This window comes from Pelagibacterium mangrovi (genome assembly GCF_036662815.1).
Classification (GTDB): Bacteria; Pseudomonadota; Alphaproteobacteria; order Rhizobiales; family Devosiaceae; genus Pelagibacterium; species Pelagibacterium mangrovi.
Genome location: NZ_JBAFXA010000007.1, coordinates 109303 through 165587, shown reverse-complemented (window position 1 = coordinate 165587; position 56285 = coordinate 109303). Strand labels below are relative to the sequence as shown.

At 61.9% G+C, this 56285-nt stretch carries 56 protein-coding genes (2 of these 56 only partly in view); 32 read left to right on the top strand and 24 right to left on the bottom strand.

Features of this window, described 5'->3' with window-relative positions; all coding sequences use genetic code 11:
- From V4T21_RS13845 to V4T21_RS13830, 4 genes are all read left to right on the top strand, one after another.
- Positions 1-538 carry the 3' portion of an ABC transporter permease gene (locus V4T21_RS13845; RefSeq protein ID WP_332717792.1) on the top strand. Its footprint begins 338 nt before the window's first position, so 538 of the gene's 876 nt are visible here — the last part of the coding sequence; the start codon falls outside the window, past its left edge; the stop codon is at positions 536-538.
- A 102-nt stretch (positions 539-640) separates the two neighbouring features.
- Positions 641-1636 carry an ABC transporter substrate-binding protein gene (locus V4T21_RS13840; RefSeq protein WP_332717790.1) on the top strand — a complete coding sequence of 332 codons (996 nt, stop codon included), beginning with the start codon at positions 641-643 and terminating at the stop codon, positions 1634-1636.
- A gap of 158 nt (positions 1637-1794) precedes the next feature.
- Positions 1795-2580, top strand: a complete 786-nt coding sequence (locus tag V4T21_RS13835; RefSeq protein ID WP_332717788.1) for a ThuA domain-containing protein — start codon at positions 1795-1797, stop codon at positions 2578-2580.
- Between the two features lie 28 nt (positions 2581-2608).
- The gene (locus V4T21_RS13830) at positions 2609-3655 is read left to right on the top strand and encodes a Gfo/Idh/MocA family protein (RefSeq protein ID WP_332717786.1); all 1047 of its coding nucleotides are present in this window, start codon (positions 2609-2611) and stop codon (positions 3653-3655) included.
- A 37-nt stretch (positions 3656-3692) separates the two neighbouring features.
- Here the strand turns inward: V4T21_RS13830 and V4T21_RS13825 are convergent, their stop codons facing one another.
- On the bottom strand, positions 3693-5300 hold the full coding sequence (locus tag V4T21_RS13825) for a bifunctional metallophosphatase/5'-nucleotidase (RefSeq protein ID WP_332717784.1): 1608 nt from the start codon (positions 5298-5300) through the stop codon (positions 3693-3695).
- Positions 5301-5556: 256 nt separating this feature from the next.
- Here V4T21_RS13825 and V4T21_RS13820 point away from each other — a divergent pair, with 256 nt between their 5' ends.
- Positions 5557-6411, top strand: a complete 855-nt coding sequence (locus tag V4T21_RS13820; RefSeq protein WP_332717997.1) for a cytochrome b/b6 domain-containing protein — start codon at positions 5557-5559, stop codon at positions 6409-6411.
- On the top strand, positions 6408-7199 hold the full coding sequence (locus V4T21_RS13815) for a molybdopterin-dependent oxidoreductase (RefSeq protein ID WP_332717782.1): 792 nt from the start codon (positions 6408-6410) through the stop codon (positions 7197-7199). The genes V4T21_RS13820 and V4T21_RS13815 overlap by 4 nt, the downstream gene beginning before the upstream one ends.
- Here V4T21_RS13815 and V4T21_RS13810 read toward each other — a convergent pair.
- The 3 genes from V4T21_RS13810 to V4T21_RS13800 are packed head-to-tail and all read right to left on the bottom strand — an operon-like array spanning position 7196 to position 8888.
- Positions 7196-7687, bottom strand: coding sequence for an ureidoglycolate lyase (locus tag V4T21_RS13810; RefSeq protein WP_332717780.1), 492 nt, complete (start codon positions 7685-7687; stop codon positions 7196-7198). The two genes, V4T21_RS13815 and V4T21_RS13810, sit on opposite strands and share 4 nt — an antisense overlap.
- Positions 7684-8511, bottom strand: a complete 828-nt coding sequence (locus V4T21_RS13805; protein ID WP_332717778.1) for a bifunctional allantoicase/(S)-ureidoglycine aminohydrolase — start codon at positions 8509-8511, stop codon at positions 7684-7686. Before V4T21_RS13805 ends, V4T21_RS13810 begins: the two co-directional genes overlap by 4 nt.
- 53 nt (positions 8512-8564) lie before the next feature.
- Positions 8565-8888 (bottom strand): ArsR/SmtB family transcription factor, encoded by a 324-nt coding sequence (locus tag V4T21_RS13800; RefSeq protein WP_332717776.1) that lies wholly within the window; start codon positions 8886-8888, stop codon positions 8565-8567.
- A gap of 48 nt (positions 8889-8936) precedes the next feature.
- Between V4T21_RS13800 and V4T21_RS13795 the strand changes: the two genes are divergently transcribed.
- Both V4T21_RS13795 and V4T21_RS13790 read left to right on the top strand, forming a co-directional pair.
- A complete protein-coding gene (locus tag V4T21_RS13795; protein ID WP_332717774.1) occupies positions 8937-9380 on the top strand; it encodes an SRPBCC family protein in 444 nt (147 codons plus the stop codon).
- On the top strand, positions 9377-9832 hold the full coding sequence (locus tag V4T21_RS13790) for an SRPBCC family protein (RefSeq protein ID WP_332717772.1): 456 nt from the start codon (positions 9377-9379) through the stop codon (positions 9830-9832). The genes V4T21_RS13795 and V4T21_RS13790 overlap by 4 nt, the downstream gene beginning before the upstream one ends.
- Here V4T21_RS13790 and puuE read toward each other — a convergent pair.
- A complete protein-coding gene (gene puuE, locus V4T21_RS13785; RefSeq protein ID WP_332717770.1) occupies positions 9829-11247 on the bottom strand; it encodes an allantoinase PuuE in 1419 nt (472 codons plus the stop codon). The two genes, V4T21_RS13790 and puuE, sit on opposite strands and share 4 nt — an antisense overlap.
- Before the next feature lie 145 nt (positions 11248-11392).
- Here puuE and uraH point away from each other — a divergent pair, with 145 nt between their 5' ends.
- From uraH to V4T21_RS13750, 7 genes are all read left to right on the top strand, one after another.
- Positions 11393-11749: a hydroxyisourate hydrolase gene (uraH, locus tag V4T21_RS13780; protein ID WP_332717768.1), complete on the top strand. Its 357-nt coding sequence runs from the start codon at positions 11393-11395 to the stop codon at positions 11747-11749.
- A gap of 2 nt (positions 11750-11751) precedes the next feature.
- Positions 11752-13209, top strand: coding sequence for a xanthine dehydrogenase small subunit (xdhA, locus tag V4T21_RS13775; RefSeq protein ID WP_332717766.1), 1458 nt, complete (start codon positions 11752-11754; stop codon positions 13207-13209).
- A 220-nt stretch (positions 13210-13429) separates the two neighbouring features.
- On the top strand, positions 13430-15763 hold the full coding sequence (gene xdhB, locus V4T21_RS13770) for a xanthine dehydrogenase molybdopterin binding subunit (RefSeq protein WP_332717764.1): 2334 nt from the start codon (positions 13430-13432) through the stop codon (positions 15761-15763).
- A 283-nt stretch (positions 15764-16046) separates the two neighbouring features.
- The gene (gene xdhC / locus V4T21_RS13765) at positions 16047-16865 is read left to right on the top strand and encodes a xanthine dehydrogenase accessory protein XdhC (RefSeq protein ID WP_332717762.1); all 819 of its coding nucleotides are present in this window, start codon (positions 16047-16049) and stop codon (positions 16863-16865) included.
- A gap of 3 nt (positions 16866-16868) precedes the next feature.
- Positions 16869-18098 carry a urate hydroxylase PuuD gene (locus tag V4T21_RS13760; RefSeq protein ID WP_332717761.1) on the top strand — a complete coding sequence of 410 codons (1230 nt, stop codon included), beginning with the start codon at positions 16869-16871 and terminating at the stop codon, positions 18096-18098.
- Positions 18095-19399 carry a guanine deaminase gene (gene guaD / locus V4T21_RS13755; RefSeq protein ID WP_332717759.1) on the top strand — a complete coding sequence of 435 codons (1305 nt, stop codon included), beginning with the start codon at positions 18095-18097 and terminating at the stop codon, positions 19397-19399. The genes V4T21_RS13760 and guaD overlap by 4 nt, the downstream gene beginning before the upstream one ends.
- 87 nt (positions 19400-19486) lie before the next feature.
- A complete protein-coding gene (locus V4T21_RS13750; protein WP_332717757.1) occupies positions 19487-21652 on the top strand; it encodes a malate synthase G in 2166 nt (721 codons plus the stop codon).
- 123 nt (positions 21653-21775) lie between these two features.
- Here the strand turns inward: V4T21_RS13750 and V4T21_RS13745 are convergent, their stop codons facing one another.
- On the bottom strand, positions 21776-22030 hold the full coding sequence (locus V4T21_RS13745) for a hypothetical protein (RefSeq protein ID WP_332717755.1): 255 nt from the start codon (positions 22028-22030) through the stop codon (positions 21776-21778).
- Positions 22031-22226: 196 nt separating this feature from the next.
- On the opposite strand from V4T21_RS13745, the gene V4T21_RS13740 reads away from it, so the two are divergent.
- A complete protein-coding gene (locus tag V4T21_RS13740) occupies positions 22227-23210 on the top strand; it encodes an ABC transporter substrate-binding protein (RefSeq protein ID WP_332717753.1) in 984 nt (327 codons plus the stop codon).
- Here V4T21_RS13740 and ade read toward each other — a convergent pair.
- The 5 genes from ade to V4T21_RS13715 form a co-directional block, all read right to left on the bottom strand.
- Positions 23207-24913: an adenine deaminase gene (gene ade / locus V4T21_RS13735; protein ID WP_332717751.1), complete on the bottom strand. Its 1707-nt coding sequence runs from the start codon at positions 24911-24913 to the stop codon at positions 23207-23209. The genes V4T21_RS13740 and ade overlap by 4 nt on opposite strands.
- Before the next feature lie 107 nt (positions 24914-25020).
- Complete coding sequence (locus tag V4T21_RS13730; RefSeq protein ID WP_332717750.1) at positions 25021-26094, bottom strand: BMP family ABC transporter substrate-binding protein; 1074 nt, start codon at positions 26092-26094, stop codon at positions 25021-25023.
- Between the two features lie 28 nt (positions 26095-26122).
- On the bottom strand, positions 26123-27037 hold the full coding sequence (locus V4T21_RS13725) for an ABC transporter permease (RefSeq protein WP_332717748.1): 915 nt from the start codon (positions 27035-27037) through the stop codon (positions 26123-26125).
- Positions 27030-28124, bottom strand: coding sequence for an ABC transporter permease (locus V4T21_RS13720; protein ID WP_332717746.1), 1095 nt, complete (start codon positions 28122-28124; stop codon positions 27030-27032). The genes V4T21_RS13725 and V4T21_RS13720 overlap by 8 nt, the downstream gene beginning before the upstream one ends.
- On the bottom strand, positions 28121-29656 hold the full coding sequence (locus tag V4T21_RS13715) for an ABC transporter ATP-binding protein (protein WP_332717744.1): 1536 nt from the start codon (positions 29654-29656) through the stop codon (positions 28121-28123). The genes V4T21_RS13720 and V4T21_RS13715 overlap by 4 nt, the downstream gene beginning before the upstream one ends.
- A 232-nt stretch (positions 29657-29888) precedes the next feature.
- On the opposite strand from V4T21_RS13715, the gene V4T21_RS13710 reads away from it, so the two are divergent.
- Positions 29889-30272 (top strand): hypothetical protein, encoded by a 384-nt coding sequence (locus V4T21_RS13710; protein WP_332717742.1) that lies wholly within the window; start codon positions 29889-29891, stop codon positions 30270-30272.
- A gap of 2 nt (positions 30273-30274) precedes the next feature.
- Here the strand turns inward: V4T21_RS13710 and V4T21_RS13705 are convergent, their stop codons facing one another.
- The 4 genes from V4T21_RS13705 to V4T21_RS13690 all read right to left on the bottom strand — a co-directional run bounded on the left by V4T21_RS13705 (position 30275) and on the right by V4T21_RS13690 (position 33442).
- Positions 30275-30727, bottom strand: coding sequence for a DUF6841 family protein (locus V4T21_RS13705; RefSeq protein WP_332717740.1), 453 nt, complete (start codon positions 30725-30727; stop codon positions 30275-30277).
- Between the two features lie 26 nt (positions 30728-30753).
- Complete coding sequence (locus V4T21_RS13700) at positions 30754-32283, bottom strand: alpha,alpha-trehalose-phosphate synthase (UDP-forming) (protein ID WP_332717738.1); 1530 nt, start codon at positions 32281-32283, stop codon at positions 30754-30756.
- Positions 32280-33083: a trehalose-phosphatase gene (gene otsB, locus V4T21_RS13695; protein ID WP_332717736.1), complete on the bottom strand. Its 804-nt coding sequence runs from the start codon at positions 33081-33083 to the stop codon at positions 32280-32282. Before otsB ends, V4T21_RS13700 begins: the two co-directional genes overlap by 4 nt.
- Positions 33084-33244: 161 nt before the next feature.
- The gene (locus V4T21_RS13690; protein ID WP_332717734.1) at positions 33245-33442 is read right to left on the bottom strand and encodes a hypothetical protein; all 198 of its coding nucleotides are present in this window, start codon (positions 33440-33442) and stop codon (positions 33245-33247) included.
- Positions 33443-34014: 572 nt separating this feature from the next.
- On the opposite strand from V4T21_RS13690, the gene V4T21_RS13685 reads away from it, so the two are divergent.
- The 6 genes from V4T21_RS13685 (at position 34015) to V4T21_RS13660 (ending at position 41489) form a co-directional block, all read left to right on the top strand.
- Positions 34015-35004 (top strand): acrylyl-CoA reductase family protein, encoded by a 990-nt coding sequence (locus V4T21_RS13685; RefSeq protein WP_332717732.1) that lies wholly within the window; start codon positions 34015-34017, stop codon positions 35002-35004.
- An 87-nt stretch (positions 35005-35091) separates the two neighbouring features.
- Positions 35092-36624, top strand: coding sequence for an acyl-CoA carboxylase subunit beta (locus V4T21_RS13680; RefSeq protein WP_332717730.1), 1533 nt, complete (start codon positions 35092-35094; stop codon positions 36622-36624).
- Between the two features lie 11 nt (positions 36625-36635).
- Complete coding sequence (locus V4T21_RS13675) at positions 36636-38636, top strand: acetyl-CoA carboxylase biotin carboxylase subunit (RefSeq protein WP_332717728.1); 2001 nt, start codon at positions 36636-36638, stop codon at positions 38634-38636.
- Positions 38636-40753: a methylmalonyl-CoA mutase gene (gene scpA / locus V4T21_RS13670; RefSeq protein ID WP_332717726.1), complete on the top strand. Its 2118-nt coding sequence runs from the start codon at positions 38636-38638 to the stop codon at positions 40751-40753. Before V4T21_RS13675 ends, scpA begins: the two co-directional genes overlap by 1 nt.
- The gene (gene mce / locus V4T21_RS13665; protein ID WP_332717724.1) at positions 40750-41175 is read left to right on the top strand and encodes a methylmalonyl-CoA epimerase; all 426 of its coding nucleotides are present in this window, start codon (positions 40750-40752) and stop codon (positions 41173-41175) included. The genes scpA and mce overlap by 4 nt, the downstream gene beginning before the upstream one ends.
- A gap of 35 nt (positions 41176-41210) precedes the next feature.
- Positions 41211-41489 carry a hypothetical protein gene (locus V4T21_RS13660; RefSeq protein ID WP_332717722.1) on the top strand — a complete coding sequence of 93 codons (279 nt, stop codon included), beginning with the start codon at positions 41211-41213 and terminating at the stop codon, positions 41487-41489.
- Here V4T21_RS13660 and V4T21_RS13655 read toward each other — a convergent pair whose 3' ends face one another.
- From V4T21_RS13655 to V4T21_RS13640, 4 genes are read right to left on the bottom strand one after another with little or no spacing between them, the layout of a single operon-like run.
- Positions 41490-41816, bottom strand: coding sequence for a DMT family transporter (locus V4T21_RS13655; RefSeq protein WP_332717720.1), 327 nt, complete (start codon positions 41814-41816; stop codon positions 41490-41492).
- A 9-nt stretch (positions 41817-41825) separates the two neighbouring features.
- Positions 41826-43100, bottom strand: a complete 1275-nt coding sequence (gene murD / locus V4T21_RS13650; RefSeq protein ID WP_332717718.1) for a UDP-N-acetylmuramoyl-L-alanine--D-glutamate ligase — start codon at positions 43098-43100, stop codon at positions 41826-41828.
- Entirely contained in the window at positions 43090-44421 is a 1332-nt protein-coding gene (locus tag V4T21_RS13645; protein ID WP_332717716.1) for a MurL-like N-terminal domain-containing, read from the bottom strand. The genes murD and V4T21_RS13645 overlap by 11 nt, the downstream gene beginning before the upstream one ends.
- A 38-nt stretch (positions 44422-44459) precedes the next feature.
- The gene (locus V4T21_RS13640) at positions 44460-45347 is read right to left on the bottom strand and encodes a metallophosphoesterase family protein (RefSeq protein ID WP_332717714.1); all 888 of its coding nucleotides are present in this window, start codon (positions 45345-45347) and stop codon (positions 44460-44462) included.
- 95 nt (positions 45348-45442) lie between these two features.
- Here V4T21_RS13640 and V4T21_RS13635 point away from each other — a divergent pair, with 95 nt between their 5' ends.
- Positions 45443-45904: an NUDIX domain-containing protein gene (locus V4T21_RS13635; protein ID WP_332717712.1), complete on the top strand. Its 462-nt coding sequence runs from the start codon at positions 45443-45445 to the stop codon at positions 45902-45904.
- A gap of 1 nt (position 45905) precedes the next feature.
- Here the strand turns inward: V4T21_RS13635 and V4T21_RS13630 are convergent, their stop codons facing one another.
- Positions 45906-46865, bottom strand: a complete 960-nt coding sequence (locus tag V4T21_RS13630; protein ID WP_332717710.1) for a glutathione S-transferase family protein — start codon at positions 46863-46865, stop codon at positions 45906-45908.
- A 257-nt stretch (positions 46866-47122) separates the two neighbouring features.
- Between V4T21_RS13630 and V4T21_RS13625 the strand changes: the two genes are divergently transcribed.
- From V4T21_RS13625 to V4T21_RS13615, 3 genes are read left to right on the top strand one after another with little or no spacing between them, the layout of a single operon-like run.
- Positions 47123-47680, top strand: coding sequence for a GNAT family N-acetyltransferase (locus V4T21_RS13625; RefSeq protein ID WP_332717708.1), 558 nt, complete (start codon positions 47123-47125; stop codon positions 47678-47680).
- Between the two features lie 40 nt (positions 47681-47720).
- On the top strand, positions 47721-48350 hold the full coding sequence (locus V4T21_RS13620) for a CoA pyrophosphatase (RefSeq protein WP_332717706.1): 630 nt from the start codon (positions 47721-47723) through the stop codon (positions 48348-48350).
- Entirely contained in the window at positions 48340-49536 is a 1197-nt protein-coding gene (locus V4T21_RS13615) for a CCA tRNA nucleotidyltransferase (RefSeq protein ID WP_332717704.1), read from the top strand. Before V4T21_RS13620 ends, V4T21_RS13615 begins: the two co-directional genes overlap by 11 nt.
- 127 nt (positions 49537-49663) lie before the next feature.
- On the opposite strand, the gene V4T21_RS13610 is transcribed toward V4T21_RS13615, so the two are convergent.
- From V4T21_RS13610 to V4T21_RS13600, 3 genes are all read right to left on the bottom strand, one after another.
- A complete protein-coding gene (locus V4T21_RS13610) occupies positions 49664-49849 on the bottom strand; it encodes a DUF1059 domain-containing protein (protein WP_332717702.1) in 186 nt (61 codons plus the stop codon).
- A gap of 78 nt (positions 49850-49927) precedes the next feature.
- Positions 49928-50827 (bottom strand): oxygen-dependent coproporphyrinogen oxidase, encoded by a 900-nt coding sequence (gene hemF / locus V4T21_RS13605; RefSeq protein ID WP_440589658.1) that lies wholly within the window; start codon positions 50825-50827, stop codon positions 49928-49930.
- 89 nt (positions 50828-50916) lie between these two features.
- Entirely contained in the window at positions 50917-51387 is a 471-nt protein-coding gene (locus V4T21_RS13600) for a tRNA (cytidine(34)-2'-O)-methyltransferase (protein WP_332717700.1), read from the bottom strand.
- 232 nt (positions 51388-51619) lie between these two features.
- On the opposite strand from V4T21_RS13600, the gene petA reads away from it, so the two are divergent.
- The 5 genes from petA to V4T21_RS13575 all read left to right on the top strand — a co-directional run bounded on the left by petA (position 51620) and on the right by V4T21_RS13575 (position 55233).
- The gene (petA, locus tag V4T21_RS13595) at positions 51620-52144 is read left to right on the top strand and encodes a ubiquinol-cytochrome c reductase iron-sulfur subunit (protein WP_332717698.1); all 525 of its coding nucleotides are present in this window, start codon (positions 51620-51622) and stop codon (positions 52142-52144) included.
- A gap of 14 nt (positions 52145-52158) precedes the next feature.
- Positions 52159-53412 (top strand): cytochrome b, encoded by a 1254-nt coding sequence (locus tag V4T21_RS13590; protein ID WP_332717696.1) that lies wholly within the window; start codon positions 52159-52161, stop codon positions 53410-53412.
- Between the two features lie 19 nt (positions 53413-53431).
- A complete protein-coding gene (locus tag V4T21_RS13585) occupies positions 53432-54259 on the top strand; it encodes a cytochrome c1 (protein WP_332717694.1) in 828 nt (275 codons plus the stop codon).
- A 161-nt stretch (positions 54260-54420) separates the two neighbouring features.
- Positions 54421-54624, top strand: a complete 204-nt coding sequence (locus V4T21_RS13580; RefSeq protein ID WP_332717693.1) for a hypothetical protein — start codon at positions 54421-54423, stop codon at positions 54622-54624.
- Positions 54625-54699: 75 nt separating this feature from the next.
- A complete protein-coding gene (locus V4T21_RS13575; RefSeq protein WP_332717691.1) occupies positions 54700-55233 on the top strand; it encodes an adenine phosphoribosyltransferase in 534 nt (177 codons plus the stop codon).
- Between the two features lie 491 nt (positions 55234-55724).
- On the opposite strand, the gene V4T21_RS13570 is transcribed toward V4T21_RS13575, so the two are convergent.
- Positions 55725-56285: the 3' end of an NHL repeat-containing protein gene (locus V4T21_RS13570; RefSeq protein ID WP_332717689.1), read on the bottom strand. It continues 903 nt past the right edge of the window; 561 of the gene's 1464 nt are visible here — the last part of the coding sequence; the start codon falls outside the window, past its right edge; it ends in the stop codon at positions 55725-55727.

Genomic DNA, 56285 nt, shown 5'->3' with positions numbered 1-56285 from the left:
CGCCATCGACCGCTCGCCCTTCCTCAAGCGCGGGCTGTTGCCGGTGGGCAATTTCGTCTCCGCGCTGCCGCTCGTGGGTATCGCGCCGATCATGGTGATGTGGTTCGGCTTCGATTGGCAGTCGAAAGCCGCCGTGGTCGTGGTGATGACGTTCTTTCCCATGCTGGTGAACACGGTGGCGGGGCTTAACGCCACCGGCACCATCGAAAAGGATTTGATGCGGACCTATGCGGCCAGCTATTGGCAGACGCTGGCAAAATTGCGCTTGCCGATGGCCTGGCCCTTCATCTTCAATGCCCTCAAGATCAATTCGACGCTGGCGCTGATCGGGGCCATCGTCGCCGAATTTTTCGGGACTCCCGTTGTGGGGATGGGGTTCCGGATATCCGCGGCCATCGGACGACTTCAGGTCGATATGGTCTGGGCCGAGATCGCGGTGGCCGCGATCGCCGGTTCGCTGTTCTACGGGGCGATCGCGCTCATCGAGCGCGCCGTCACCTTCTGGCACCCGTCGATACGTGGGGGACGGGCGCGCTGACGACCGTTTGGCCTCGTGCGGCAAACGCGGGGCCCGGCGGATACTCCAATGCGCCGGTTGGGCACACCGCCCGATCCGCATTGCTCAAAGGGGAACCACATCATGAAGTCTTTCAAGATCGCTGCCTTGGCCGCCGGCCTTCTCGCCGCTGCGTCGCCCGCCTTCGCCCAGGAACTCTATCCGCTCACCTTCCAGCTCAAATGGGTCAATCAGGGCCAGTTCGCCGGCTATCTCGTGGCCAAGGACCTGGGCTATTACGAAGAAGCCGGCCTCGATGTCACCATCAACCCCGGCGGCCCTGACATCGCCCCCGAACAGGTGATCGCCGGCGGCGGCGCCGATGTGATCACCACATGGATGGCTGCCGGCCTCGCCGCCCGAGAACGCGGCGTGCCGCTGGTCAACATCGCCCAGCCCTTCGCCACCACGGCGCTCGAAATGGTCTGCTCGGAGGAAAGCGGGGTCGAAACCACCGCCGACTTCCCCGGCAAGACGCTGGGCGTGTGGTTCTTCGGCAATGAATATCCCTTCTATGCCTGGATGGCTCAATTGGAGCTTCCCACCGATGGCAGCGACGCGGGGGTGGAAGTGTTGCGTCAGGCTTTTTCAGCCGATCCACTGCTTCAGGGGCAGGCCGATTGCATCTCGGTCATGCGCTACAATGAGTATAAGCAGGTGCTCGACGCGGGCATTCCCGAGGACAGCCTCACGCTCTTCAACTTCGCCGATGAAGGTGTGGGCATGCTCGAAGACGGGCTCTACGTCATGGAGGACCGGCTCGAGGACCCCGAGTTCGTCGATGCGATGGCCCGGTTCGTCGATGCCTCAATGCAGGGCTGGGAATACGCCGAGGCCAATCCCGAAGAGGCCGCAGAAATCGTTCTCAACAACGATATGTCGGGTGCCCTGACGCTGGAAAGCCAGACCTATCAGGTCATCGAAGCCGCAGCGCTGGTCGGCGACACGCCTGTCCTCGACGTCGATGCCTATGAGCAAACCGTCGCGACGCTGCTCTCGGCCGTCTCCCCTGACAACCCGGCCATCACCGCCGAACCCGAGGGCGCCTATTCGACGGTGGTGACAGACGCGATCCAATAGCGATCCCATCCGGTCGCGGAAAAGAGGCGGAACCATCCGCCTCTTTTTTTGTTCGCCTGATGCATTTGACCTCTCCCAATGCCTGTGCGAACGCGATACGCAAGGGGAATCCAAATCGTTTTGGAGCGGCCATCCGGGCCTGATAGGAGAACGCAAGCATGACCATCAAGGCACTCGTCTGGGGCGAGAACGTCCATGAGCAGAAGAGCGAAATCGTTGCCGGGATTTATCCCGATGGCATGCACAACCAGATCGCCGCGCTGCTCGGCAAGGATAGCGGGATCGAAACCGCGACGGCTGTGCTGCAGGACCCCGAGCACGGCCTGACCACGGACGTTCTGGCCAATACCGACGTTCTGATCTGGTGGGGCCATGCCGCCCATGGTGATGTCGCCGACGAAATCGTCGAGCGCGTCGCCCAGCGTGTCTGGGAGGGCATGGGGTTGATCCTTTTGCACTCGGCGCACTTCTCGAAAATCTTCAAGCGCTTGATGGGTAGCCCCTGCGCTCTCAAATGGCGCGAGGCCGGCGAGCGCGAGCGCATCTGGGTGGTCAATCCGCGCCACCCGATCGCCGAGGGCCTGCCCGAGCATTTCGTCCTCGAAAACGAGGAAATGTATGGCGAACCCTTCTCGGTGCCCGAGCCGCTCGAAACCGTGTTCATCTCCTGGTTCCAGGGCGGCGAAGTGTTCCGCTCCGGGATGACCTGGCGGCGTGGCGCGGGCAACATCTTCTATTTCCGTCCCGGCCACGAAACTTACCCCACCTATCACGATGCGACCGTGGGCAAGGTGCTGCGCAACGCCGTTAAATGGGCCCACAATCCCCAGCCGGCCTGGGTGGAAGCCAATGAGGCGCCCAACGTTCCGGTGGACAAGGCCCCCGAGCCCATTGAGGAACGCGGGCCCAAGCTGCACAAGCCGGGCGAAGAAGGCTATCGCTAGCTCTTAACTCTCATTTCGGAGGCGCTGCATGCGTCTTGTTATCCTTGGCACGGGCAATATGGCGGCCAGCCATGCTGCCCATTTCGCCGCAATCGAAGGTGTCGAGATCGTGGGCGCGATCGACGTAGATTCCGAGCGCGCCTCGCGCTTTGCCCACAGCTACCAGATCCCGCGCACCTTCTCCTCGCTCGAGGACGCGCTCGATTGGGGCGCCTTCGATGCAGTGGCCAATGTCACCCCCGACCGGTTCCACCATCAGACCTCCATGCAGGCCATTGCCGGCGGCAAGCACGTCTTCTGCGAAAAGCCGCTGGCGACCCATTACGATCATGCGATGAAAATGGCCGAGGCCGCCGAGGGGGCCGGGCTGATCAACATGGTCAACCTCACTTATCGCAACGTCGCCGAGCTGCAGAAATTCCGCCAGCTCGTGGATGCCGGCACCATCGGGGAGATCAAGCACGTCGAAGCGAGCTATCTGCAGAGCTGGCTCGTCTCGCGCGCCTGGGGCGATTGGCGCACCGATCCCACCTGGCTCTGGCGGCTTTCGACGGCCCATGGCTCGAACGGCACGCTGGGCGATATCGGCGTGCACATTCTCGATTTCGCCGTGTTCGGCATCAATTCGCCCATCGACAACGCGTTCTGCCGCTTGCGGGCCTTCGACAAGGCTCCCGGCGGACGGATCGAGGATTATGTCCTCGACGCCAATGACAGCTTCACCATGAGCCTCGAATTCACCTCTGGGGCGCTGGGCGTCGTCCACGCCACGCGCTGGGCGCCGGGATATCTCAACACGCTCCGCCTGCGCGCTTATGGCGACAAGGGCGGGCTGGAGGTCCAGCACGGCATGGATGGGTCTTCGCTGCAGATGTGCGTGGGCGATGATGTCGAACTGGCCCAATGGCAGCCCGTGCAGGTCGAGCCGGTGCCGACCAATTATCACCGTTTCGCCGAGGCGGTTGCCACCGGCGTTAATGGCGAGCCGAGCTTCCGCTATGCGGCGGAGCTCCAGAAAGTGCTCGATCTGGGGCTGGTGTCCAACGAAAGACGGCAGGAAGTCGCAATAGGTTGAGGAAGGGCGCGCCCGAGAGGACGCGCCCTTTTTGAGCTTATTCGATCACCGTGATACGGCCATCGGTATAGGGCGTATATTCGCCGCCCTGGGCCGCGATGAAGTCGGCCAGAACCTGCTCGAGCGGCGGGCCGAAATCATAGGGGTTGTCGCCTTCGGCAAATGTGCCGTAGCCGTCGCCGCCGCCGCGCATGTAGTTGTTGGTGACGATGGTGTAGGTGGCCTCTTCATCGATCGGCACCCAATCACCCGCCTCGTCCTCGACCAGCACGTCGCTGATCCGTTCGCCGACGGGGTTGGCGAGCGTATAGGAATATTTCAGCCCCGCGACCTGCGGGAACCGGCCGGCGCCGTTCTCGATGTCCGAGACGCCGTTTTCGAGCGCGTCGATCACGTCGGCACCCGAGATGTCCACGGTCGCCATCGTGTTGGAGAAGGGCAGCACGGTGATGGCTTCGCCCATGGTGATTTCGCCCGCATCGATGGACGCGCGCAGGCCGCCGCCGTTCTGGACGGCGATATCGGCGCCCGAGGCGTCGAGCATAGCATCGGCGACGAGATTGCCCATCGAGCATTCCTCGACGCGGCAGACTTCACGGCTGCCCTCGATGGCTTCGCTGGTGGTGCCGATGACCTGTTCCATGAGCTCGAGGATCGGCTCCTCCAGCTCGGCGAGGCGCACCACGTAGTCCTCATTGGGCGTGACCGAAGCGTCGATCAGGATCGGGTCGCCTTCGGCCGAGATCACATTGCCCTCGGCATCCCAGGTGACGACGATGTCGCCCAGATATTTGCCGTAGGAATAGGCGGTGACGACGGGAACTTCATTGCCGTCCGGCCCATCGATCAGCGTCGGATAGCCGCCGGCGGCGCCTTCGTCGGTGTTCGAGAGCAGGGTGTGCGAGTGCCCGCCCACGATCACGTCGATGCCCGGCACGTTAGCTGCGATTTCCATATCGATGGTGTAGCCCACATGGGTGAGCGCAATGATCTTGTTTATGCCTTCGGCCTGAAGCGCTTCGGCCTGGGCGGTGAGGCTTTCGAAAACGTCCTCGAACTCGACGCCTTCACCGGGCGAGGAGGTCTCGTCGGTGTCTTCGGCCAGCGCCGAGATGAAGCCGATTTGCTCGCCGCCGATTTCCATCACATGGGTGCCCGGAATGCGGCCTTCGAGAAGGGGCTCGTTCTCGACATTGGTGTTGCCCGAAATGATCGGGAACTCGACGGCGTCTAGCAGGGCAGCCAGTTCTTCGGGCCCATCGTCGAATTCGTGGTTGCCCACGGCCATCAGTTCGATGCCCAGATCGTTGGCGAATTCGGAAATGATCTCGCTGCGATACTGAGTGTAGAACAGCGAGCCCTGAAACTGGTCGCCAGCGTCGAGCAGCACGACGTTCTGGCCGTCGAGTTCGGCGCGCTTGTCGTCAATGGCGGTCTTCAAACGCGCGATGCCGCCGAAGCATTCCCCTGCCGCGTCGGTTTCCGCGTCGCAGTTGGAATCGCTGTCGGTGATCGGGCCGAAGCGGGAGTGGAAGTCGTTGATGTGCAGGATGTTGAGCGTATATTCGCCATCCTGCGCGCTGGCCGGACCGGCGAGCCCTGCAAGCATGGTCAGCGCGGTGGCGCCGAGCAGCAGATGTTTCATGTCCCTTGTTCCCTTTGTTATCGAGAAGCGTACGCCGCCTCTATTCCACGCATTTGCGACGGCCAGATTACAACGCCGCCCTGCATGTGACAGGAAAGTCAAACACAGTTGCCGAGGGCTGGAAAGTCAAAAATTTGACCGGGTGGTCAATATATGACGGTTTTGTCATGCACCAGAATGTGAGCGGCAGCATATGACAATCGGCGGAAGAACGGGGTATGGTGCCGCGCACGCGCGGAGGATTGTGATGAGCGCCATGGACAGAGCAGCGACACGCGAGACCGGCGTCGACGACAAACCTGCTCCCATCGTCATCAAGCGGCAGTCGATCTGGACCCGGCTTACCCATTGGGTGTGGGTCATCTGCCTGTTCTTCCTGCTTCTGACGGGCCTGCAGATATTCAACGCCCATCCCACTCTTTATATCGGCCAACAATCGGGGTTCGAATTTTCCAATTCGATCTTTTCGATCAGCGCGCAATATAAGCCCGACGGCTCGATCGGCGGTTATACGACGATCTTCGGCAATACTTTCGAGACCACGGGTTTCCTCGGCTATTCGGGGCCTGAAGGGCAGGAGAGGGTGCGCGGCTTCCCCGCCTGGATGACCATCCCGTCCTACCAGGATCTGGCGACGGGCAGGGTGGTGCATTTCTTTTTCGGCTGGTTGCTGGTCGCGACCATGTTCGTCTGGTTCCTCGCCAGCTTCGTCAACGGCCATCTGCGCCGCGACATCATCCCGACGGGCACCGATATGCGTGCTTTGCCGGGCGATATCGCCGAGCACGCGCGCTTCAAGTTCCGTCACAGACGCCGCTACAACGTGCTGCAAAAGCTAAGCTATGGCATCGTGCTTCTCATTCTCTTTCCGCTGATCGTTCTCACCGGCCTCACCATGTCGCCCGGCATGGATGCCGCCTGGCCGTGGCTGGTCGATCTGTTCGGCGGGCGGCAAACGGCGCGTACCATCCATTTCATCGTCATGGTGCTGCTGGTCGTTTTCTTCATCGTCCATGTGGTGATGGTGCTCGTCGCCGGACCCATCAACACGATGCGCTCGATGATCACCGGGCGCTATCGCATCGATCCCGAGACGGAGGTAGAAAAATGAGCCGCGTCGTTCTCAACCGCCGCAAATTCCTCACGGCCTCGGTGGCCGGCGCGGCGGGGCTTGCCCTCGCCGGCTGCGATCAGTTCGATACCTTGCTCCGTCCCGGCCATCCGGTGCGCGACACCTTGGCATCGGCCAATGAGCTCACCTATTCCGTGCAGCGCGCGCTCTTGGGCCGGGAGGCGCTGGCGCGGGAGTTTTCCGAAAGCGAAATCCGCCAGGGCATGCGCCCCAACGGTTCGACCGATCCCAACAGTCCCGAATATCTGTTCCTCGCGCGCAACAATTTCTTTCACTACCGGCTCGAGGTCGATGGCCTCGTGGAAGCACCAAAAAGCTATTCGCTCGCCGAGTTGCGCAACATGCCGGCGCGCACCCAGATCACCCGGCACGATTGCGTCGAAGGGTGGAGCTGTATCGCCAAATGGACCGGCGTGCCCCTTGCCACTATTCTCGACGAGGTGCGGCCACGTTCGAATGTGCGCTACTGCGTCTTCCACTGCTACGATATTTACGGCAACGGCCTTTTGGGCGGGAATCCCTATTACGAGAGCATCGACATGCTCGATGCGCGCCATACCCAGACCATCCTTGCCTATGGCATGAACGACGCCGCCTTGCCTGTCGCTAACGGTGCCCCCATCCGCCTGCGCCTCGAACGCCAGCTCGGCTATAAGATGGCCAAATACGTCCGCCGCATCGAACTGGTCGAAAGCTTCACCCAATTCCACGGCGGCAAGGGCAGTTATTGGGCCGACAATGGCTATGACTGGTATGCGGGAATCTAGCTGCTAACGGTGAAGGGGTTTTCGAAGAAATACTCCTCGAGATTGTTCCCTTCGCCGCCTCGATCGACCACCAGAAAATCACCCTCCCGCTCCAGTGGCGTGAGTACCCCATGCCAGACGTTCCGGCCGATATTGACCCCGATCCCCGGCTCGGTGAGGAAAGCCAGCGGCGTGCCGGGAACGCCATCCTCATCGGGTGCGACGATCACCAGAAACGGCCGGTCATGCAGCGGCATGAAAGCCTGCGACCCCAGCGGATGGCGCTCGACCATCCGGAGCGTTAGTGGCAGATCGTACGGCTGGCCGCGAAAGATTGAGATCAGCGTCCGTCCGTTCTCGCCCCCGATCTCGACATTGGCGAGGTCATGAAACCGCTCCGTCATCCCGCCATTGATCAGATAGCTGCGCGCGTCCTTGGTGGCCAGCACCTGCCCGAATGGCGCAAAGGCGTCAGCCGTCAGCTTCCGGATAATAATCACGCGGCTCATGGACGGCCGAGCTTTGCGTGGCGATTGACGTCCTTGTAGAGCAGATAGCGGAATTTTCCCGGCCCGCCTGCATAACAGGCCTGCGGGCAGAAGGCGCGGAGCCACATATAGTCGCCGGCCTCGACCTCGACCCAATCCTGATTGAGCCGATAGACGGCCTTGCCTTCGAGGACGTAAAGCCCGTGTTCCATCACATGGGTTTCGGCAAAGGGGATCGAGGCACCTGGCTCGAAGGTGACGATGTTGACGTGCATGTCGTGCCGCAAATCCGCCGGATCTACGAATCGTGTCGTCGCCCATTTTCCTTCGGTGCCGGGCATCGCGACGGGCTCGACCTCGATATCGGAGGTCACGAACGCCTCGGGTGTATCTAGCCCCTCGACCTTTTCATAGCGCTTGCGCACCCAATGGAACCGGACCGGTTCTCTGCCCGCGTTCTTCACGCTCCATGGGCTGGCCGGCGGAATATAAGCGTAACCGCCCGGCGCCATCTCATGGGGTGTGCCTGCGATGGTCAGTGTCAGCGTTCCGGCCACCACGAACAGTACGCCTTCGGCCTCCGGATCGGCTTCGGGCCTCTCGCTGCCGCCACCGGGTGACACTTCCATGATGTATTGGGAAAACGTCTCGGCAAACCCGGACAGCGGGCGCGACAGCACCCAGAGCCGGGTATCCTCCCAGAAGGGCAGGGCGCTGGTCACGATATCGCGCATCACGCCCTTGGGGATCACCGCATAGGCCTCGGTGAACACGGCCCTGTCGCTCAGAAGCTGGCTCTGGCCGGGATGCCCGCCGATCGGGCTGGCATAGGTGCGGTTTGTCATTGGCGCCCCGTCGGTTTGTGGGTGCCCGATTGGAGCATGCGCTTTATCCATTGTCACGCCCCAAGCTCGGTCTCCAGCCGGGACATCATGCTCACCGCGTTGCGTGCGTAGTCGCCGATCCAGCGGTCGTGGATGGATTTGATCGGCAGCGCGTTCAAATGGTTCCAGCGTTCGCGCCCCTCCTTGCGCGCAACGATCAGCCCAGCGCCCTCGAGCACCTTCATGTGCTGCATCACCGTGCACCGGTCGATCTCGGGAAACAGCGCCACGAGCTGCCCAGTCGTCTTGGGCTCGGTCTTGAGCGCGTCGAGGATCGCCCGCCGCCGCCGGTCGGCGAGCGCCTTGAAGATCCTGTCCGAATCATCGTCACTTGACATGTTATTAATTTATAACATAATAGGGAAAACGCAAGGAGAGTGAGGAAAATGGATTTCAAATTCACGGTATCGGGGCGTATCGCAAAGCCGGTGCATGAGGTGTTCGAGGCAGTGGCCGATCCCAAGAAGCTCTCCGGCTATTTCACCACCGGCGGCGCACAGGGACGGCTCGAAACGGGCACCACGGTCACCTGGGACTTCCACGATTTCCCCGGCGCGTTTCCCGTCGAAGTTGTCGAGGTCGAAAACGACAAGCGCATCGTCCTGCGCTGGGACGCCGATGATGGCGATAAAACCACCGTCACCATGAATTTCGAACCTCTGGACGACAACACCCGCACGCTGGTGTCGATCACCGAGGAAGGATGGAAAGAGACCGAAGCCGGCCTCAAATCCTCCTACGGCAATTGCGAGGGCTGGACCGGCATGCTCGCCGCCATGAAAATCTATCTCGAACACGGCATCAATCTGCGCGAAGGCTTTTACAAATGACCGATACGGTCACCGCCGTCGCGCGACACGAATTCACCACGCTCACGCCCGAGCAGATCTATGACGCGTGGCTCGATCCCGCGACGGTGCGCGCCTGGGGCGGCCGCAACCTCAAGGGCCGCGACCCATCCTCGGCGGTGACGAGGATCGAAATAGACCCCAGGGTTGGTGGCCGCTTCCTCTTCGCCGATATCCGCGACGGGGAAGAAACCGAAGCATGGGGCTATTATCGCGCGCTCGAACGACCGAGCCGGATCGTCTTCACGTGGTTCACGAGCCCTGAAGAGGAAGAAGAGGACAATTCCACCGTCGCGCTCGAACTCGCCACCAAGGGCTCCGGCTGCGTGGCCACCATGAGCCATGCGATGAGCGCCGAATGGGCCGATTATCTCGACCAAACGGCCAACGCCTGGCGCGGCATGCTTAAGGCGATCGAGGATACGCTCTCCTAATCCGCAAACAGTGCCTCGATCCTGAGCTGGGCGATGCGCTCCACCTGCGCGCAGGCGGTAGCGAATTCCGTGGCGCGGTCGTTTTCGATACGCTTTTCGAACGCATCGAGGATAGAGGCCTTGGTGTTGTCGCGCACCGCGATGATGAAGGGAAAGCCGAACTTTTCGACATAACGCGTGTTGAGATCGGTGAAATTCTCGCGTTCCCTGTCCGTCAGCGCGTCGAGTCCGGCCGAAGCCTGCTCGGCGGTCGACTCTTCCGTCAGCCGCTTGGCCGCCGCCAGCTTGCCCGCAAGGTCGGGATGGGCGCGCAACACGTTCAGCCGCTCATCTTCGGATGCCATGCGGAACTGATTGCGCAATGCGAAATGGATGCCGAGCGGCGTATCGTTGGCCGGCCCCAGTTCGTTCTCGAAAGCGCGCTGGGCGATGAAGGGCGAATGCTCGAACACGCCCCCGAACGTCGCCATGAACGTCCCCGCATCCATCCGTGACGGCGCGAGCCGGGGCGGCTGGTAGGGATGCTTCTCAGCCCAATGGCGTGCGATATCGAGCCGCCGTGCCACCCACACCTTCTCGAACCCCGCAATATACTCGACGAAGCGCCTCAGCCCTTCGAACCGGCCCGGCTGCCCCGCCAGCCGACAATGCAGCCCAACCGACATCATCTTTGGACTGCCCGCCTCCCCCTCGCGATAGAGGCAGTCGAAACTATCCCTGAGGTGAGAAAAAAACTCGTCGCCATTGGCAAAGCCCGAGGCGGTGACGAACCGCATGTCGTTATTGGCCAACGTATAGGGGATGACGAGCTGCGGCTTGGCGTTATGAATCCGCCAATAGGGCAGATCATCGTCATAGGTGTCCGAGATGTAGGCAAAGCCGCCCTCCTCGGATACCAGATCGACAGTGTTGATTGAGCACCGCCCCGTGTACCAACCGAGCGGACGCGCGCCCGTCGCCACCTTATGCAGGCGCACCGCCTCGGCGATTTGGATCGCCTCGTCCTCGCGCGCCATGTCCTTGTGCTCGACCCATTTATAGCCGTGCGATGCGATTTCCCATTCGGCGTCGAGCATGGCCTGCACCTGATCGGGCGCGCGCATCAGGGCCGTGGCGACGCCAAACACCGTGACGGGCAGATTGGCCTCGGCAAACAGCCGATGCAGCCGGTAGAACCCCGCACGGGCGCCGTACTCGTACATCGACTCGATGTTCCAATGCCGCAGGCCCGACCAGGACGTGGCGCCGATCACATCGGCCAGAAACGCCTCCGATCCCTGGTCGCCGTGCAGAACGCTGTTCTCCCCGCCTTCCTCGTAATTGAGAACGAACTGCACCGCCACATTGGCTCCGCCGGGCCAGTCGGCATGGGGCGGGTTGGGGCCATAACCAAGCAGATCGCGGGGGTAACGCATGGAGGAACTCCGGGGAGTGGTCGAGAGGGTCAACATAGACGGAAAAATTTGGACCATGTGGTAAAAAATTGTCCGCCGACCCCCTTCCGCCCGCCGATATTTGGGTTGATAGTCCGGGGTAAATCCAATGGCGCTTGGAGGAGCAATGATTGGAAGCGGGAGGCTGACGACCCACGTCCTGGACACCGCCAACGGGCATCCCGCCCGGGGGATGACCATCGATCTTTACAGAATTGCGGGTGACGACGCGGTGCTGGAAACCTCAATGGTCACCAATGATGACGGCCGGTGCGACGGGCCTCTACTCGAAGGCGAACAACTCGGCGCCGGCGCCTATCGGCTTTGCTTTCACGTCGGGGATTATTTCAGCCGCGTCAGCGGATTGCCTGTGACCTTCCTCGATGTCGTCGCCGTCGATTTCCGGATCAGCGATCCGGCGGCCCATTATCACGTGCCGCTGCTCGTCTCGCCGTATGGCTATTCGACCTATCGCGGGAGTTGATATTGGCCCCCCGCACGGCGATCCGCTTCTATCTTAATGACGATCTCGTCGTGCTCACCGATGTGGCGCCCGACCGGACATTGCTCGATTTTCTACGCCTCGACCGAACGCTCAGGGGCACCAAGGAAGGCTGTGCCGAGGGTGATTGCGGGGCTTGCACCGTCCTGATTGGCGGGCGCGACGGCGATGGCGTCACCTATCGCGCCGCCAATGCCTGCATCGGTTTCGTCACCATGCTGGACGGCAAGCATGTGGTGACCGTCGAGCATCTGCGCGGCGCCGATGGCCGCCTGCATCCGATTCAGCAGGCGATGGTCGATCACCACGGCAGCCAGTGCGGGTTCTGCACGCCGGGGTTCGTGATGAGCCTTTATGGCCTCTGGCTCACCAACCCCAGCCCGTCGGTGCCGGATATCGAAAAGGCTTTGCAGGGTAATCTCTGCCGCTGCACGGGCTATGCGCCCATCGTGCGTGCGGCCCAGGCGGTTTCGAACTATGGCAGCGCGCTCGAAGACACGCTCAACGCCGAGCGTGCTTCCATCGCGGAAAAGCTCGCAGCGCTCGATGACGGTCGCCGGGTGGTTATCGAAAGCGCGCGCGGTCGCACGGTGATCCCTTCCGACGTGGACGATCTGGCCGCCGTGCTGGAGGAGATGCCCGAAGCGACGATCATTGCCGGGGCGACCGATGTGGGACTGTGGGTCACCAAATTCATGCGCGATGTCGCGCCAGTCGTGATCATCGGGCATTTGATGCGCGAGATACACCTCGACGCGGACAAGATCGTTTTCGGGGCAGGGGTCAGTTATTCCCGAGCCTTCCAGATCATCGCTCGGCACATCCCGCAGATGACCGAACTCTTCGACCGCATCGGCGGTGCTCAGGTGCGCAATATGGGCACCATCGGCGGCAACATCGCCAATGGCTCGCCCATCGGCGACACCCCGCCACCATTGATCGCACTTGGCGCCGAAGTGACTCTGCGCAAGGGGAACGCGCGACGGATGGTGCGGCTCGAAGATTTCTTCATTGCCTATGGCAAGCAGGATCGGCAAAAGGGCGAATTCGTGGAATCGGTTACGGTTCCGCTGCCGGCGACCGATGAATTCTTCGGCGTTCACAAGGTCACCAAGCGGCGTGACGAGGACATCACCGCCACCCTTGGCGCGTTCCGGATCAGGGTGCGCGACGGCGCCGTGGCCGAGGCGGTGATCGCCTATGGCGGCATGGCCGGAACCCCGAAACGGGCCTCGGCGGTGGAAACGGCGTTGGTTGGCAAGCCCTGGTCGCTCCAAACCATCGAAGCCGCCATGGATGCCTTCGAAACCGATTTCCAGCCTTTGACCGATTGGCGCGCCAGCGCGGAATACCGGATGCTGGCGGCGAAAAATCTCCTGATGCGCTTTTATCTGGAGAACGCGGAAGGCCCGGCCCATATCGTGCGGCATGAGGTGGCGTGATGGGAAATTTCGATCTCTCGCGCCTGCTGAAACTCAGCGCACCCCTCATCCCCAACCCTCCTCCCTCAAAGGGAGAAGGGGGCTCCTCTGGCAGCGCTTCCGTTCTTATCGCGATGCAGCCCGCGTCTTCCCTTCTTCCCTTGAGGGAGAAGGTGGCCGCGAAGCGGTCGGATGAGGGGGGCGCCGAGCGTCCGCGCACCACAACGCTCGAGCTTATCCCATGACCGCCCTCGACCCCAAACCCACCATCCGCGGCGGCGTCCACAAGCCCCAGAAGCACGATTCCGGCCACAAGCATGTTTCCGGCACCGCCGAATATATCGACGACATGCTCGAACCCGCCGGCACCCTCCACGCCTATCTTGGCCTGTCCACCTGTGCCCACGGCGAAATCCAGTCCCTCGATCTTGCTGCGGTTCGCACGGCCCCCGGTGTCGTCGGTGTCCTTACCGCCGAGGACATTCCCGGCCACAACGACATTTCGCAGCCCGGCAAGCATGACGAACCGATCTTTGCCCAAACCAAGGTAGAGTTCCACGGCGAGCCGCTATTTGCCGTCATCGCCACTACCCGCGAAGCCGCGCGGCGGGCGGCAAAGCTGGCCCAAGTACGCTACACCGATCTGCCTTCAATCCCCGATATCGCCGCCGCGCGTGAGGCCGGCGGCACCCTCGTTACGCCCGGCATGAAGCTCGAACGCGGCAACGTAGCCGCCAGCCTCGCCGCCGCCAAACACCGTATCACCGGCTCGATGGCCATGGGCGGGCAGGACCATTTCTACCTCGAAGGCCAGATCGCATTCGCTATGCCGGGGGAAGACGAGGACGTCACCGTCCATTCCTCCACTCAACACCCGAGCGAAGTCCAGCACATGGTCAGCCACGCGCTTGGCATCCCCTCCAACGCCGTCAACGTCGTCGTCCGGCGCATGGGCGGTGGGTTCGGGGGCAAGGAGACGCAGGGAAATCTGTTCGCCGTCGTCGCGGCCATTGCGGCGAAAAAATTCAACCGCGCCGTCAAGATCCGCCCCGACCGCGATGACGATATGATCGCCACCGGCAAGCGGCATGATTTCGTTGTCGACTACGATGTGGGGTTCGATGACGATGGCCGCATCGAGGCCGTCGACGCGGTTTATGCGGCGCGTTGCGGGTTCTCCGCCGATTTGTCCGGCCCGGTGACCGACCGGGCGCTCTTTCACGCCGATAACGCCTATTTCTATCCCAACGTCCGGCTGGTTTCCCAGCCGCTCAAGACCAATACCGTCTCCAACACCGCGTTCAGGGGGTTCGGCGGGCCGCAAGGCATGGTGGGGTGCGAACGGTGGATCGAGGAGATCGCCTATGCGCTCGGTAAGGACCCGCTCGATATCCGCAAGGCCAATTTCTACGGCGAGAGGGACAGGAACGTCACCCCCTACCACCAGACCATCGAGGACAATATCATCGCCCGTCTCATCGACGAGCTCGAAACCAGCGCCAATTACCGCCAGCATCGGGCGGAGATCGTCGCGTTCAACGAGACGTCCCGCGTGCTCAAGCGCGGCATCGCGCTGACGCCGGTCAAGTTCGGGATCAGCTTTACCCTCACCGCCTACAATCAGGCCGGGGCGCTGGTGCATGTCTATCGGGACGGCTCGGTGCATCTCAACCACGGCGGCACCGAGATGGGGCAGGGGCTTTACATCAAGGTTGCCCAAATCCTGGCCGATTGCTTCCAGATCGATCTCGACATGGTCAAGATCACCGCGACGACCACAGGCAAGGTGCCCAACACCTCGGCAACCGCCGCTTCTTCCGGCTCGGATTTGAACGGCATGGCCGCCGCCAACGCCGCCGAACAGATCAAGGATCGCCTCGTTCGGTTCGCGATGGAAAAGTTCAACGTCCCCGAGGACGCCATATCGTTCGAACCCAATTGCGTCATGGTCGGCAACCAGCGCTATGATTGGGCCGATTTCATCGATCAGGCCTATCTCGCCCGCGTGCAGCTCTCTGCCGCCGGCTTCTACAAGACCCCCGACATTCACTGGGACCGCGCCGCCGGCAAGGGCAAGCCGTTCTTTTATTTCGCCTATGGCGCCGCGTGTTCGCAAGTCGTCGTCGATACGCTGACCGGCGAATACATGGTCGAGCGCGTGGACGTGCTGCACGATGTGGGCAAATCCCTCAACCCCGCCATCGATATCGGCCAGATCGAGGGCGGGTTCATCCAGGGCATGGGGTGGCTCACCACCGAGGAGCTCTGGTGGGACGGCAAGGGCCAACTGCGGACGCACGCGCCCTCGACCTACAAGATACCCGTGGTCTCGGATGTGCCCAAGGTGTTCAACGTCAAGCTCGCCGAATGGTCCGAAAACCGCGCCCCGACTATCCGCCGCTCCAAGGCGGTGGGCGAGCCGCCCTTCATGCTGGCGATCTCGGTGCTGGAGGCCATCTCGATGGCCGTTGCCAGCGTCGCCGACTACCGCATCGCCCCCCGAATAGACGCCCCCGCCACGCCGGAACGCGTGCTGATGACTGTGGAACGGCTCAAGCGCGAGGCCAAGGGGTGAGGGGGCATCACGAAAGCCGCTGGAAGCCGAGAGGCCGCGCACCCCTCACCCCCATCCCCTCTCCCTCAAGGGGAGAGGGGGGCTTTCTTTGCAGCGTCAATGATTTCCTTAACCCTTGGCCAAGAGCTACCCTTCTCCCCTTGAGGGAGACTTCGAGCTGTCCTTTGGCCAATCGTGCCGGTGGCACGATTGGAGGCGAGAAGGCCATGAGAGCTATGCTCGAATGGCAGGCCGCGAAGCGGTCGGATGAGGGGTGCGCTGAGCTTCCGTCAAGGTGCGACCTATGAGCATCACCCCGCACCACCTCCGCGATTTCCTCGACCGCCACGGCCAAGCGGTCCTCGTGGAAGTCACCGAAACCAAAGGCTCCACCCCCCGCGAGGCCGGCGCCTGGATGCTGGTTTCCCGCGATGCAGAAATCGGAACAATCGGCGGCGGGCAGCTCGAATTCCTCTCGATCGCCCGCGCGCGGGAAGCTCTTGCCTCCGGCGAAGCCGCCGCCGCGCTCGATATCCCGCTCGGCCCCGAAATCGGCCAATGCTGCGGTGGCCGCGTCGCCATTGGCATGCGCGCCATCGATGAGGATATGGCCCGCAGCCTCCGCGCGCGGGCCGAGGCCGAGTACGCGGCTCGCACCCATGTTTATGTCTTCGGCGCCGGCCATGTGGGCAATGCGTTGGGTCAGTCCCTGTCGCTCCTGCCGTTCCGCACGCTTTTGGTGGATAACCGCGCCGCCGAAATCAATCGCGTGCCCCAAGGGGTGGAAGCCCGCCACGTGCCGGTGCAAGAAGCGCTGGTCCGCGAGGCGCCGGCCAAGTCGTGCTTCGTCGTCCTCACCCATGACCACGGCCTCGATTTCCTCATCGCATCCGAAGCGCTGCTGCGGGGCGATGCGCTTTATGTGGGGATGATCGGGTCGAAGACGAAACGCGCCACCTTCAAAAGCTGGCTCTCGGATATGGGGCACGATACGGCTCTGATCGACAGGCTCATCATGCCCATCGGCGGGGCCGAGGTCAAAGACAAGCGGCCCGAAATCATCGCGGCGCTGACGGCCGCCGAAATCCTGCGCGCGGCGTTTGGCACATCAATTGGGGCGTAACCGATGAGCGATTTCACACTGCTTTGGGAATGGCTGGCGTTCGCCATGCGCTGGACGCATGTGATTGTGGGCATCGCCTGGATCGGCTCGTCCTTCTATTTCATCGCTCTCGATCTGGGCCTGCGCAAACACGCCGATCTCCCCGCCGGCGTGCAGGGTGAAGAGTGGCAGGTGCATGGGGGCGGGTTCTACCACATCAACAAATACATGGTCGCCCCGCCCAACCTTCCCGAGCATCTTGTCTGGTTCAAATGGGAGAGCTATTCGACCTGGCTGACCGGGTTCGCCATGCTCATCATCGTCTATTACGCCGGCGCCGATCTGTTTCTGATCGACCGCACAGTGTTTGACGTCGATGCCCCGGTGGCCATCGCCATTTCGCTGGCCTCTCTCGCAATCGGCTGGCTGCTCTACGACCTGTTGTGCAAATCCCCGCTCGGCAAAAGCCAGAACGGGCTGATGATCGTCCTGTTCCTCATCCTCCTCGCCATGGCCTGGGGCTATACGCAGGTGTTCACCGGCCGCGCCGCGTTCCTGCACATGGGCGCGTTCACAGCGACGATCATGTCGGCCAACGTGTTTTTCATAATCATCCCCAACCAGAAAAAGATCGTCGCCGCGATGAAGGCCGGCGAGGCGCCCGATCCAGCGCTGGGCAAGCAATCGAAACAGCGCAGCGTGCACAATAATTACCTCACGCTGCCGGTGCTGTTCTTCATGCTGTCCAACCACTATCCGCTGGCTTTCGCCACCGAATACAGCTGGGCCATCGCAGGCCTGATCTTTTTGATCGGTGTCCTTATCCGCCACTTCTTCAACACCATGCACGCGACGGGCGAGCGCCCGCACTGGACTTTCGCGCTGGCGCTGATCCTGTTCATCGGCATCGTCTGGTTGTCGAGCTATCCCAAGACCAGCGCCGATGCGGGTGCGGCAAGTCGCGCCGCGCAGGCGCTCATGTCTGACGTGCATTTTGCTGAAGCTTCCAATATCGTAATGGGACGTTGCGCCATGTGCCACACTGCCGAGCCGGTCTATCCGGGCGTTGCGGTAACGCCCAAGGCCGTGCGGCTCGATACGCCCGAACGGATCGCCGAGCATGCGCGCGAAATCTATATCCAGTCCGGCCGCAGCCACGCCATGCCGCCGGGAAACGTGTCGTTCATGACCGAACAGGAACGTGAATTGCTGGTCGTCTGGTACCAGTCGGTAACAGGGGAGCAGAGTTTTTGACGTCGAAGATATTGCGTGGGCGCGTGCTGACCTTCATTGCCGAGCCCCAAAGCCCGGACGATCACGCCAGCTATCGCTACATCGAGGATGGCGCCGTGGTTGTCGACGAGGGCAAGATCGTCTCGGTGGGCGAATGGAACGACGCCCTCAAGCTCACGGCACCGAAAGCCGAAATCATCGACCACCGGCCCGGCCTGATCCTGCCCGGCTTCATCGATACCCACGTCCACTACCCGCAGATGCAGGTCATCGGCTCGTATGCCAAGGACCTGCTCGAATGGCTCAACACCTATACCTTCATCGAGGAACAGCGCTTCGCCGACATGACCCATGCTGGCCGGATCGCGTCGGCGTTCTGCGACGAACTCGTGCGCTACGGAACGACGACAGCGGCGGTCTATTGCACGGTCCATCCCCAATCGGCCGAGGCCTTCTTCAAGGAAGCCCAAAAGCGCGACATGCGGATGATCGCCGGCAAGGTGATGATGGATCGCAACGCCCCCGAAGGTCTGCGCGACACCCCGCAGCAGAGCTATGACGATTCCAAGGCCCTTTTGGAGAAATGGGACGGCGTGGACCGGCTCCACTATGCCATCACCCCGCGTTTCGCGCTGACCTCGAGCCATGAACAGCTCGAAATGGCCCAGGATCTGGTGCGCGAGTTCCCCGACGCCTATGTCCAGACGCATGTGAACGAAAGCCTGGGCGAGATCGAATTCGCTAGAGAGCTTTACCCCAACCTCCCCGATTACCTGGGGATATACGAACATTATGGCCTGCTCGGGCCCAAAACCCTGCTCGGCCATTGCATCCATATGAACGACCGCGAAATTTCGGTGATGTACGAAACCGGATCGGTCGCGGTGTTCTGCCCCACGTCCAACCTGTTCATCGGCTCGGGGCTTTTCGACCGCCAGCGGATGATGGCCGGCAATGTGCGGATCGGGGTGGCGACCGATGTCGGCGGGGGCACCAGCTATTCCATGCTGCGCACGCTCGATGAGGGCTACAAGGTGCTGCAATTGCGCGGACAGCGGCTGTCGCCCATCGAGAGCTTTTTCATGATGACGCTGGGCAATGCGCGGGCGCTGTCGCTCGACCATGTGATCGGCTCGCTCGAAGTGGGCGCCGATGCCGATATCGTGGTGCTCGACGCCAAGGCCCTGCCGCATATGGCGCTCAAGATGGAACAGGTCGAGAGCTTGTCGGAAGAGCTGTTCCTGCTCCAAACCTGCGGGGATGATCGCGTGGTGGCCGAAACCTATGTGGCGGGCGAACCGGCCAAGTCGCGGCTGAGCTAGTTTCCACATCGCGGAACTGATTTCCGCCCCTGCTTGGCGAAAATCCATCGCCGGGTTATCGAGCAGGAAATGAGCAGGAGTGTTGCAATGAGCGATTATGTGATCCGCGCCGGCCTTAAGGTCGATGGGCGTTTAGCCTCATTCGTTGAAAACGAGGCGCTCGCCGGTGTTTCCGTAACCGCCGATGCCTTCTGGTCGGGCTTTGCCGAATTGATCGCTACCTATATGCCGGGCAATCGCGAGCTTCTGGAAATTCGCGACGGCATGCAGAACCGCATCGACGAGTGGCATCGGGACAATGGTCCGGTGGCCAAGGACCCTATGGCCTATGAGGATTTCCTGCGTGAAATCGGCTATATCGAGGACGAGCCCGAGGATTTCAGGATCGAAACCGAAAACCTCGATCCCGAGATTGCAACCCTGTGCGGTCCTCAGCTTGTCGTCCCCGTCTCCAACGCCCGTTATGCCCTCAACGCCGCCAATGCCCGCTGGGGAAGCCTCTACGACGCTCTCTACGGCACCGATGCCATCTCGCAAGAGGGCGATCTGGCGCCGGCGGCTCAATACAATCCCCAGCGCGGCGGAGAAGTGTTCGCGCGCGTCGGCCATTTCCTCGATGAGGCGTTTCCGCTCCTGGGCGTCAAGCATTGGGCGGTGACGCGTTATGGCGTCGATCAATCCGGCGACACCGCGCAACTGGTGATCGAAAGTCAGGACGGACCCGCTCGCCTTGCCCATCCCGAGGCCTTCGTCGGCTATGTGGAGGACGGTGACGTCACGCGGATCTTGCTCCGGCACCACGGCCTGCATGTGGAATTGGTGGTGGACGCCGGCCACCCGATCGGCAGCGAGCATCCCGCCCATCTGGCTGATGTGATCGTCGAAAGCGCGCTGACTACAATTCAGGATTGCGAGGATTCGGTCGCTGCGGTCGATGCGGAAGACAAGGTTGGCGTCTATCGCAATTGGCTCGGACTGATGAAGGGCGATCTGGCCGATACGTTCGAAAAGGGCGGCAGGACCGTCACGCGCCGCCTCAACGATGACCGGACCTATACCGCCCCGGGCGGCTCGCTGACGGTCAAGGGCCGCGCGTTGCAACTGGTGCGCAATGTCGGCCACCTCATGACCACCGATGCCGTGCTCGACGCCGAGGGCCAGCCCATCGGCGAAGGGGTGATGGATGCCCTCATTACGGCCCTCTGCGCCATGCACGACCTTGAGCGGCGGGCAAATTCGGCGACGGGATCGATCTACATCGTCAAGCCCAAGATGCATGGGCCGACCGAAGTGCTGTTCGCTTGTAATGTGTTCGGCGAAGTCGAAAAAATCCTCGGCCTGCCGGTCAATACCATCAAGATCGGCATCATGGACGAGGAGCGGCGGACATCGGCCAACCTCAAGGCGTGCATTCATGCGGCGCGCGAGCGGGTGTTCTTCATCAATACCGGCTTTCTCGATCGCACGGGCGACGAAATCCATACGGCAATGGAAGCCGGGCCGGTCCTACCCAAGGACAAGGTGCGCTCGGAGCGTTGGTTGCAGGCCTATGAGGACCGCAACGTCACCATCGGCATTGCCTGCGGATTTTCCGGCAGGGCGCAGATCGGCAAGGGCATGTGGGCCAAGCCCGACGATATGGCCGACATGATGGCCCAAAAGATCGGGCACCCCAAGGCTGGCGCAAATTGCGCCTGGGTGCCATCCCCGACGGCGGCGATCTTGCACGCGCTGCACTATCACGAGGTCGATGTGTTCGAGGCCCAGAAGCGCCGGCACAACGAGCCCATACCGCCGCTGCGCGAGCTGTTTTCCATGCCCGCGCTCGATCCCTCGATCCTTTCGGCAGAAGAGATCCAGCGCGAGCTGGACAACAACGCGCAAGGGATTCTTGGCTATGTTGTGCGCTGGATTGATCAGGGCATCGGCTGTTCGAAGGTGCCCGACATTAACGACGTGGCGCTAATGGAAGACCGTGCCACCTGCCGCATTTCCAGCCAGGCCATCGCGAATTGGCTCTGGCACGGGGTGGTGACGCAGGATGAGGTGGTCGCGACCTTCACCCGCATGGCCAAGGTGGTCGATGAGCAGAACGCGGGTGATCCGGCATACGAACGCATGAGCGACACCCCGGAATCTTCCCTCGCCTTTCAGGCTGCGCTCGCCCTCGCTCTCGAAGGGGCCGAACAGCCATCAGGCTACACCGAGCCGATCCTGCACGCAAAGCGCCGGGAAAAGAAGGCTGCGCGCTAGGGCCGGAGTGGTTGAGGCGATCACTTGGACTCGATTCAACGCCCTGAGAGCTATGCTCGAAGGGCCTTCCGGAATCCAGCGCAGCATCTGCCAGAAATACCGTCTGTGAACTAACCCCCGCGCTCACGAATGGGGCGGGGCTGCCCTGTCGCGGCGGTTCCGGCGCCAGATTTTCCACTGACGCTCGCCACGCAACACCGTCGCGCTCATCGGGCGCTGCAGAAACGGCAGGTCGATGGCCAGCAGCAACAGACCCAGCGGCAGCATCCAGATGCCGAGAATGGGCAGGAACGACAAAACCCCGCCGATCACCAGCACGATGCCGAGCGGTATGCGGATGAGCATCGCCCAGGGCTGACGCAGAACAAAGATCACCATCGCAAAGCGGGGAAACCTCGCTTCGAGGCGGAGGAAAAGGCGTTCGAGGCGAGACCGCTCTTTGTTCATGTGACAACAGATAATGGGGAAACCGGCTTAATCAAGCCCGATGAGAAGTTATCCGTAACTTGACTTGTCCGGTCATGTTAATTCATGAACATGCTGGATCGGCATCGTGGATCAAGCGGAGGACAGCATGGGACGAGCGGTACGAATTTGGGGGATGGTGATCGCCATGGCGTGGGCCTTGCCTGCAATGGCGCAGGAGTTTCCGCAGACGTTCGAGCATCGCTTCGGCACCACCGTCATTGAAGAGCAGCCCGAACGCGTGGTGACCCTCACCTATAGCGGAGCCGACCACTATCTGGCGCTGGGCGTGGTGCCGGTGGGGTTGCGGCATTGGTATGGCGAGTTTCCCCATTCGGTCTGGCCGTGGGCGCAGGATGCGCTGGGCGATGCGGAGCCGTTCGTGCTCACCGAGATCAATTACGAGCAGATCGCGGCGCTCCAACCCGATGTGATCGAGGGGATCGGTTCGGGGATCACCGAGGAACAATATGAGGAGCTTTCCCGGATCGCGCCGGTGATCGCCGCCGAAGCGCAATATACCGATTACTCCACACCCTGGGCCGAGCGTGCTCGCACCGTGGGCCGGATTGTCGGCCAGGGGGAGGAGGCCGATCGGCTGGTGGACGATCTCGAAGAACGGATTGCCGCGATTGCTGCCGAACATCCCGAATGGGGAGACATGGAAGCGGTGATCGCCTTCAATGTCACCTTCCCGGGCGTTTATCGCTCCGTCGATATTCGCGCCCAGCTTCTCGGACAACTCGGGTTTGCCACGCCCGACGCGATCGATGCGCTTGGCGACGAGGGAGACTTCAACGTCGAAATCTCCCAGGAAGACCTGACGATGCTCGAAGCGGACCTTCTAGTCTGGATCATCGGCGCGGGCAATGTCGAACAGATTCGCGGTCTCGCGCTGCGCGAACGGCTCGCCGCCCATCAGGAGGGCCGGGAAGTGTTCGCCGACTATCTCCTTTCGGGGGCCTTCTCTTTCGCCACCCCGCTCAGCCTCAACTACCTTCTCGACCGACTGGTGCCGCTCATCGAGGCGGCCGTGGATGGAGATCCGGCAACGCCCGTCGAAACGACTGTGGAAGCGGGACTGGCGCGTTAGACGAAATCGAATTTGTCCACGTCGAACAATCCCCTGTCGGTCATCTTCAGATGCGGGATGACGGGCAGGGCGAGAAACGCCACCTGAAGGAAGGGTTCGGGCAGCGTGCACTCAAGCGCCTGGGCGGCCTGCCGCAGGTGCTGGAGATGTTCGATGACGATTTCGAAGGGTTCGAGGCTCATCAAGCCCGCGATGGGCAGCGCGAGGTCGGCGAGGATTTCGCCTTCGCAGGCCACGGCGAACCCGCCGCCGATTTCGATCAGCCGATTGACCGCGAGCGCCATATCCTCATCGGTGACGCCCACCACCGTGATGTTGTGGCTGTCATGGCCGACCGATGACGCAATGGCACCGCGCTTGAGACCAAAGCCTTTGACGAAAGCCCGGCCGATATTGCCGTTGATGCCGTGACGTTCGATGACGGCCAGCTTGATGACATCGGCATCCGTATCCGGCATCAGGCTCCCGCCTTCAGAGGCCAGCGCGGCGCTTTCGCGGAAGGTGAGGATGAGGCCGGGCTTGACCCCGATCACCGGCACTTCGTTCTTGTCAGGATCGGCTGGCGTGAGGAAGGTCTTGGGCTCGACCGGCGTCGCCTTCATGGAATCGAGCCCCACCGGCGCGACGGCTTCCCGCGTCGGCCAGAGGTCAGGCGTCACCAGCCGCCCCGCCGAGATCACGTCCGAGACGCGGCACTCCTCAAGACTGTCGAGCAGCACGATATCGGCGCGCCAGCCCGGCGCGACGTGCCCGCGATCCTTGAGCCCGAAAATCCGAGCCGCCGAGTGGGACGCCGCACGATAGACGTGATGGAGGGGGCAGCCATGGGCGATCAGCCGCCGGATGGAACTGTCCAGATGGCCTTCCTCGGCGATATCGAGCGGGTTGCGGTCGTCGGTACAGAGCGCAACGAACGCCGAGGTATTTTCATCGAGGATTTCGGCAAGGGCGTCGAGGTCCTTGGAAACCGAACCCTCGCGGATCAGGATCGCCATGCCCTTGGCAAGTTTCTCGCGCGCTTCGGCGGCGCTGGTCGCCTCGTGGTCGGTGCGGATGCCGGCGGCGAGATAGCCGTTGAGGTCCTTGCCCGACAACAGCGGCGCATGGCCGTCGAGATGCCGATCCTGAAAGGCTTCGAGCTTTTTTAGAATCTGCGGATCGCCGGCCAGAACGCCGGGAAAGTTCATCATTTCGGCTAGCCCGATGACCTTGGGATGGTCGGCGAACGGCAGCAGGTCTTCGATCTCCAGCCGCGCCCCCGCCGTCTCGAACGCGGTAGCGGGCACGCAGGAGGAAAGATTGATCCTGATGTCCATGATCGTGCGCTCGGCGCAGTCGAGGAAATATCTTATCCCCGCCGCGCCGATCACGTTGGCGATCTCATGGGGATCGCAGACGACGGTGGTGACCCCTCGGGGGAGAACGCACCGGTCGAATTCTAGCGGGGTGACCAGCGAGGATTCTATATGCAGATGGGTGTCGATAAACCCCGGAACAGCGTAGCGTTCACCGCCATCTATCTCCGATCTCGACTCGTATATGCCGGATATGCCAACGATCCTGTCGGCGACGATCGCGATGTCGGTAAGCGTGATCTCCCCGGTAATCACGTCGAGCCGCCGGACGTTCTTGATCACCAGATCGGCCGGTTCAAGGCCCCGACCGGCGCGGATCATCCTGGCGAGGGTAGCGGCGTCGGTCATGATTTTCCCTTATCGTTCAAGCCCATGGTGGTCCTCGGCTCCGGCGCGGTCAAGAAACAAAAACGGCGGCATCGCTGCCGCCGTTTCCTGAATGCAGAACGCCCGGTTTACTGCGGCAACTGGTCGTCGATCCCCTCGACATAGAAGTTGAGGCCGAGCAGCGTCGCATCGTCGGCCTGCTCACCCTCAGCCAGCCAAACCGACCCGTCCTGCTTGTTGATCGGCCCGGTAAAAGGCACGAGATCGCCGGCAATGATGGCCGCTTCGGTTTCTTCGGCCAGCGCGGAGATATCCTCGGGCATGTTGGTGTAAGGCGCCATGGTCAGGATGCCTTGGGCCAGGCCGTCCCAGCGGTCAGAGGTTTCCCAGGTGCCGTCGATAACCGCCTGAATGCGCTCGATATAATAGGGCGCCCAGGTGTCGACGATGGCGGTGAGTTGGGTTTCCGGACCCGCTTCGATCATGTCGGAAGCCTGGCCGAATGCCTTGATCCCACGCGCCGCCGCTTCCTGCATGGGAGCGGTGGAATCTGTGTGCTGGGTGATGATATCGACTCCCTGATCCATCAGAACCTTGGCGGCATCGGCCTCGGCGCCCGGATCGTACCAGGAGTTGGCCCAGACGACCTTGACGGCAAAGTCGGGATTGATCGACTGCGCGCCGAGCATGAAGGCGTTGATGCCCTGGACAACTTCGGGGATGGGGAAAGAGCCGATATAGCCAGCGGTGCCGGTTTCCGACATGGAAGCGGCGATCACGCCCTGGATGTAGCGGCCTTCATAGAAACGGGAATTATAGACCGATACGTTCGCGGCGGTCTTGTAGCCGGTGGCGTGTTCGAAGAGCACGTCCGGGAACCGTTCGGCTACGGCGATCGTGGGGTCCATGAAGCCGAAGGAGGTGGTGAAGACGATGTCGCAACCCGAGCGTGCCAGGCGTTCGATGGCGCCTTCGGAATTGGCTTCGGCGATGTTTTCGATATAGCTCGTTTCGACGGCTTCGCCGAAATGCTCTTCGACCTGCATGCGGGCGATGTCGTGCGCCTGGCTCCAGCCGCCGTCGGTGTGAGAGCCGACATAGACGAAGCAGGCTTCCACCGGACCGTCCTGCGCGATGGCGGCGGGGACGAGGGTGGCCGAAAGCGCGGTGGCTGCCGCGAGGGTGGTGAGGAGCGTTTTCATGGGTTCCTTCCTTTGCGTGTCTTGTTGATTAACGATCCGGCACGAAGCTTTTGCCGAGGGTGGCAGGCGTATTGATCAGCGTCAGCCGCCGGTTCTGGGAGATGAGGACCAGAACGATGACGGTGGCGAGATAGGGCAGGGCGGAGAGGAACTGGGAGGGAATTCCCACTCCCAGCGCCTGTGCATGCAATTGGCCGATGGAGACGGCGCCGAAGAGATAGGCCCCGGCGAGAACGCGGAAGGGCCGCCAGGAGGCAAAGACCACGAGCGCCAGGGCAATCCAGCCACGGCCCGCCGACATGTTCTCGGTCCATTGGGGGGTGTAAACCAGCGACAAGTGCGCGCCGGCCAGTCCCGCGCAAGCGCCGCCGAACATCACCGCAAGATAGCGATAGCGGATGACCTTGATGCCCAGCGCGTGCGCCGAAGCGTGGTTGTCGCCGATCGCGCGCAGCGTGAGGCCGGCGCGGGTGCGGAACAGGAACCAGGCGACGCCGACGACCAGCGCAATCGATATATAAAATATTATGTCCTGACCGAAGAGCAGGCGGCCGATGATGGGCAAATCCGAGAGCACGGGAACATCGAGAACCGGCATGCGGACTGCCGAACGTCCGACATAAGGCTCGCCGATGAGACCGGATAGGCCGAGACCAAGAATGGTCAACGCCAGACCGGTGGCGACCTGATTGGTCGCGAAGGTCAGCGTGAGGACGGCGAAGAGCAAGGAAAGCGCGACACCGAAAAGAACGCCGACTATGGCGCCAAGATACGGATTTCCCGTCAGGATCATGCCGACGAAACCGCCGACGGCGCCCATGACCATCATGCCTTCGACGCCGAGATTGAGCACACCGGAACGCTCGACCACGAGTTCGCCCATGGCGGCCAGAAGCAGCGGCGTGGCTGCGGTTGCGATGGTCAGGAGGATCGACTCAAGCATCGGCAATCTCCCCCGCCGGTTTCGGCGATCGCGTGAGGCGGATGCGGTAGTGAATGAGGGTATCGCAGGCGAGGATGTAAAGCAGCAGGCAGCCTTGGAAGACGCGGGCAACCTTGTCGGAGAGGCCAAGGGAAATCTGCGCCGCCTCGCCACCCAGATAGGTGAGGGCGAGAACCAGCCCGGCGACGATGACGCCCAGCGGGTTCAACCGCCCCAGGAAGGCAACGATAATTGCCGTAAAGCCATATCCTGGAGAGATAATGGGACGGAGTTGGCCCGAAGCACCCGCCACTTCGATGATGCCGGCCAGCCCCGCGCAGGCGCCGGCGACCAGAAAGGCGAAGATCACCATCTTTTTTGCGTCGAACCCGGCGAAACGGCCGGCGCGCGGGCTAGCGCCGAGCACCTTGATTTCAAAGCCCTTGAGGGTGCGGCTGAGCAGCAGCCAAATGCCGAGCGCCACCAATATGGCGATGACGAAACCCCAATTGGCGCGCCCGTCGGCAGGCATCAATTCGGGTATGCGGGCAAATTCATGAAAGCGCACGGATTCAGGAAAGTTCATGCCGCCGGGGTTACGCCATGGGCCGCGAACCAGATAATCCAGGATCAGCTCGGCCACATAGACGAGCATCAGGCTGACGAGGATTTCGTTGGTGTTGAAGCGCGCCTTGAGAATGGCCGGGATAAAGGCCCATAGCGCTCCGCCCACAATGGCGAAGGCGAGCATCAAGGGCAGGACGAACGGGCCTTGCAGGTCGGTGAAAAGCACCGGAAAGATCGAGCCGGCCAGCGCGCCCATGATGAACTGGCCTTCGGCACCGATATTCCAGTTGTTGGAGAGATAGCAGACCGAAAGGCCCGCCCCCATGAGGATCAACGGCGCGGCCTTGATCAGCAATTCATGGATCGACCAAAGCTCGGTCAGCGGCTCGATGAAATAGATATAGAGCGCTTCGATCGGGTTATGGCCGAGGATGGCGAACATGATGGCGCCCGTCACGAGCGCCAGCGCAAGGCCGATCAGCGGCGAGAAAAAGCGCAGGGCGCGTGAGGGATTGCCGCGCTTGATGAGTTCGAGCCTCATGCCGATGCTCCTTCGGTCGCGCCCGACATCTTGAGGCCGATGGCGTTTCGGTTGGTCGCGGCGACGGGCTCGAAAGCGGAAAGATGGCCTTCGACAATGGCGGCAAGGCGATCGGCGAATTCGAAGAGTTCGTCGAGATCCTGGGAAATGACCAGAACCCCGGCACCGCCGGCGGCCAGATCGACAAGCGTTTGCCGGATGCGGGCGGCCGAGCCGGCATCCACGCCCCAGGTCGGCTGGTTGACGACGATTACGCGGGCGCCTTCGAGCACTTCACGGCCGATGATGAATTTTTGCAGATTGCCACCCGAGAGCGATTGCGCGGCCGGGTCTTCGGCGCTTTTGCGGACATCGAGCGTCTGGGTGATGGCATCGAGCAGTTTGCGCGCACGGTCGCGATTGAGAAACGGGCCAGACCTGAGGCTGGGATTGACGCCGTGGCGGGTGAGGATGACGTTCTCGCTGAGGGCGAAGTCGGGCACCGTCGCGTGACCGAGCCGTTCCTCGGAAATAAACACCGCTCCCATGGCGCGACGGGCGGAAATGTCGTCATGGCCTACCGATTTGCCGAGCAGTTTGACCTGGTCGGGGCGGCCGGCCGGCCGCTCGCCGGAGATGACGTCGAAAAGTTCCGATTGTCCGTTGCCGGCGATGCCGGCGATGCCGACGATTTCGCCGGGGTAGAGATCGAGGGAGACGTTCATGAGGCGGGTGCCGAAGACGTCGCGGGATTCCATCGAGAGATCGGTGACGGAAAGAAGGGGCTCGGCGCCGTGGGGTCGGGTTCTGGCAGGCCGGATCTGGTGAATGTCGGCCCCCACCATCATGCGGGCAATCGAGGCGGCGGATTCTTCGCGCGGAACGCAAGTGCCGACGACCTTGCCGTGACGCAGGATCGTCGCGCGTTCGCAGAGCACCCGCACTTCCTCGAGTTTGTGGGAGATATAAAGGATCGCCTTGCCCTCGGCGGAGAGCTTGCGCAGCACGGCGAAAAGATCTTCGACCTCCTGAGGGGTGAGCACGGAGGTCGGCTCGTCCATGATCACGAGGTCGGGGTGGCCCAGGAGGCAGCGGACGATTTCGATGCGCTGGCGTTCGCCAACCGAAAGATCGTGGACATAGGCTTCCGCCTTGAGCGGCAGGCCGTAGGCTCGCGAAATGGCTTCAAGCTCGGTGGCGACCGTTTTGAGCGAATTCGTGCCGGGCAGGGCCACGGCGACGTTTTCGGCTACCGTCAGGGCCTCGAACAGCGAAAAATGCTGGAAGACCATGCCGATGCCCAATTGGCGCGCATGGGCCGGGCTGGGGATGGTAACGGGCTTACCGCGCCAGACGATTTCGCCCTCGTCGGGCTGGAGCGCGCCATAGAGCATCTTGACGAAGGTGGATTTTCCCGCGCCGTTTTCACCCAGCAACGCGTGGATTTCTCCAGGATAGATATCGAGGTCCACGCAATCGTTAGCCTTGAAAGTCCCGAAAGACTTGGTCAGCCCCTTGAGGGACAAAAGCGGTTCACGGCCGGTTGCGCTCATCTGACGTCAAATTTAGACCAATTGGACAAAATGCACTATGTCGTCACCCATAGCGCGGCGCAAGGATGATTGCACCCTCTCTGGCGGGTTGTTGAACGCTATTTTTCGCCTGCCTATTTTCGCGGCGCTAGCGAAGGGAACGCGGAGCCCCGCACTGGCGTTAAGGTAAGCCGACCGCGTCGCGGCGGCCCGTACGGGCGCGGCAGAGTCCCGGCACACGAGGGATGCAGGAATGACCGACAACGGGCCCGAGCTCAACAAAACCGAAATGCGGCAGGGCAACAGCCGCAAGATGAACACGCGCGCCTTGATCTTTGGATTGATCGGGATCGTGATCCTTTTTGCGCTGGTCTATTGGTTCAGCACGTCAACCTATGACGACACCGCGACCACAACCGGCGCCGGCGAGACCATTGAAGACACCACCGCAGGCGAGGAGGTCGGTGACGATCTGACCGAACTTTCCACTCCGGCGCCCGAGGAACCCGAGGCGGCCCCGCCGGTTGAAAATACCGCTCCGGTCGAAGCGCCGGCAGAGACACCCGCCGAGGCACCGGCCGAAACGGAGGCGCCTGCCGAGACACCGGCGGAAACGGAAACGCCAGCCGCTCCCTGAGACTAGCGTTCGGCTGGGAGTGTCAAACCATATTGACGGTAAACGGCCATCTCATCTCCTGCCACGAAGCCGAAGATTTTAAGATGGCCGTCGCGCTCTTCGAGCATGTAGGCAACTGAAAACGGGATGGCGATCGTTTCGCCATCCTTTTCGTATTCGGCTCTGTAATGGACCTTGGCGAGGGAGTGTCCGTCATCGATATCGGTCACATCGACCCCGGTGACTTCCATCTTTTTCGTGCCGATCGATTTATAGAAGGCGTAACCCTTTTCGAGCGTTTCTCCGAAGGCTTCGTCATTGTCGCCCGTCATCACCGATCCAGGACCTGCGGCTATGAAGCTTTCCGAGAAATGGGACCGGATCGCCTTGACGTCGACGCGTTCGCCGAGCGAGCGATTATAGGCGGCCACGTAGCTGTCGAAGAAAGCATCGAAATCGGGCTTGGCTGATCGCACCTGAAAATCCCCCATGACGGCAGCGTCTATATTGCCGAAAAAACCGCCCGCAGCCAGGGCGGCAGCAGGAAACGTGGCGCCAGACGCTGGAGCGTCGTTCCGGTCGAATGGCCCAGCGCGGTGGTGGTGCGCTGCAGTATTGGATTTTTGCTGTCCTTATCGGGCTTTTCAGTGTCGTCGCCCCCGGTTTCCGTCGTCTCGCCGGTGAGCGCGCGGAGGTAGCTCTCGGCCCAGTTTTCGATGTTATGGGTGCGCGCCACCTCGAAGAGATGGCGCCAGCGCTCCTTGCGCTCGTCGAGCGGCATGGCCAGTGCGCGGCGCATGGCTTCTGCCGTCTCATCGGTATCGAAGGGATTGACGATCAGCGCGTCATGGAAAATCTCGGCCGCGCCGGCAAAGCGTGAGAGGACCAGAACGCCGGGGTTTTCGGGGTCTTGCGAGCCGACATATTCATGGGCGACCAGGTTCATGCCGTCGCGCAGGGGAGTGACGAGGCCGACGCAGGCGAGGCGGTAGAGACCGGCCAAAGACGCTTGGGCGTAGGCGCGTTTCACATAGGTGATCGGGAGCCAATCGGGTTCGGCGAAACGTCCGGTGAGCCGTCCCACCGTCGTATCCAGCTCATCGGAAATGACCTGGTATTCCTTGATCGTATCGCGCGATGGCGGGGCGATCTGGATCATGTGGACCACGCGGCGCAGGCTGGCGTTGTTTTCCAGCAATTTCTCATAGGCCTGCACGCGCTGGGGGAGGCCCTTGGAATAGTCGAGCCTGTCGACGCCCAGGATCATGGCGCGCCCGTTCATGGCACGCTCGACTTTCTTGTACATCTTGCGCGCGTTGGGGCTGACGGCGAGCTTGGCGAAGGCATCGGGGTCCGAGCCGATGGGGAAGGCTTCGATCGTCGTGTCGCCGAGATCGAGTTCGACAGGGGTCCCGCCCGCTTGTCGATACATCTCCTCATGAGCGAGGAATTCGTTGAAGGCGGCGACATCGCGCTGGGCCTGCATGCCGACGAGATCGTAGGCGAGCAGGTCGTTGAGCAATTCCTCGTGGTGGGGAATGGCGTTCAGCGCGTCGGGCGTGGGGAAGGGGATGTGGAGATAGAAGCCGATCTTGTTGCGAATATTGCGGCGGCGCAATTCGGTCGCGAGCGGGATCAGGTGGTAGTCATGAACCCAGATAATATCGCCGGGTTGGACGTGCTTTGCGATTGCATCGGCGAACTGGGCGTTGACGCGCCTGTATCCTTCATACCAGTGCGACTGGATGTCGGTGAGATCGAGCCGGAGGTGGAAGGAGGGCCAGAGGATCGAGTTGGAAAAGCCGGCATAATAGGATTGGTGGTCGGATCGCGTGAGATCGATCGAACCGATGCGCATGCCGTCGATGGTTTCGAAACGAGCCTCTTTTTCCGGACGTTCGGAGAACGCCCCCGACCAACCGAACCAAAACCCGTCACGGGTGGAGAGCGTTTTCTTGAGCGCTACGGCGAGGCCGCCGGCGGCGGGAGCCTTTCCCGGTATTCGATTGGAAACGATGATGAGACGGCTCATTTGACCATGCCTTCCTGAACGCCCGTGTCCACGGAAGCGTGCGATGCGCGGTTTCGTTCCCTTTCGATAAGGGCGTCGAAATAGTCGTATAGCTGGGCGATATCGGCGAGGATGAAGCGGGCGCGGGTCTCTCCCTCGCCGATCCTGATGCCGAACCCGCCGAGGCGATCGGCGGCGGCGAAACCGTCCTCGTCGGTTACGTCGTCGCCGATGAAAATGGGCGTGCGGCCGGCGAACGGATTAACATGCAGCAAGCGCTCGATGGCCGAGCCCTTGTTGGCCCCCTCCGGCCTTGCCTCGATGACCATCTTGCCCGCAATCGCATGAAAATCGTTGAACCCTTCGAGCGCCCGCGCCATGGCCGCACGCGCTATCGCCTCTTTTTCGGGGACGGCGCGGTAATGAACGGCAACGCCGGTCGGTTTGGGTTCGATGAGAATGCCAGTCTGCCCATCCAGCGTATCCGCAAGGCGCCGGGCGATGGCGGCGGCGGCGTTGAGGGTTTGGACATCGGCGGCTTCGCGGCGTCCGAGCAGGCGGCGTTCGGCGCCGTGGCCGCCACTGACGGCAAATTGCTGCGAAGGAAGAAAGCCGTCGATGGCGTCTATGGTTCGGCCGGTGACGACGGCGACGGCTCCGTCGAGAGCTGAATACAGAGAGCGCAACCGGTCGGGGAGACCGGGCGGAACTATGACCGCGTCCGGGCTGGGGGCAATATCGACGAGCGTTCCGTCGAAATCGACGAAAAGCGCTACTGGGCCCGGGCCCGCGGCTAGAATAGCCGAAACCGTGTCGTGCATAACCTCTGATCTGATTGTTGCGTATACTCCGCCCGGTCAATGTCGCGAAAGAACAAATAGTTCCTATCGCTGGCGAACCTTGCGATCACGCCATCGTCATCACCACTCGTTTCAACTTTTACGAAGGTCTGGCCAGGGTGTCCCGGCCAGACGTGTTCAGTTCAACGCAGCAAACTGGCCTGGGTCGTGGCGCCAGAGGCTTGGCAGCCGGTTTGGCTGACGGCATCGAAACAGGCAAGGCTGGTTACGCCGCTTTCAGGCGCTCCCGTCAATCCATTGGCTTGGGTAATCGTCAGGATGACGATGAACAGGCTGGCCGCAAGGGCGGTCAGGCTGACGAGGCGTGGCGTGGTCATCATGGTGGCCTCCCGCACAGGTCTGGAAACATAGCCCCTAAGAGCGGCATGGTTTCCAGAGAGTTAACGCCGCATACAGAGTGAACAATGCTCCACGCGGCGGCATCTGGCAAGTCTGACGGAAAAGGCTGGGGAAAAGTTCCGGGGAGAGGTGCCCTTCCGCATTGGCGGGCAAGGACATTTTCCCCTCTCCCCGATGAAACCCGGCCGATCGCGGATGACCCACCGGGCTTCCGTCGCGATCCGGGAGGGGCAAACCGCGACGATCCATGGCCTTAGCGGCCAAGAGGGCGGGAGGAATGACGCAAACACGTTCCTTGCGGGACGTAAGCGGTTCACTCCTCCCTATCGGACGCAGCCGGGGACGCGGTGGCTACGGCCGAATTGCCGATCGCGGGTTCTCCGCACGAAAACCATCCTCGCGAGCGGAACGCGCCCATATGCAGCCGAGTTCCGCGCCGTCGCGGAGAGGGACGAAATACCGAAGGGGAAATGTCGCCGGTTATCGTCGGGTGAGCGAAACCAACTGGACGCCGGCACGAAATCGCGTTGAGATGGCGCAGGGGAGGAACTCAATGACATTCAGGGCGCTGGTTACCGACAAGACTGAAAACGGCAAAATCGTCTCCAAAATCGTCGATGTCGACGAAAGCGATCTGCCTGAGGGCAATGTCCTGGTCGGGATCGACTGGGCCGGCTTCAACTACAAGGATGGAATGGTCCTTCACGGGCTGGGCGGGATGGTGCGCAGCTATCCCCATATCGGCGGTGTCGATTTCGCCGGCCGGGTCATCGAGAGCGGCGATCCGAGATATCATCCGGGTCAGGCCGTGGTGCTCACCGGATGGAGGGTGGGCGAATGGCATTGGGGCGGATTTTCGACGCGGGCCCGCGTCGATGCCGACTGGCTGGTGCCACTTCCCCAAACCATGTCCACCCGGGACGCGATGGTTCTGGGGACGGCGGGGCTGACGGCGATGCTCGCGGTCAACCGTTTGAAGTCGGACGGCATCAAACCGGCCGATGGCGATATTCTCGTCACCGGAGCGGGCGGAGGCGTGGGGTCCATGGCCACTCTGCTGCTCGCTCGCCTGGGGTACAAGGTGCATGCCATGAGCGGCCGGCCCGATCTTGCCGACGAGTTGCGTGCCCTGGGCGCGGCGCAGGTGGTCGGGCGCGATGTGCTGGCGCCTTCAACCAAAAAACTGCTCGGCACACGGTGGATTGGGGCCGTGGACAATGTCGGCGGAGCGCCTTTGGGTGAACTGCTTAAGCAGATGCACCAGGGCGGCTGCGTTGCGGCGGTCGGGCTGGCGGCGGGCGACGCCTGGGAGGCGAGCGTCATTCCGTTTATCCTGCGCGGTGTAACGCTGGCCGGGATCGACAGCGTCATGCAACCCTATGAAACCCGCGTCGCGGCGTGGGAAAGGCTGGCGAGCATTTTCAGCTTTTCCGCCTATGAGCGCATGGTGACCGAAACCGGGCTCGAGGAGCTTCCGGCCGTGGGCGAGAAAATACTGGCCGGTCAGGTCAAGGGACGCGTGATCGTCCAGCCAAAACGCTGATCCGCGAATGTCATGGACTTTCAATAGCTTCGACTCTCGCCAAACGCGAAAATTGCGTTAGTGTCGAGCGCGATAAGGAGGGCCGGGATGCAAGAGGTGATCAATGCGCTTGAGGCAAGGCGGGAGCAGGCGCGGCAGGGCGGGGGCGAACGACGCATCGACGCGCAGCATGCCAAGGGCAAGCTGACGGCGCGCGAGCGGCTGGACGTTTTGCTCGATCCAGGCAGTTTCGAAGAATACGACATGTTCGTCACCCACCGGACGAGAGAGTTCGGCATGGACGAGCAGATCGTTCCCGGCGACGGGGTGGTGACGGGCTGGGGTACGATCAATGGCCGGCTCACCTATGTGTTTTCGCAGGATTTTACGGTTTTCGGTGGTTCGCTGAGCGAGACGCACGCCCAGAAGATCTGCAAGGTCATGGATCTGGCCATGCAGAACGGGGCGCCGATCATCGGGCTCAACGATTCCGGCGGCGCCCGTATTCAGGAGGGTGTGGCCTCGCTCGGCGGTTATGCCGAGGTGTTTTGGCGCAATGTTCAGGCGTCTGGAGCCGTGCCCCAGATTTCGGTGATCATGGGCCCGTGTGCGGGCGGTGCGGTCTATTCGCCGGCCATGACGGATTTCATCTATATGGTGAAGGATACCAGCTACATGTTCGTCACGGGCCCGGATGTGGTCAAGACCGTGACCAACGAGGCGGTCACCCATGAGGAACTGGGCGGAGCCTCTACGCACACCAGGATTTCCTCGGTGGCCGATGCCGCGTTCGAAAACGATATCGAAACGCTTCTGGAAGTGCGGCGGCTATTCGATTTTCTGCCGCTTTCGACCCGTGAACGGGCACCGCGCGTCGCGACCAACGATCAGGTCGACCGGCGCGAGGACAGTCTTGATACCCTGGTCCCGGCCAATGCCAACACGCCATACGACATGCGGGAGGTGATCGAAAAAATTGCCGATGAGGGCGATTTTCTTGAGCTCCAGCGCGAACACGCCGGCAATATCCTGATCGGCTTCATCCGGCTCAACGGCCAGACGGTGGGCGTGGTCGCCAACCAGCCCATGGTGCTGGCCGGGTGTTTGGACATCAACGCCTCCAAGAAGGCGGCAAGGTTCATCAGATTTTGCGATAGCTTCGAAATCCCCATCCTGACGTTCGTGGATGTGCCCGGTTTCCTGCCGGGAGTGGCGCAGGAATATGGCGGCATCATCAAGCATGGCGCCAAGCTGTTGTTCGCCTATGCTGAGGCGAGCGTGCCCAAGGTGACGGTGATTACCCGCAAGGCTTATGGCGGGGCCTATGACGTGATGGCCTCGAAACATATCCGCGCGGATGTGAACTATGCCTGGCCGAGCGCGGAGATCGCCGTGATGGGCGCCAAGGGCGCGGTGGAGATTCTCTATCGCTCGGAGTTGGGCGAGGCCGACAAGATTGCGGATCGGACGCGGGAATATGAAGAGCGGTTCGCCAATCCCTTCGTTGCCGCTGAGCGCGGCTTTATCGACGATGTGATCATGCCCCACAACACGCGCAAGAGGGTGGCGCGGGCCTTCGAGACGCTACGCCACAAGGCTGTGCAAGGCCCGATGAAAAAGCACGGGAACATTCCACTGTGAGGATCGACTAGATGTTTTCGAAAATCCTCATAGCCAATCGTGGCGAGATCGCCTGCCGGATCATCAAGACCGTCCGGCGGATGGGTGTTCGGACAGTGGCCGTCTATTCGGAGGCTGACAGGGACGCATTACATGTTCGGATGGCCGACGAAGCCGTTCCGATCGGGGCGGCGCCGGTTGGCGAAAGCTATCTCGACATCGAAAAGATCGTCGCGGCCTGCAAGCAAACCGGAGCCGTGGCGGTGCATCCCGGATATGGATTTCTTTCGGAAAATCCGGGGTTTGCGGAGCGCTTGCGGCAGGAAGGCATCTATTTCATTGGCCCGCCCGCCAAGGCGATCGAAGCGATGGGTGACAAGATCACGTCGAAAAAGATCGCCGCAGAAGCGGGCGTTTCGACGGTGCCTGGGCATATGTCGGTGATCGAGGATGCAGCCGAGGCCACCCGGATCGCCAGGACGATCGGCTATCCGGTAATGATCAAGGCCTCGGCGGGCGGTGGCGGCAAGGGGATGCGGATCGCGCGGTCCGATGGCGAGGTCGCCGAAGGGTTCGAGCGCGCGAAATCGGAAGCGCTGTCATCGTTCGGCGACGATCGGATATTCATCGAGAAATATATCGAGGAACCCCGGCATATCGAAATCCAGGTCCTCGCGGATGCCTTGGGCAATTGCATCCATCTGGGTGAGCGGGAATGTTCGATCCAGCGGCGCAACCAGAAGGTCATCGAGGAGGCACCTTCGCCGTTTCTTGATCCCGAAACGCGTGAGCGGATGGGCGAGCAGGCCGTCGTTTTGGCCAAGGCGGTCAACTATGTGAGCGCGGGAACAGTCGAGTTCATCGTCGACAAGGACCGCAATTTCTACTTTCTCGAAATGAATACGCGTCTGCAGGTCGAGCATCCGGTGACCGAACTGGTGACCGGGCTGGACCTTGTCGAGGAAATGCTGCGGATTGCCGATGGGCAGAAGCTGCGCTGGAGCCAGGACCAGATCGAATTCAATGGATGGGCCGTCGAGGCGCGGATTTACGCCGAAGACCCATATCGCAATTTCCTGCCGTCCACGGGGCGGCTCAAGCGCTATCGCCCGCCCGCCGAGGAGGCGTCGGCGCAATTGGTCGTGCGCAACGATACCGGCGTCGAGGAAGGGGGTGAAATCAGCCCCTATTACGATCCGATGATCGCCAAGCTGGTGACCTGGGCGCCAAACCGTGACGAGGCTATCGAGGGCTTAACGGTGGCATTGGACCAATTCGATATCGATGGCGTGGGCAACAACATCCCCTTCCTTTCGGCAGTGAGCCAGCAGGAGCGGTTCCGCTCGGGCCGGCTGTCGACCAACTATATCGCCGAGGAGTTTCCGGAAGGGTTTGCCGGCGTCGAACTCGATGACGAAACCCTGCAAATGCTTGCGGCGCTGGCGTGCCGGGCGGCTTTTCAGTTGGAAACCAGAGGGTTCCTCGCGCCGGCACCTTTGTCAGGCGCCCATGCGATAGCCGAACGCAGCGTGATGATCGACGACAGGCGGTGGGATTTTTCGATCCCGAAATCTGGCGAGGCGTTCGTGCTGATGACCGACAAAGGCCAGGGTTTGCTGATCGAGGATGGGTGGCAGCCCGGCTCGCGCGTGACGGCGACCGAAATCGACGGCCGCACGCTGCATGTGAAGATGGATCGGATTACCTCGGGATTTCGCATGCGCTATCGTGGGGCCGATGTGGTGGCCAAGGTCGTCATGCCGCATGTTGCCGATCTGATGGTGATCATGCCGGAAAAACCAGCCCCCGACATGAGCCGGTTTCTGCTGTGCCCCATGCCGGGGCAGATTTTGAGGATGGACGTCATCGAGGGCGATCTGGTCGAGGAGGGGCAGACGCTGGCGATCGTGGAGGCGATGAAAATGGAAAACGTGCTGCGAGCCGAGCGGCGGGCGCGGGTCGCCAAAATCAACGCCGGTGCCGGCGACGTGCTGGCCGTGGATGCGGTGATTATGGAATTCGAGGCGGTGTGATGGACAGGGCGCCGCGCGATATCTGGACTCATATCGCACGGAAGGAGCTGGGTGAAACCCCGCTCGACAGCCTTGAGCGTAACTATGGCGATCTGCCGGTTCAGGCGGTCTATTTCGGCGAGGACGGCGCCATACCCGGCGTAGAGCCGTTCACGCGCGGCATAAGGGCGACGATGTACGCCAACCGGCCATGGACCATTCGGCAATATGCCGGGTTTTCGACCGCCGAGGAGAGCAACCGATTTTATCGGCAGGCCCTCGAGCGCGGGCAGAAGGGGCTATCGGTCGCTTTCGATCTGGCGACGCACCGCGGATATGATTCCGATCACCCTCGCGTCTTGGCCGATGTGGGGAAGGCGGGGGTGGCGATCGATTCCGTCGAGGACATGAAAATTCTGTTCGAGGGTATTCCGCTTGGGGAGATGAGTGTCTCCATGACCATGAACGGGGCGGTGATCCCGGTGCTGGCCATGTTCATCGTGGCAGCGGAAGAACAGGGAGTGTCACCCGAAAGGCTTTCCGGGACCATTCAGAACGATATCCTCAAGGAGTTCATGGTCCGCAACACCTATATCTATCCTCCCGAACCATCGATGCGGATTGTGGGCGACATCATCGCCTATACGGCCGGGAACATGCCGAAATTCAACTCGATTTCGATTTCGGGCTACCACATGCACGAGGCGGGCGCGACGGCGGTACAGGAGCTTGCCTATACGCTTGCCGACGGGATGGAATATGCGCGGGCGGCGCAGGCGCGCGGGCTCGATATCGATCTCTTTGCGGGGCGGTTGAGCTTTTTCTTCGGCATCGGAATGAATTTTTTCGTCGAGATCGCCAAGCTCAGGGCGGCGCGGACATTGTGGGCGCAGATGATGACCGATCTGGGCGCGAAAGACTCGCGCTCCAAGATGCTGCGTACCCATTGCCAGACGTCGGGCGTCTCGCTGACCGAGCAGGACCCCTACAACAATATCGTGCGGACGGCCTATGAGGGGCTGGCGGCGGTGCTGGGAGGAACGCAAAGCCTGCATACCAATTCGTTCGACGAGGCCATTGCCTTGCCCAGCGAGACCTCGTCGCGGATCGCGCGCAATACCCAGTTGATATTGCAGCATGAAACCAGGATCACGGACGTGGTCGATCCGCTTGGCGGCTCCTATTATGTCGAAGCGCTCACCCGGCAACTGGTCGAAAAGGCCGGGGCTCTTATTGCCGAAGTCGAGGCGCAGGGGGGCATGACCAAGGCAGTGCAGTCGGGCGAACCCAAGCTGGCCATCGAAAAGGCGGCGGCGATCCGGCAGGCGGCGATCGATCGGGGGGAAGAGGTAATCGTGGGCGTCAACCGATATCGCCCGGAGGCCGAGGAGCGGATCGATACGCTCGAAATCGACAGCGCCAAGGTGCGGCTGGGACAGGTTCAGCGGTTGCAAGCCGTTCGCCGCGGTCGGGACGAAGCGCGGTGCCGGTCGGCGCTCGATGGGCTGCGGGAATATGCGGCCAAGGACGAGGGCAATCTTCTGGCGGCGGCCGTCGAGGCTGCAAGGGCGCGCGCTACGCTGGGGGAAATTTCTCAGGCGATGGAGGATGTGTTCGGCCGGTACGATGCCGATACACGGGTGCTCGCGGGTGTCTATAGCGGTGAGTATGAGGGTGACCCGCAGTTCGATGCCATGAAAGAACGCGTTGCGGTTTTCCAGAAGAGTTATGGCCGGTCTCCGGCCATCTTTATCGCCAAGATGGGGCAGGACGGGCATGATCGGGGCGCCAAGGTAGTCGCGACGGCCTTTGCCGATCTGGGCTTCAGCGTGCATATGGGCAGCCTGTTCGAAACGCCGCAGGAGGTTGCCACCCAGGCGGAAACGCTCATGGTGGATGCCGTGGGCGTCTCTTCGCTCGCCGCAGGACACAAGACGCTGGTGCCCGAATTGATCGCTGCGCTGCGGGAGCGTGAGCTCGGCAGGGTTTCGGTCTTCGTGGGCGGCGTGATCCCCAGTGCGGACTATGATTTTCTGCTCGAGGCCGGCGTTGCCGAAATCTTCGGGCCCGGCAGCAATGTGCTCGATGCTGCGTTTGCCGTGCTCGACAGGATCGAGGGCAGGCTGTCGAACCGATGATCGGTCGCGTCAATCATATCGCCATCGCTGTCCCCGACCTCGAAAGAGCGGCGGCGCGGTATCGCGATTTGCTGGGCGCCAGGGTCTCCGAGCCGCAGGTGCTGGCCGAGCACGGGGTGCGCGTGGTTTTTGTCGATACCGGCAACACCAAGGTCGAGTTGCTTGAACCAGTGGGTGCGGATTCGCCCATTGCCGATTTTCTCAAGCGGCATCCGGATGGTGGTATGCACCACATCTGCTACGAAGTGACCGACCTTGCGGCCGCAATGCGCAAGCTTACCGAACGGGGCGCGCGGGTTCTGGGGGATGGGCGGCCCAAGGTCGGAGCGCATGGATTGCCGGTCGTGTTCCTGCATCCCAAGGATTTCGACGGCACGCTGATCGAACTCGAAGAGATCAAGCCCGATTTCGCTCCGGCCTAACGCAATGTTAAAGAGCGCGGGAATAGGCTGCGCGCATGGCAACCGTCAGTGGCTTCAAAAAGATGAACTGGTTCCCCAAGCAATCGGCTTGGACGGAAATGGAAGCCGCACGCGTCAAACGGCGCCAGATGATGGACGATTTCGCGGCCAGCTCCAATGCGCTCGCGGCGGGATTTCAGGCTGCCGCCAGCATCCAGATTCAAGGTGTTGGCGAATTGGCGGCCCAAAGCGCCCAAGCGCGATTGCAGGCGAAAGCGAAGGAAATGCAGGCGGAACTCGAACAGAAGTTTGCCGCCTTCTCCAAGCTCGCCTGATCAGTGCCCGGCGCGTGAGAACGCGTTGATGACGATCACGCCGGCAATAATCAGACCCATGCCGATCACCGCCGGCAGGTCCAGCGCCTGCTTGTAGACCACCCAACCCACGATCGAAATCAGGACGATGCCAAGGCCGGACCAGATGGCGTAGGCAATGCCAACCGGCAGCGTGCGCAGGGTGAGCGACAGGAAATAGAAGGCGGCGGCATATCCCACGACGACGATGATCGAGGGGACGGCGTTGGTGAACCCGTTGGTGGCCTTGAGCGCCGACGTAGCGATGACTTCCGCGACGATGGCGCAGAGCAGGAACAAATATGTCATCGAAATTCCCTAACCGAAATACTGGCGCGCCAGGGCTTTGAATTTATCTCCGCGCTCCTCGAAGTTCTTGAACTGGTTGTAGCTGGGCGCACCCGGCGAGAGGATGACGGTATCGAAAATATGGCCCGCCGAGGCCAGCGCCTGAATGGCTTCTTCGAGCGTCGAACATTCGGCCACTGGTATGGGAGCGTTTTCGCGGACCGCCTGGGCGAGGCGGGGGCCGGTGACCGGCAGTGAGCACAGCATGACGACGCTGGTCAAACCCATGAGGTTGGCAAGGTCGGTATAGTCCTGCTGGCGTTCATGGCCACCGGCGATGAGCGCGATCTTCTTGCCCTTGTAGGCGGCCAGCGCGACTTTGGTGGCTTCGGGGGTGGTCGATATGGAATCGTCGACGAAAAGGAGATCACCCACGGCGAATTCTTCAAGGCGGTGGGGCAGGGGTACGAAAGCCTCGATGCCCGCGAAAATGCCTTCCCGCGTCGCCCCCGCTGCCAGCGCGATAGACGCGGCAAGGCGGGCGTTATCATGGTTGTGGGCGCCCTTGAGGCGGGAATTCATCGCGGCCATGAGGATGGCATCGCCCAGGTCGATTTCCAGGGGCGGCACGCGCTCGGTTCCAGCGGGGATGGTCCTGACGACCCTGTCCACGGTGGCGGCCTGCGGACCAATCGCGACGAGACGTGGCCCCTTGGCGATCAGATTGAGCTTGTCGCGATAATAGGCGTCGAGTCCGCCATGCCAGTCGACATGTTCGGGATAAAGGTTGGAAATCGCGGCGATGTCGGGGGCGAAATCGATGTCGGCGGTCTGGTATGAGGAGAGTTCGAGAACCACCGTCTGGGCCGTGTCGGCGGCATCGAGTGGGGGGATACCCACATTGCCGGCGAGGACGACATCGATGCCCGAATGCTGGAGCATCAGGTGGACCAGTGTCGCGGTGGTCGATTTGCCCTTTGTACCCGAAATGGCGACGACGGTGCGGCCGTCACGGTAATGCGCGCCCCAAAGGTTGAGGTTGGACGTGACAGCGACTCCCGCTGCCCGCGCGGCGTCGAAGATCGGCTTATAGAGCGAAACGCCGGGGCTTTTGACGATGGTGTGGAAACGGGAAACCTGTTGGGCCTCCTGCGGGGAAATGAAGGTCGCTCCCTCGATTTCCGCAACGCCATCGTCGCTGGTTACGAACAGTTCGAGCTCGGGATATCGACGGCGCAGGAAATTGGCCGTGGAGCGGGCCTCCCGGCCGGCGCCATAAAGAAGTACGGGGCCTTCAAATTGCATGAGGAGCTACCGCTGTTTCGATGTCTTGGGGAATGAGATGGTCGCTGCTGTCGGTCATCAGTTCGTCATAGGCCCATTCGAGGCGGGAAGCGCCGTAAAACGCTTCGAGATCGGGCCGGAGCGCCTTGACCACGGCGCTATCGCGCCATTCGGGAGCGTTCGAGAGCCGCCAGAGACAGGCGGCAGCCTCGAGAATTTCCCCGACGCATTCCCAAGGCTTGTGGCCGACAAGACCGCTCAATTCGCGATAGGGGGCGATGTTGTCGGGATTGTCGAGAACGTTCTGCCCGAAGATACCCACGAGCCTTGCGCGGTCCATGTGCGGGGCGAGGATCAGGAAGACGAAATGGCATTTGGGACATTTCCCGCACCACAGAGGTCCATCGTGTCCTGAAAGACGGAAGTTCCGGTTGCAGCTTGAAAAAACGTCGTCATAGCGCGTGGAACGGGAAAAAAGCTGCGCGATGCGGGCTTCGGAATAGGGGCGCAGCAATGAAAAATAGTGCAGCGCGCCGCCCGTTGCCGAAGAAAACGTGTCGGCGATGGCGCGTTCGAAATCGAGCGATTTGGAATGCTGGTGATTGGCGAGACGGCCGTCGAATTCCACATTGCCCTCGCTGGCCGAGCGCTCGTTAGAGAGGACGATATTGCCAAATCCGTAGAGCAGGCTCGCAAGCGCGGCGATCATCGAATTGATCGCGGTCGAGGGCACATGACCGTTGTAGTACCCCGGCTGCTGGCCGAGACGGATCATTTCGGGGTCGAGGATCCGTTCGACGGAAAGGAAAGGCAGGCCCGAGCGCTGGCTGGTCGACAAGATAGGACCCTTGGGATTGACGGCAAAAAGCGTCATGTCCTGCCCGGCCAGTTCGAGAAGCTGCACGCTGACCAGCGAATCCTTGCCCCCACCGATCAGCACCAGGGGGCGGGCAGGCAGGGTCAAGGGATTGATATCGCGTTCCGGGCCGGCGGTCAGCGACAGGCGCCCGAAGCGCTTCAAATCGTTGCGGGCGTAGAACTCGCCGAGCCCATTTTCATAGACATCGATCAGAAACGCCTTCTGTGCCTCGGACAAGGCAAGCGCCGTCGCGTCGATTTCAAAGGGCGCGCGGAGCTTGAAATAGCTCACGCCGAGGACCGCCGCTGTGAGATCGAGAAGCGCGGCGAACGCGTTGGAAGCCGACCGAGCCGGGTCGATTCCGGCGGTTGGAAAGCGCAAAATTTCGACAAACCGCAACTCGCCCAGCCTGTAGGCGAAGATGGCTTCGCCGGTCTGGGGATCGAACTGGGGCGCTTCGATGATGAACTGGGGTTCGCTCAATGGGTCCGCCGTGGGGTTGGCGCTCGCGGGTGGTGCGGTCAATATATGCGCATTTGCAGCCGCAATGCGATCTCGTCGCCTATTCTCTGATAGCCGTATTCGCGCATCATGCAAGACCATTGGTTGCCGACGCGTTCGATCCGAAACAGGTTGTAGCGGCCGGGCGCATCGTGTCCCTCGGGAGCCGAGGAGGCAGCGGCAACGCCGACCACCGGGATTTCCGCGCCGGGGCCGGGCACCGAATTGATCGAAGAGAGATGGGTGTGCCCGTGAAGGATCAGCTCGGCGCCATGCTCCTGGAGGACCGAACGGAAGTCCGGGGCGTCCCATAGGCCGAGCCGGCGCGAGCGCGCAAATTCCTCATGGGGCGGATGATGGATCATCACTGCCCGGAAATAGCCCGCATCTCCCAGAAGTTTGAGCAGCCTCGCGCAGCGGGCGATCTGCTCGCTCCCCAGCTTGCCCGCCGCGACGAAGGGCGGGGTGGCGACGGCGCTCGACAGCCCGACAAGGGCGACCTGTCCGAAGCGCCGGACATAGGGAAACGGATTGTCGTCGAGCGTTTCGCCCGTCATGTAGGGTCCGTAAGCGGACAGAGCGACGGGAAGCGCCCCGCCGACATAGGCGTCGTGATTGCCCGGAATTGCGCAGACCGATTCCGGATTTCCCAGCGCCGACAGCCAGTTGGCGGCGCGGGCGGTTTCTTCGTCGAGCGCAAGATTGACCAGATCGCCGGTGACGGCGGTCATATCGGGCCGATGGCCCTTGAGATGAGTGACGAGCGCCGAAAGGGTATCGCGGCGCATCACCCTCGCCCGGCTGAGCTGCCAGTTGATCCAGCCGGTAATGCGTTTGGAGGCAAGATCGCGGAAGCTGGGACGGGGAATGGGGGCGAGATGGATGTCCGATATGTGCGCGAGCGTCATCATTGAGCGCCAGTAATGGCACGGCGGCTGCGGCAAGAAAATGGCCGATTGCAGCCTTTGCCCCAATTTGTCATGTGTTGGAAAAGGAGTGATGCTTGACCAAGTGGCAAAGACTGAAGTTCGGCCTGATGTTGCGCGCGGTCGGCATCTATAAACACCTCACCGTGGGCGTGCGTACCGCGGTTCTGGTGGATGGCCGCGTGCTGCTGGTGCGGCATGGCTATATCGCCGGCTGGCAACTACCCGGCGGCGGCGTCGATCCGGGGGAGAGCACGGAGGATGCGGCGCGCCGCGAGGTGATCGAGGAAACCGGATTTGTCATCGACGGATCGATGACCCTTTTCGGGCTCTATCATTCGACGCTTTATAGCAATCGCGATCATGTTGCCGTTTATGTTGCGCGGGCGGCGCATGAAAGCCGGGCGTTTGTCCCGAATAAGGAGATTGCCGAGATCGGCTGGTTTGAGCTCGACGCCCTGCCGTCCGACATCGCGCCGAGCGCCGCCCGGCGCCTCGGCGAGATCGTTGAGGGCCAGGTGCGTTCGGACAAGTGGTAGATTACTTGAGGAAATCGAGTTCGGGGCCGTCGGGGACGATCCGGGTGGGATTGATGGTGATGTGGCTCCAGTAATAGTGGGTTTTGATATGATCCATATGGATCGTATCGGCTACGCCGGGCCATTCGCAGAGCGTTTTGAGGTATTTCGAAAGGTGAGGATAGTCGGCTATGCGCCGGATATTGCACTTGAAATGGCCGACATAAACGGCGTCGAAACGCATCAGCGTGGTCACCAACCGCCAATCGGCTTCGGTGGGGGCGGAGCCGGTCAGGAAGGGGTGTTGGGTTAGGATGCCTTCAACCCAATCGAGCGCGTCGAACAGCTTGGAGACGGCTTCGCTGTAGGCCTCTTGCGTTGTCGCAAAGCCGGCCTTGTAAACGCCGTTGTTGATGTCGTCATAGATGCGGGCGTTGAGGCGATCGATTTCCTCGCGCTTTTCCTGCGGATAGAAATCGAGATTGTTGCCGGTGATGCCGTTGAAAGCGGAGTTGAACATCCGGATGATATCGGCGCTTTCGTTGGAGACAATAGTATTGGTCTCCTTGTCCCAAAGGATCGGAACAGTCACTCTGCCCGTATAATCGGGTTTGGCCTTGAGATAGACTTGCCAGAGATAATCGGCGCCGTTGAGCATATCTGTGTCAGAGCCGAGTTCGCCGGTAAATTCCCATCCGGTTTCGTCGGGCATCTTGGGGGAGACGACGGAAACCGAGATATGGTCTTCGAGGTCTTTGAGAGCACGGTACACCAGCGTGCGGTGCGCCCAGGGGCAGGCGTAGGAAACATAGAGGTGATAGCGGCCGCTTTCGGCTTTAAAACCGCCCTCGCCGGTGGGGCCGGCCGAGCCGTCGGCAGTCACCCAGTTACGGAATGCGGATTCCGAACGCTTGAATTTTCCACCCGTCGACTTGGTATCGTACCATTGGGTCGACCATTTGCCATCGATCAACTGGCCCATGCGGTTTCCTTTCCGTTGATGGTGTTGAACGGTGTATTTAGCGTAATGTTGCGTGATTATTAGAAGGCTACCGGCGAACACCGTGTTCATGGACAATTTCGGTGGACCGAAACGGGGGGGAATGGTACATGCCATGTCGGCCTCAAATTGGAGACTGGTAGCCATGTTCAGTATCGAACGAGACACGCGACGACTTTGAAACGCGCTCGCTGCGCGATGTCGTCGTATTGCCTTCATCGATCTGGATACATGTGACCATGACCGTCTCTTCGCCGCTCCCGGCAATTGCCATACCTGCGCCTGCTGCCCTCGATATCCGGCTCGAAGTTCCGGACGATGACGCATGGATCGAGGCGCTGCATGAGGTCTCGTTCGGGCCGGGCCGGTTCGCCAGGGCCGCCTTTCGGGTGCGGGAGCGGATCGCTGTCGATCCGCAGTTTTCCTATATCGCCGAGATCGATGGTGAGCGCGCGGCCAGCGTACGGATGACGCCCATCGGGGTGGGGGGGGGCGAGGGCTATCTTTTGGGGCCGCTGATGACCGATCCCGGTTTCCGCAAGCAAGGCGCGGGGCGGGCGCTGGTGCGCCATGTGTGCGATCTGGCGCTGGCGCGGCCGGAAATCGCCTTCGTGCTGCTGGTCGGCGATTTCGCCTATTACGGGCCGCTCGGATTCGTGCCGACGGTGCCCAATGCCATCCGCTTCCCCGGACCCGTTGATCCGGCGCGCGTGCTGGTCCACTCTCACGATCCGCAAATGGCGGAGAAGCTGGCCGGGGACGTCATGTCCTGGGCAGCGCGGTCGAACGGGGGATAGGCGCGTCGGCGTTTCGATGAAGCGCCCGGGCGTTGGGATAATGTCGAGCGAGCAGGACATCGAAGAGATCGTGACGCGGCTTTTGGCGTCGCCCCAGCCCATGCCGGATGCCGATGATCTGGTGGCCGATTTCGTGCTCGGCGATATTATCGACGAACCTCCCATTCCTGCCGCGGTCCTGATTGCGCTGGTCCGGCGCCCCGCAGGATACAATCTGCTCTACACGAGGCGCGCCGGCGGTTTGCGCAAGCATTCGGGGCAGGTGGCCTTTCCCGGCGGACGCATCGATCCCGAGGATCAGGATGCGGCCTATGCGGCGCTCCGCGAAGCCAATGAAGAGGTGGCGCTGTTTCCCGAGGATGCGCAGGTGCTCGGCTACATGCCGTACTATTACACCGGCACCAATTATTTCATTACGCCGGTGGTCGCCGTCGTCGAGCCGCGCGCGCCGTTCGTTCCCAATCCGGGGGAAGTGGATGCCGTGTTCGAGGTGCCGCTCGAAACGCTTATCGACGAAACCAGCTATCAGACATTCCGTGTCGTCCATCAGGGCGAGCTGCGGCAAAGCTGGCAGATCGATCATGAAGGGCATCGGATCTGGGGGATCACCGCCAATCTGACCCGCCGGTTCCGCGACACCGTTCTGGCGGGAGACGATCGTGCGGCGTGACGAGGCATTGGCGCGTTTGAAAGGCGCCGATTGGCTCGATGCCGCGCGACCGTTCTTTGACTGTCTCGACGGCGCGGATGGCCGGACGCGGGCGGTGGGCGGAATTGTCCGCGATACGCTGCTGGGACGTCCGCGAGGATCGACCGATATCGATATGGCGACCGAACTTTTGCCCGATGAGGTGGCCGCGCGTGGGCGGGCCGCCGGGCTGGGCGTGCATCCCACGGGCGTCGACCATGGAACGGTGACGCTGGTTCACGAGGGACGCGCCGTCGAGGTGACCACACTGAGGCGGGATGTCGAGACGTTCGGGCGTCATGCCAAGGTGGCGTTCGGCACCGATTGGGCCGAGGACGCGCGGCGGCGGGACTTTACGATGAACGCGCTTTATTGCGGGGCCGATGGAGAATTGTTCGATCCGCTGGACGGGTTGGACGATTGCCTTGCCGGCAGGGTGCGGTTCATCGGCGACCCAGATGAACGGATCGCCGAAGATCGGTTGCGGGTCTATCGCTATTTTCGGTTTGCGGCCAGTCACGGCAACGAGCGTTTCGAGCCCGAGGCGGTTGAGGCCTGTGCCCGCGCGGCGGGGGATCGCGGGGCGCTTTCCGCCGAGAGAGTGGGCGGAGAAATGATGCGGCTTCTGGCGCAGCCCCACTGCGCGGCGACGCTGGCCGTTATGGTGAAAATCGGGATGTTGACCTCGGTTCCAGCCGGAGCGCTTTCGGCGTTCGAGCGGCTTGAGCGGCAGCCGGCTGCTGCCGATGCCGCGTTGCGGTTGGCGGTGCTGGACCTCACTGGAGGGTCGGTCGCGGATTTGCGGTCGGCGTGGCGCTTATCCAATGCGACGATGGCGAGGGTTGCCGATCTGGTGGCTGGTGCGCGGCTTGCGGAAGCGGAACGCTGGGCCGAACTGAGCTATCGGCATCGGGAAAACAGCGCGCAGGCAGTCGCGATCGCGGCTGCGGTCGGGGGGCATGGGCCGGAATGGGCGACCGAAGCGATGGCGGTGGTCGAGGACCATGGATGGACGCGCTTTCCGGTTTCGGGATCGGATTTGCTCGCCATGGGAATCGAGCCCGGCCCCGCGCTGGGGGCCGAACTTAAAAGGCTTGAGGCGCTGTGGATCGATTCGCGCTTTGAGCTCGACAAAGGCGCGCTGCTGGAAAAGGCACGGCGATCCTAGGGCGTGATCCGTTGTGATCACACTCGGGGAAGCCCTTGGCTTGTGCAGTACTGGATTCCGGGGATAAACCCCGGAATGACAGGTGGAGGGTTGGGCAATGCCGGGTTCTGCCACGCCCTTGATTGGCCTAGTGCCGGGTATGCACCTCGAAGATGCGTTCCTTGATGCGCTCGACCATGTCGGGGCGCACTTCGGTTTCGCCATGTTCGGACTTGAGCCGTTCGACCACCTTGCGCACGACTTCGGCCTCGGATTCTGCCGTCGCGTGCCAGGTTGCACCGGGAATCAGTGATCCACCATCAAAGCGTTTCATGGTTTCTCTCCATTCGTCTGGTTACACGAAGAAGTATTATCCATGAAACGGGCAGCATTGAGCCAGGGTTCCCGAATGTCAGGGCCAGCGCACCTCGGGGGGCATTGACGAGAGGATGGAATTGACGTTGCCGCCGGTCTTGAGGCCGAACGTCGTGCCCCTGTCATAGAGCAGATTGAATTCCACATAGCGGCCACGGCGCACGAGCTGTTCGTGCCGCTGCTGTTCGGTCCAATCGGTATTGAAATTGCGGCGCACGAGGTCGGGATAGATTTCGACGAAGCGCCGGCCGACATCCTGGGTGAAGGCGAAATCGGCATCCCAATCGCCGGTGTTGTGGCGGTCGTAGAAAATCCCGCCGATGCCGCGCGGCTCCTTGCGGTGGGGAAGGTAGAAATACTCGTCGCACCAGTCCTTGTAGCGCTGGTAGTCCACCTGCGGGTGGGCATCGCAGGCGGCTTTCATGGCGGCGTGGAAATCGACCGAGTCGGGATCTGTCTGGGTGCGGCGGGCGTCGAGGACGGGGGTGAGGTCGCCGCCGCCGCCGAACCACCAGTTCGAGGTGACCACCATGCGGGTGTTCATGTGAACCGCCGGAACATTGGGATTCCAGGGGTGGCCGATGACGGAAATGCCCGAGGCCCAGAATTGCGGGCTGTCTTCGGTGCCCGGAATCTGCTTGGCGAATTCGGGCGAAAACTCCCCGAAAACCGTGGAGATGTGGACGCCCATCTTTTCGAAGACGCGGCCCTGGATGATCGACATCTCTCCGCCGCCGCCCGCCGGGCGGTCCCAGATTTCGCGCGCGAACCGTCCCGGCGCGCGGTCGGCGTGGGGGCCGGCCACTTGGTCTTCCAGGGCTTCGATCGCCGCGCATAAATCGTCGCGAACCTGGCGGAACCAGGCGCTGGCACGGGTTTTCTTGTCTTCGATATCGTCGGGCAGGGGCATTGTCGCGGGTTTCATCATCATCGTCATAACAGGTGAGGGTCCCTAGCATGTCGGCGCTGGGGAGACCATGCTTGAGCCCGATCCTGATGTACTTGATTGAAATCAAGCGCGCGGGGCTAAGTGAGGTCGGCAAAACCGTCGGTCTGGCGCAGCGCTTCGCCCAGCACCATGGCGGCGGAGATGGCGACGTTGAGCGAGCGGGCGTCCGGTCGCATGGGAATACGGACGCCGATATCGGCATCGCGGGCGATTTCGTCGGGCACTCCGGCGCTTTCCCGGCCCACCATCAGGATGTCGCCATCGCGATAGGCCGCCCTATGGGCGGGCTGGCTGGCCTTGGTGGTGAGGAGGACCAGGCGCTTTGCTTCGGCGCGCCGCCAGGCGTCAAACCGGGCGTAGCTGTCGTGCTCGATCATCTCGACGCTATCGAGATAATCCATGCCCGAACGCCTGAGCGCGGCGCGGGAAAAGGGGAAGCCGGTGGGATGGACGATGTGGACGGGGACGCCAAGGCACGCGCCCAAGCGCAGCAAAGTGCCCGTATTGAGGGCGATATCGGGCTGATAGAGGGCAAGCGCGAGGGGCACGGGCGGCACCTTGACGAAAAGTTGTTGCAAGTAAATTGGGTATAGTGTCGCGGATCGCTTCCGTCACCGTCCCGGAGGCTGGACAAGTCATTGAGACAGTGCAAAAAGGGGGCCCAAAATCCGCTCCGCCTTTCTGGCGGCGGGGGTCAAGACGTGCATCCGCGCGAACATCCCAGCGGGGCCCGTCGGTCTGAAGACACATCTTTTGTAGACCTTTTTGGGAACTAAAGCTTTGGCGACAGCGAGTGAGACTAAAGCGACACGGCGCGATTTCCTGTTTATCGCGACCGGTGCCGTCGGTGCGGTTGGAGTGGCGGGAGCAGCCTGGCCACTGATCAATCAGTTGAACCCCGATGCGTCCGTGCTGGCGCTGGCCTCGATCCGGTTCGATATTTCCGCAGTGGCCGAGGGATCGTCGGTGACGATCCTGTGGCGCGGCCTGCCGGTTTTCGTGCGGCACCGGACACCAGCCGAGATCGAAGAAGCGCGCGCCGTGCCGCTCGCCGACCTCAAGGACCCCGAACCCGATGAAGAGCGCGTGCTCGAAGGGCACGAGGAATGGCTGATCATGGTGGCCAATTGCACCCATCTCGGCTGCGTTCCGGTGGGCGAATCAGGCGATTTCGACGGCTGGTTCTGCCCCTGCCACGGCTCCCACTACGATACCTCGGGCCGTATTCGCCAAGGACCTGCGCCGGCCAATCTGGTGGTGCCACCTTATCAGTTCATATCCGACACTGTCGTAGAGATCGGTTAAGGGGAGCACAGGGCATGTCCAACCACGCTGGCAATTACACGCCGGGTAGCGGAATCGAGCGCTGGCTCGACGACCGGCTGCCCATCATCAGGTTCTCCAAGGAACACCTGATGGATTACCCCACGCCCAAGAACATCAACTATTGGTGGACGTTCGGCGCGATCCTCACCTTCATGCTGGTCGTTCAGATCGTGACCGGCGTCATCCTCGTCATGCATTATACCCCGCATGTGGATCTCGCCTTCGCCTCGGTCGAGCACATCCGGCGCGACGTCAATTACGGCCGCATCATCCAGGGCACCCACGCGGTGGGCGCCTCGATGTTCTTTGCCGCCGTCTATGTCCATATCTTCCGCGGTCTCTATTACGGCTCCTACAAGGCGCCGCGCGAAGTGATCTGGATGCTGGGCGTTATTCTCTTCATCCTGCTCATGGCGACCGCGTTCATGGGCTATGTGCTGCCCTGGGGCCAGATGAGCCTGTGGGGCGCGACGGTGATCACCGGCATCTTCTCGGCGATCCCGCTGGTGGGCGAAGCGCTGCAGACGCTGCTTCTGGGCGGGTTTTCGGTGGCCAATCCCACGCTCAACCGCTTCTTTTCACTGCACTATCTGATCCCGTTCATCATCGCCGCCGTCGTGGTGCTCCATATCTGGGCGCTGCACGTGCCGGGCAACAACAACCCCACCGGCGTCGAGGTGAAGGAGAGCCGCGATACGCTGCCCTTCCATCCCTATTTCACGATGAAGGATCTGTTCGCTGTCGTCGTGTTCCTGATCCCGTTCGCCTGGTTCGTGTTCTTTGCGCCCGATATCCTCGGGCACGCCGACAACTACATTCCCGGAAACCCGCAGGTGACGCCGGCCCATATCGTGCCCGAATGGTATCTGCTGCCGTTCTACACGATGCTGCGCGCCATCGATTTCAACGTGCTGTTCATCGACTCCAAGCTCGGCGGGGTCATCGTGATGGCGGGGTCGCTGCTGATCCTCTTCGCGCTGCCCTGGCTGGATCGCTCGAAGGTGCGGTCGGGATCGTTCCGCCCGATGTTCAAGCCCTTCTACTGGCTGTTCGTGGTCAATTTCGTCGTGCTGGCCTATCTGGGCGCGCAGCCGGCGGAGGGCATCTACGTGACGCTCGCCAAGATTTCGACAGCCTATTATTTCGCGTACTTCCTGATCATTCTCCCGCTTCTGGCACGCTTTGAACGGCCCGCCCCGCTGCCGGCGAGCATTTCGGAAAGTGTGTTGGGCAAGGCCAATGGCTGATCGGGAGCGAAGGACAACGATGATGCTTAAAAAGACGATCCTCGGCGTGCTCGCTCTCGCAGCAGTCGCCTTCGGCAGCGCCACGGTGCAGGCGGCGGACGAATATCCGCACACCGACCAGCAGGACTGGAGCTTTTCCGGAATTTTCGGAACCTACGACCAGAACCAGCTTCGGCGCGGCTTCCAGATCTATCGCGAAGTCTGCTCAAGCTGCCATGGGCTCGATTTCATAGCCTTCCGCAACCTGTCCGAGCACGGTGGGCCGGAATATTCGGAAGATCAGGTTCGGGCGCTGGCCGCCGAATTCACCGTGACCGACCAGACCACCGGCGAAGACCGCGAGGGCGTGCCGGCCGACCGCTGGCCCAATCCGTTCCCCAGCGAACAGATCGCCCGCGATTCCAACGGCGGGGCCTTCCCGCCCGACCTGTCGCTGATGGCCAAGGCGCGCGGCATCCACATGGATTTCCCCTGGTGGGTGTTCAACTATTTCACCGCCTATCAGGAAGCGGGCGCCGACTATATCTACAATTTGCTCACCCGCTATACCGAGGCCCCCGAAGGGGTCGAGGTGCCGGTCGGCCAGTACTACAACGACTATTTTTCGGGTCATTTGATCGCCATGGCCCCGCCGCTCAGCGACGGGCTCATCTCCTATGGGGACGAGGCGACACCCGAAACTGTCGAGCAGTATGCGCTCGATATTTCGGCGTTTCTGCAGTGGACCGCCGATCCGCACATGGTCGAGCGCAAGGCGACCGGGTTCAAGGTGATCATTTTCCTGATCATTTTTGCGGTGCTCATGTATCTGGTCAAGCGCCGCATCTGGCGCGACGTGCATCATTGATCCAGGGGTAAGCGGGCTGTCCGGCGTTTCCATGGAACGCCGGGTGGCTTCAGGCCTTGGGCAGGAGGGGCTCGCAGAGCCCCTTTTTGCATTCATCGGGCTTGTCGAGGCGAGCCGAATTCTTCATTGTAAGGCGTGTTCCGGTTCATGCGGAGAACATCATGTCGGCCATTCGCGTAGCAAAGACCGTGGCGATCCTGGCGCTGGCGGCGAGCCGCAGCCCGCTGGTCCGCTCGGCCATCAAGGCGGCCCCGCTTCTGGTTTCGGAAGACCGCAAGCTCGCGGCCTTTGAGGCCACCAAGCGCGCCGCGCGCAAGGCGGGCGAGCTGACGGCGCGCGTCGTTCCGCCCAATCGCTATTTCTGACGCTTTGTTGCGGGCCGCCATCGCGCCCGGCTTTCGCGTCCCCGTTTCCTTCATTGCATCAAAGCAGGTTCGTCAATGCCGACCGATCTCAAGGCGCTCGTGCGCTCGATTCCCGATTATCCCAAGCCGGGCATCATCTTTCGCGACATCACTTCGCTGATCGAGGATTCAGACGGTTTCCGCGAAAGCTGCGCGCTTCTGGCCGATGCGCACCGGGACAAGGGGATCACCAAGGTGGCGGGGATCGAGGCGCGGGGCTTCATCTTCGGGGCAGGGATCGCCATAGCGCTCGGGGTTGGGTTCGTGCCGGTGCGCAAGGCGGGCAAACTGCCCGGGGAGACGATCGGGCAGAACTATGCGTTGGAATATGGGGTGGATACCATCGAGATCCATGCCAAGGCGGTGGGGCCGGAGGATAGCGTGCTGCTGGTCGACGATTTGATCGCGACGGGGGGAACGGCAATCGCGGCGGTTTCGCTTTTGCGGCGCACGGGCGCGAGGGTGGAGCATACGGCGTTCGTTATCGACCTTCCCGATATCGGGGGCGCGGAAAAGCTGCGGCGGCATGATGTGACGGTTGAGGCGTTGATGGCGTTTGAGGGGCATTAGGGGGGAGATTGGGGAATACGCTTTCGCTGGAGGCGCGGGGATGCTGCGTGGGTCCTTGGGTCGAGCCCGAGGACGACGAGGTCGGGAGGATGGGTGTTAGGTTCTGAAGGTTGTGTGTGTCGCCAGCTCAGCGCCTCCCTCATCCGACCTCCGCTTCGCTTCGGCCACCTTCTCCCACCAGGGGAGAAGGGTAGCACTTGGCGGGGTCCGGGGAAAATATCAGCGCTGGCCCAGGAGCCCCCTTCTCCCCTGGTGGGAGAAGGGTTGGGGATGAGGGGGCGCAGCGGTTGAACGGCCACCGTAGTGGGTGTTGAAGCTCAGCGCACCCCTCATCCGCCCCTTCGGGGCACCTTCTCCCTCAAGGGGAGAAGGGTAGCCCCTGGCGAGCTTTGGGGGAAATCAGCGGTACTAGGGCCCGTCTCCCATGATCGCAGGTGGTGGGTGTTGAAGCTCAGCGCGGAAGCCGGGCGGGGGAGCCGCCCGGCGGGGTTTTATTCGGCGGCGGACATCAGGACGCCGCCGACGGTGTCGCCATCGCCGCTGCAGCCGGCTTCGCCGTAGCGGATGAAGCGTTGGGCGCGTTTGCCGGTGTCGACTTCGCCGGTGTAGATGTTGCCCGAGGCGTCGACAGCGACGTTGTGCAGCCAGTGGAATTCGCCCACGCCCTGGCCGGGGCGGCCGAAGCGGGCGAGTTCGCCCAGCGAATCGCGGTTGAGCACGTAGATGGTCATGTTGGAATTGTCGCCGACATAGAGGCAGGTCTGCCCGTCATCGGTCGAGAAATTCACCGACACGGCGGTGCCCGGAATCGTGGTGCGGGTTTCAACGCTCACGAATTGTTCCTCGACGAAACCGCATAGCCCGGCCTCGCCATTGGGGTTGTCGCAGGGCTGGCCGAGATCGGCGAGGTCGAACACCTGGATGCGGTTGTTGCCGCGATCGCAGACATAGAGGAACCCGTCGTCGGAAATCTCGACGCAGTGGACCGGATTGCGGAAGAAACCGGGGCGCGGGGCGTCTTCGGCCGCCAGATCCTCGGCGAAGGTGCCGGA

Excerpts from the sequence above, each read along its gene's own strand:
- V4T21_RS13830 (WP_332717786.1), top strand. The coding sequence starts at position 2,609 with ATGCGTCTTGTTATCCTTGGCACGGGCAATATGGCGGCCAGCCATGCT.
- mce (WP_332717724.1), top strand. The coding sequence starts at position 40,750 with ATGATCGGTCGCGTCAATCATATCGCCATCGCTGTCCCCGACCTCGAA.
- V4T21_RS13760 (WP_332717761.1), top strand. The coding sequence starts at position 16,869 with ATGAGCGATTTCACACTGCTTTGGGAATGGCTGGCGTTCGCCATGCGC.
- hemF (WP_440589658.1), bottom strand. The coding sequence starts at position 50,827 with ATGACGATGATGATGAAACCCGCGACAATGCCCCTGCCCGACGATATC.
- V4T21_RS13610 (WP_332717702.1), bottom strand. The coding sequence starts at position 49,849 with ATGAAACGCTTTGATGGTGGATCACTGATTCCCGGTGCAACCTGGCAC.
- V4T21_RS13820 (WP_332717997.1), top strand. The coding sequence starts at position 5,557 with ATGGACAGAGCAGCGACACGCGAGACCGGCGTCGACGACAAACCTGCT.
- V4T21_RS13750 (WP_332717757.1), top strand. The coding sequence starts at position 19,487 with ATGAGCGATTATGTGATCCGCGCCGGCCTTAAGGTCGATGGGCGTTTA.
- V4T21_RS13640 (WP_332717714.1), bottom strand. The coding sequence starts at position 45,347 with ATGACGCTCGCGCACATATCGGACATCCATCTCGCCCCCATTCCCCGT.
- scpA (WP_332717726.1), top strand. The coding sequence starts at position 38,636 with ATGGACAGGGCGCCGCGCGATATCTGGACTCATATCGCACGGAAGGAG.
- V4T21_RS13720 (WP_332717746.1), bottom strand. The coding sequence starts at position 28,124 with ATGAGGCTCGAACTCATCAAGCGCGGCAATCCCTCACGCGCCCTGCGC.
- V4T21_RS13835 (WP_332717788.1), top strand. The coding sequence starts at position 1,795 with ATGACCATCAAGGCACTCGTCTGGGGCGAGAACGTCCATGAGCAGAAG.
- xdhB (WP_332717764.1), top strand. The coding sequence starts at position 13,430 with ATGACCGCCCTCGACCCCAAACCCACCATCCGCGGCGGCGTCCACAAG.
- murD (WP_332717718.1), bottom strand. The coding sequence starts at position 43,100 with ATGCAATTTGAAGGCCCCGTACTTCTTTATGGCGCCGGCCGGGAGGCC.
- V4T21_RS13700 (WP_332717738.1), bottom strand. The coding sequence starts at position 32,283 with ATGAGCCGTCTCATCATCGTTTCCAATCGAATACCGGGAAAGGCTCCC.
- V4T21_RS13580 (WP_332717693.1), top strand. The coding sequence starts at position 54,421 with ATGTCGGCCATTCGCGTAGCAAAGACCGTGGCGATCCTGGCGCTGGCG.
- uraH (WP_332717768.1), top strand. The coding sequence starts at position 11,393 with ATGATTGGAAGCGGGAGGCTGACGACCCACGTCCTGGACACCGCCAAC.
- V4T21_RS13690 (WP_332717734.1), bottom strand. The coding sequence starts at position 33,442 with ATGATGACCACGCCACGCCTCGTCAGCCTGACCGCCCTTGCGGCCAGC.
- V4T21_RS13675 (WP_332717728.1), top strand. The coding sequence starts at position 36,636 with ATGTTTTCGAAAATCCTCATAGCCAATCGTGGCGAGATCGCCTGCCGG.
- V4T21_RS13740 (WP_332717753.1), top strand. The coding sequence starts at position 22,227 with ATGGGACGAGCGGTACGAATTTGGGGGATGGTGATCGCCATGGCGTGG.
- V4T21_RS13725 (WP_332717748.1), bottom strand. The coding sequence starts at position 27,037 with ATGCTTGAGTCGATCCTCCTGACCATCGCAACCGCAGCCACGCCGCTG.
- V4T21_RS13590 (WP_332717696.1), top strand. The coding sequence starts at position 52,159 with ATGTCCAACCACGCTGGCAATTACACGCCGGGTAGCGGAATCGAGCGC.
- ade (WP_332717751.1), bottom strand. The coding sequence starts at position 24,913 with ATGACCGACGCCGCTACCCTCGCCAGGATGATCCGCGCCGGTCGGGGC.
- V4T21_RS13815 (WP_332717782.1), top strand. The coding sequence starts at position 6,408 with ATGAGCCGCGTCGTTCTCAACCGCCGCAAATTCCTCACGGCCTCGGTG.
- V4T21_RS13800 (WP_332717776.1), bottom strand. The coding sequence starts at position 8,888 with ATGTCAAGTGACGATGATTCGGACAGGATCTTCAAGGCGCTCGCCGAC.
- puuE (WP_332717770.1), bottom strand. The coding sequence starts at position 11,247 with ATGCGTTACCCCCGCGATCTGCTTGGTTATGGCCCCAACCCGCCCCAT.
- V4T21_RS13660 (WP_332717722.1), top strand. The coding sequence starts at position 41,211 with ATGGCAACCGTCAGTGGCTTCAAAAAGATGAACTGGTTCCCCAAGCAA.
- V4T21_RS13730 (WP_332717750.1), bottom strand. The coding sequence starts at position 26,094 with ATGAAAACGCTCCTCACCACCCTCGCGGCAGCCACCGCGCTTTCGGCC.
- V4T21_RS13620 (WP_332717706.1), top strand. The coding sequence starts at position 47,721 with ATGTCGAGCGAGCAGGACATCGAAGAGATCGTGACGCGGCTTTTGGCG.
- V4T21_RS13795 (WP_332717774.1), top strand. The coding sequence starts at position 8,937 with ATGGATTTCAAATTCACGGTATCGGGGCGTATCGCAAAGCCGGTGCAT.
- V4T21_RS13840 (WP_332717790.1), top strand. The coding sequence starts at position 641 with ATGAAGTCTTTCAAGATCGCTGCCTTGGCCGCCGGCCTTCTCGCCGCT.
- otsB (WP_332717736.1), bottom strand. The coding sequence starts at position 33,083 with ATGCACGACACGGTTTCGGCTATTCTAGCCGCGGGCCCGGGCCCAGTA.
- V4T21_RS13715 (WP_332717744.1), bottom strand. The coding sequence starts at position 29,656 with ATGAGCGCAACCGGCCGTGAACCGCTTTTGTCCCTCAAGGGGCTGACC.
- xdhC (WP_332717762.1), top strand. The coding sequence starts at position 16,047 with ATGAGCATCACCCCGCACCACCTCCGCGATTTCCTCGACCGCCACGGC.
- V4T21_RS13710 (WP_332717742.1), top strand. The coding sequence starts at position 29,889 with ATGACCGACAACGGGCCCGAGCTCAACAAAACCGAAATGCGGCAGGGC.
- V4T21_RS13625 (WP_332717708.1), top strand. The coding sequence starts at position 47,123 with ATGACCGTCTCTTCGCCGCTCCCGGCAATTGCCATACCTGCGCCTGCT.
- V4T21_RS13825 (WP_332717784.1), bottom strand. The coding sequence starts at position 5,300 with ATGAAACATCTGCTGCTCGGCGCCACCGCGCTGACCATGCTTGCAGGG.
- V4T21_RS13585 (WP_332717694.1), top strand. The coding sequence starts at position 53,432 with ATGATGCTTAAAAAGACGATCCTCGGCGTGCTCGCTCTCGCAGCAGTC.
- V4T21_RS13630 (WP_332717710.1), bottom strand. The coding sequence starts at position 46,865 with ATGGGCCAGTTGATCGATGGCAAATGGTCGACCCAATGGTACGATACC.
- V4T21_RS13810 (WP_332717780.1), bottom strand. The coding sequence starts at position 7,687 with ATGAGCCGCGTGATTATTATCCGGAAGCTGACGGCTGACGCCTTTGCG.
- V4T21_RS13685 (WP_332717732.1), top strand. The coding sequence starts at position 34,015 with ATGACATTCAGGGCGCTGGTTACCGACAAGACTGAAAACGGCAAAATC.
- V4T21_RS13575 (WP_332717691.1), top strand. The coding sequence starts at position 54,700 with ATGCCGACCGATCTCAAGGCGCTCGTGCGCTCGATTCCCGATTATCCC.
- V4T21_RS13805 (WP_332717778.1), bottom strand. The coding sequence starts at position 8,511 with ATGACAAACCGCACCTATGCCAGCCCGATCGGCGGGCATCCCGGCCAG.
- V4T21_RS13745 (WP_332717755.1), bottom strand. The coding sequence starts at position 22,030 with ATGGTGATCTTTGTTCTGCGTCAGCCCTGGGCGATGCTCATCCGCATA.
- V4T21_RS13790 (WP_332717772.1), top strand. The coding sequence starts at position 9,377 with ATGACCGATACGGTCACCGCCGTCGCGCGACACGAATTCACCACGCTC.
- V4T21_RS13680 (WP_332717730.1), top strand. The coding sequence starts at position 35,092 with ATGCAAGAGGTGATCAATGCGCTTGAGGCAAGGCGGGAGCAGGCGCGG.
- V4T21_RS13655 (WP_332717720.1), bottom strand. The coding sequence starts at position 41,816 with ATGACATATTTGTTCCTGCTCTGCGCCATCGTCGCGGAAGTCATCGCT.